We start from the raw sequence: 54,553 nt of genomic DNA on the forward strand, positions 1-54,553 counted from the left end.
CGTCAACCTGGTGGATGTGCTGTACGACCAGGACCGGGAGGTGCTGGTGATCGGCAAGCAGGCCCTGGAAAAAAGCCTGGGCGGCGCCATCGCCGATCTGATGCGTACACGCAGCCGCCTGGGGCAGCTGCATCAGCAAGGGCCAGCCTGAGCGCCCCTGCTAGTGTGGTGTTTCACAAATAACGACCATAACTCGCGGCGCTTTTTGCGCTCATGCGGCGTTGAGGCCGCTATTGTCTAGAGTGAAATCGGAGCAACGCCGAGATCACCCATGAACAGTGTTCCGCACTCGCGCCGTCGCCACAGCCTCGCGCTGATCCCCCGCAGCGTCTGGGCCCTGGGTTTTGTCTCGCTACTGATGGATGTCTCTTCGGAGATGATCCACGCCCTCCTCCCGCTGTACATGGTCAGCGTGCTCGGCACCTCAGTGCTGGCCGTCGGCCTGATCGAGGGTATCGCCGAGGCAACGGCGGCGTTCACCAAGGTGTTCTCCGGGGCCCTCAGCGACCGCCTGGGCAAGCGCAAGCTGCTGACGGTGATCGGCTACGGCATGGCTGCCGTTACCAAGCCGGTGTTCCCGTTGGCCCCAGGGCTGGAATGGCTGACCGCGGCGCGTTTTCTCGACCGTGTCGGCAAGGGCATCCGCGGCGCGCCGAGGGATGCGCTGATTGCCGATGTCACGCCCGCCGAACTGCGCGGTGCAGCATTCGGCCTGCGCCAGGCGCTGGATACAGTCGGGGCCTTTTTCGGGCCATTGCTCGCGATCCTGTTGATGTGGTTGACCGCGAGCCACTTCCAGACGGTGTTCTGGGTGGCGGTAGTCCCCGCATTTATGGCGCTCTATGTGTTGATTGCCTTCGTTCGCGAACCCGACAACCCCGCAGCGACAAGTGCGCGCGCCGCTCCCCTGGCATTGCGTGAGCTGGCCCGGTTGGGCAACCGTTACTGGCGCCTGGTCATGTTGGCCACGCTGTTCACCCTGGCGCGCTTCAGCGAGGCCTTTCTGTTGCTGCGCGGTCAGGCGCAGGGCCTTGCGGCGCTGTGGGCGCCAGCCGTGCTGGTGCTGATGTCGCTGGCATATGCACTGTCGGCCTACCCCGCCGGCGCACTCTCCGACCGGATCGGGAGACAGGGTGTGTTGATGACCGGCCTGGCCCTGCTGGTAATGGCCGATCTGCTGCTGGCCTGGTTGCCGGGCCTACCCGGCCTGGTGCTGGGAGTTACCCTGTGGGGATTGCACATGGGCTTTACCCAGGGCGTGTTCAGCGCCCTGATCGCCGACAGCGCGCCCGAGGCGCTGCGCGGGACTGCGTTCGGCGTGTTCTACCTGGTGACCGGGGTGGCGTTGCTGGTAGCCAGTGTGCTGGCCGGTGGTTTGTGGGACTGGGTGGGGTACCGGGCGACGTTCATGGTGGGGGGCGGGTTCGCTCTGATCACGCTGGCCGGGCTATGGTTTACCCGACGCTAAAACTGGCAGGACCAATCTCATTGCCTGGACTGGCGCCATCGCGGGGCAAGCCCGCTCCTACGGAAATTCGCGTCAGCTTGCGCAAATCGGCCGGGCTTCACTTGATCATCGACAAACCCAGGCACCGGTCAAATATGCGTTCCAGCGCCGAGTAATCACACACAATTGCGGCAATGTTGGCCTCGATCCAGGCATCGGGTTCAACCTGCCACCAGTCGATCTGGAAACCCGCGTTGAGCAGTAAATGCTCGAACAGGATGCGCTGTGCACGCCCGTTGCCCTCTCGGAAGGGGTGGACCATATTCAGATCCCCAAAGCTCTCAGCGACTGCCTTTACCAAGGCGTCACGATCATGCCCCTCGAAAAACTGCCTCTCAGCCATCAAGGCGAAAATCTTGTCGGCTTCGGGTTTGATCCGACTCAGATTGCAAAAACGGGTCTGACCTTTAGAAATATCGAGAACACGCAGTTCGCCCGCCCAATCATAGACATCACGAAAGAGCGAACGGTGAATCTGCTTCAAGTAGGCAAGATCGTAGGGTGGAAGACTGAATTCAATCTCGCTCGCGGCCAACTCGGAGAAGTCACGCTCGGCTCTACACAGCTCATCGTCATCATGAACATCAAGCCGATTGCGCAAGACCGAGGTGCCGGCATAGCAATAAGCATCCTGCCCTACCCCGTACTTATCCAACGTCAACGCTGCTTGCGGTATTTATGCAGCAGTTCCTCCCGGGTCGGGAGTTCACGCTCGGCCGCGTCCCGAGACACGCTGAACCCCTCTAGCCTCAGGCTGGCCAGGTAGTTGGAACGACGCGTCTTGGCGCAATAAGCCTTCTTGGTTTCCAGGCTGATCCCTTTCACCTTTACACACCTTGCTGGGTGAACACACCGCGATTATAGCGGATCGCAAGCAATGCCGTGCTATGTTCCCCTACGCCCTATGCTGGCACGGCCGGCTGTTGCTCCAGGAGCGACCAGCCCCCCTGCCCGTCCACCTCCAGGCGATGGGAATGGAACGCCGCCAGGGTGCTGCGGTGCCCGACGCTGACCAGCAACGTCGCCGGCAACTGCTCACGCAGCAGCGAATACAACGCATGCTCCAGCCCTTCGTCCATCGCCGAGGTGGACTCGTCGAGGAACACCACCTGCGGCCGATTGAACAGCACCCGGGAAAACGCCAGGCGCTGCTGTTCGCCCAGCGACAAGATGCGCGACCAGTCACTCGGCTCGTCCAGTCGCTCGGCCAAGTGGGCAAGATTGACCTGGCGCAGGGCCTGTTGCATGCGCGCATCGTCCCCGGGCTCGCCCTGCGCCGGATAGGCGATGGCAGTACGCAGGTCACCCAACGGCAGGTACGGACGTTGCGAGAGGAACAGCGCCTGCGTCCCCGACGGCCGCCTGACCTCACCGTCGGCATGCGGCCACAGGCCCGCCAGGGCGCGCAGCAAGGTGGTCTTGCCGCTGCCCGATGGTCCCTTGATCAGCAGCGCCTGGCCGCTGTGCAGGTTCAGGTCGAGATCGGTGATCAGCGCGTAGCCGTCGGGCCGACGCACCTGCAAGCCATGGATGCCCAGCGCATGCGCCTGGTCCACAGTGGTCACCCGTGGCAACTCACTGGCCTGCTGATTGGCATCGAGAAACCCGGTCAGACGGTCGAGGGTGGCACGATACTGGGCGAAGGTGTCGTAGGACTCACGGAAGAACGACAGTGAATCCTGCACCTGGCCGAAGGCCTGGGCGGTCTGCATCACGTCGCCGAGCTTGATCGCTCCACTGAAAAAGCGCGGCGCCTGGAGGATGAACGGGAACACCACCGCCACTTGGCTGACGCCCAGGTTGAACCCGCTGAACTTGAGGTTCCGAAATACCAGGGCCCAGGCGTTGCCGATCAAGGCGAAGAAACGCCCAAGCAAGGTGCCGCGCTCCACCTGCGCGCCCTGGTAGAAGGCGATGTTCTCGGCGTTCTCGCGCAAGCGCATGAGCGCGTAGCGGAAGTTGGCGGTAAGTTTTTCGTTGAGGAAATTCAGGCGGATCAGCGGCTGGCCGAGGCGAAAGGCGATCCAGGTGGCGATCAGCACATAGATGTAGACAGCAAACACCATCGCCCGGGGGATTTCGACGCCGGCCACGGCCAGTGGCGCCGACAGGCCCCAGAGAATGCCGGTGAACGCCACCAACGACACCACCGCGCCAACCGCCCCCAACGCCAGGGAAACGGAACCTGTGACAAAGTTGTTCACGTCCAGCTCGATACGCTGGTCGGGGTTATCCACGGGCTCTGCGAGAAACTGCCCACGGTAGTAGGCATCGCCGTGCATCCAGTCGGCGGTCAGGCGCTCGGTGAGCCACACCCGCCAGCGGATGTTAAACGCCTGGGTCACATAGAAGGTGAACAGCGAACGCAGTACATGGATGGTCGCCAGCACCGCGAACACCCCGAGCATGTACCAGAACGCCGTCTGGTCCAGGGCCTGCAAGGCACTGTAGAAACCGTTGTACCAGAACGAGAACAGCACGTTCAGGCGCACCGCGAACAACGTCAGCACCAGCAGCAGGGCGAAGGTCAGCAGCGGTCGCCAGCTGCGGCGCCAACTGAAATAAGGTCCGGCCAGGTGCCAGAACTGAGCACCCCAGCGGGTGCAGCGCACCGCCAGGAAGGCGGCGGCGATGAAGCAGCCAAAGGTGACCAACGAGGCGATCGCCAGCCAGCTCAGGCTCGCTTGCAGGGCCTGGTGCCAGTTCATGTCCATGGTGGGCTTCCGTCAGGGTGTTTTTGCGAGCGTAGCACCGGCTATTCGTTAACCCTGCGAACATGACGGACATTTCATCCAGGCCATGCGCTGCGCCAACATTCTAATGCTGGCGATTGGATCAGGGCGGGAGCCCGCCGGCGGTCACAGGGCACCGCTGACGCGGCGCATCGCCGGCAAGCCGGCTCCCAGAACGACCGCATCAGCCTCAAGCCATGCGCCATCCTGCGGGAGCAGGCGTGCTACGCCAGTGCCTCCCGTACCTTGGGGTCGAGCCCCTCCCCCGCGTGGGCCTCGTTCCACTCCAGTAACTGCCGGCGCATGGCCGGCGTCCAGAAGCTCTGCAGATGCTGCCTCACCCCCTGCACCGCCTTGGCATGATCCGGCTCACTGTCGAAGTAATGGGCGATCTGGTTGGCCATCTTGACCAGGTTGTCGCTGCTCATGGGCGCACCTTCGCCTTTTCCGACTGACGCCGCTCCTTGAGCAAGCGCCGCTGCTCGTCACTGAAACTCTGATAGCGCTTCTGCCATTCCGACGGCTGGAACACCTTCACCACCTCCACTGCGGTGACCTTGTATTCCGGGCAGTTGGTGGCCCAGTCGGAGTTGTCGGTGGTGATCACGTTGGCCCCGGACTCGGGGAAGTGGAACGTTGTGTACACCACCCCCGGCGCCACCCGGCTGCTGACCCTGGCGCGCAACACGCTCTGCCCGGAGCGGCTGCCCACGCCCACCCAATCGCCGTCGGCGATGCCGCGGCTCTCGGCGTCGCTGGGGTGGATCTCCAGCCGGTCCTCGTCGTGCCAGGCGACATTGCTGGTACGCCGGGTCTGCGCGCCGACGTTGTACTGGCTGAGGATGCGCCCGGTGGTCAGCAGCAGCGGGTAGCGGCTGTTGACCTTCTCGTCGGTGGGCACGTAGCCGGTGAGCATGAAGCGCCCCCTGCCGCGCACGAACTGCTCGATGTGCATGGTCGGCGTGCCGTCGGGAGCGGCGTCGTTACATGGCCACTGCAGGCTGCCGTGGCGGTCGAGTTCGGCATAGCTGACCCGGCGGAACGTCGGGGTCAGGCGGGCGATCTCGTCCATGATCTGCGATGGATGCTGGTAGTCCATGTGATAGCCCAGGGCATCGGCCAAGGCCAGGGTCGCCTCCCAGTCGGCCTTGCCGGCCAGCGGTTCCATGACCTTGCGCACCCGCGAGATACGCCGCTCGGCATTGGTGAAGGTGCCGTCCTTCTCGAGGAACGAGCTGCCGGGCAGGAACACATGGGCGAACTTGGCCGTCTCGTTGAGGAAAATGTCCTGTACCACCACGCACTCCATCGCCAACAGCGCGGCGGTGACGTGCTGGGTATTGGGGTCGCTCTGGGCGATATCCTCGCCCTGGCAGTACAGCGCCTTGAAGCTGCCATCCAGCGCGGCCTCGAACATGTTGGGTATGCGCAGGCCCGGGTCGGGCTGCAGGGTCACGCCCCAGGCCTGCTCGAACTCGGCGCGCACGCTTTCGTTGGAGATGTGCCGGTAGCCGGGCAACTCGTGGGGGAACGAACCCATGTCGCACGAGCCCTGCACGTTGTTCTGCCCGCGCAGCGGGTTCACCCCCACCCCTTCGCGGCCGATGTTGCCGGTGGCCATGGCCAGGTTGGCGATGCCCATCACCGCAGTGCTGCCCTGGCTGTGCTCGGTCACGCCCAGGCCATAGTAGATCGCAGCATTGCCGCCGGTGGCGTACAGCCGGGCGGCGGCGCGGATCTGCTCGGCGGGCACGCCGCACACCGGGCCGAGCACTTCAGGGGCATTGTCGGGCTGGGCGACGAAATCGCGCCAGCGCGCAAAATCCTCGGTTTCGCAGCGGGCATCGATGAAGCGCTGGTCGAGCAGGCCCTCGCTGACGATCACATGAGCCAGGGCGTTGAGCATGGCCACGTTGGTACCCGGACGCAGTTGCAGGTGCAGTTCGGCGCGGGCATGGGGTGAATCGACCAGATCGATGCGCCGTGGGTCGATGACGATCAGCCGCGCGCCCTGGCGCAGGCGGCGCTTGAGCTGCGAGCCGAACACCGGGTGGGCGTCGGTGGGGTTGGCGCCGATCACCAGCACCACGTCGGCCTGCATCACCGAGTCGAAGCTCTGGGTACCGGCGGACTCGCCCAGGGTCTGCTTGAGGCCATAGCCGGTAGGTGAATGGCAAACCCGCGCGCAGGTGTCGACGTTATTGTTGCCGAAGGCCGTGCGCACCATTTTCTGCACCAGGTACGCCTCTTCGTTGGTGCAGCGGCTGGAGGTGATCCCACCGATGGAATCACGCCCGTACTTGAGCTGGATGCGTCGCAACTCGCTGGCGGCATAAGTGACTGCCTCATCCCAGCTGACCTCTTGCCACGGATCCTCCAGGCGTTTGCGGATCATCGGCCTGGTGATGCGGTCCGGGTGCGTGGCATAGCCCCAGGCGAAGCGGCCCTTGACACAGGCATGGCCGTGGTTGGCGCCGCCGTTCTTGTCCGGGACCATGCGCACCAGCTGGTCGCCCTTCATCTCGGCGCGGAACGAGCAGCCCACGCCGCAATAGGCACAGGTGGTGATCACCGCGCGCTCGGGCTGGCCGAGCTGGATCAGGCTTTTCTCGCTCAGGGTCGCCGTCGGGCAGGCCTGCACGCAGGCGCCGCAGGAAACGCATTCGGAGCTGAGGAAATCGTCACCGCCGGCCGCCGCCACCCGCGACTCGAAACCACGCCCGGTGATGGTCAGGGCGAAGGTGCCCTGGATGTCCTCGCAAGCGCGCACGCAGCGGCTGCAGACGATGCACTTGCTCGGCTCGTAGTCAAAGTACGGGTTGGACACGTCCTTGCCTTCGCCCAGGTGATTGGCGCCGTCGTAGCCATAGCGCACCTCGCGCAGGCCGACCTGGCCGGCGACGGTCTGCAGCTCGCAGTTGCCGTTGGCCGAACAGGTCAGGCAGTCCAGCGGGTGGTCGGAGATATACAGTTCCATCACGTTGCGGCGCAGGTCGGCCAGGCGTGGCGTCTGCGTGCGCACCACCATGCCCTCGCCCACCGGGGTGGTGCAGGACGCCGGGTAACCGCGCATGCCGTCGATCTCGACCATGCACATGCGGCACGAGCCGAAGGCCTCGAGGCTGTCGGTAGCGCACAGTTTGGGGATGCTGGTGCCAAGCATGGCCGCGGCGCGCATCACCGAGGTGCCAGCGGGCACGCTGATCGAACGGCCGTCGATGACCAGGCTGACCTGCACCTCGCTGAGGCGTTGCGGGGTACCCAGGTCGAGGTCGCTGCTGGGGTCGAAGTAATTGATCATTGCGCGGCCTCCAGACCGAAATCGGCGGGGAAATGCTTGAGGGCGCTGGCCACCGGGTACGGGGTCATCCCGCCCATGGCGCACAGCGAGCCGTACTGCATCGTGTCGCACAGGTCGCGCAGCAACCCCGCCTGGCTTTCGCGGTAGGCCGGGTCGGTGCTGGCGATCAGCCGGTCGACCACTTCCACGCCGCGGGTCGAACCGATCCGGCACGGCGTGCACTTGCCGCAGGATTCTTCGGCGCAGAACTGCAGGGCGAAGCGGGCCATGCCGGCCATGTTCAGGGTGTCGTCGGCCAGTACCACGCCGCCATGGCCGAGCATCGCGCCAATGGCAGCGAAGGCCTCGTAGTCCAACGGCGTGTCGAACTGTTCAGGCGGCACCCAGGCACCCAGCGGGCCGCCGACCTGCGCTGCCTTGATCGGCCGGCCACTGGCGGTGCCGCCACCGTAGCCATCCACCAACTCGCGCAGGGTCAGGCCGAAAGCGCGCTCCACCAGCCCGCCATGGCGGATATTGCCGGCCAGCTGGAACGGCAGGGTGCCGAGCGAGCGGCCCATGCCGAAATCGCGGTAATAGGCCGCGCCCTTGGCCAGGATGATCGGTACCGAGGCCAGGGTGAGCACGTTGTGCACCAACGTCGGTTGACCGAACAGGCCCTCCAGCGCCGGCAACGGGGGTTTTGCGCGGACGATGCCGCGCTTGCCCTCCAGGGATTCGAGCAGCGCGGTTTCCTCGCCACAGATATAGGCTCCCGCGCCGACCCGCACCTCCAGGTCGAAGGCCACGCCGCTGCCGGCGACATCCAGGTAACCGGCCTCACGGGCCAGCAGGATCGCCTCGTTGAGCGCGCGCACGGCATCGGGGTACTCCGAGCGCACATAGATGTAGCCCTTGCTCGCCCCCACGGCGAGGCCGGCGATGATCATGCCCTCGATCAGCAGGAACGGGTCGCCCTCCATCAGCATGCGGTCGGCGAAGGTACCGGAGTCACCCTCGTCGGCGTTGCACACCACGTACTTCTGCCCGGCCGGCGCCTGGCGCACGGTGCGCCACTTGATGCCCGCAGGGAAGGCCGCGCCACCTCGGCCACGCAGGCCCGAATCGAGCACTGCCGCGACCACTTCGTCGCCGGCCAGCAGGGTGGCCTGGCGCAGCCCCTCGAAGCCACCGTTGGCGTGATAGTCATCCAGCGACAGCGGCCGGGTGATGCCGGCGCGGGCGAACAACAGGCGCTGCTGGGTTTTCAGGTAGGGAATGTCCTCGACCGGCCCCAGCGCCAGCGCATGGCCGGCGTGGTCGCCCGCCAGGGCATCGAGCAAACCGGGGACATCCTCGGGCGCTACCGGCCCGAAGCCCAGCCGGCCTTGCGCGGTATCCAGTTCCACCAGCGGCTCCAGCCAATACAGGCCACGGGAGCTGGTGCGCTTGATGCGTATCGGCAGGTTGCGCTGCCCCGCCTCGCGGGCCACCGCATCGGCCACTTGGTCGGCACCGACTGCACGGGCCAGCGAATCACAGGAGATGCACAGGTTCAACATGCCTTCACCTCCTCTCGGCAGCTCGCCACCAGCGCCCGCAGGCGCTCCGGGGTAACGCGGGCGTGGAGCTGGCCATCGAGCTCCAACGCCGGCGAGCAGGCACAGGCACCCAGGCAGTACACCGGGCGCAGGTCGAGCGCACCGTCTTCGCTGCGGCCGTGATCATCCAGCCCGAGCTGCTCGCGCAATTGCGCGGCCAGCGCCTCGGCGCCACGGCTCTGGCAGGACTCGGCGCGGCACAGGCGCAGGGTATGGCGGGCCGGCGGCGTGGTACGGAAATCGTGGTAGAAGCTGAGCACCCCGCGCACCTCGGCCTGGCTGAGGTTGAGGGCATGGGCGATCTCGGCGACGGCGATGTCAGGGATGTAGCCGGCGCCGGTCTGGATGGCGTGGAGAATCGGCAACAAGGCGCCGGGGGTGTCCTTTTCACGGGCCAGGACACGCTGGATCAACGGCAGGTGGTTCAACTCATCAGGCATACAGCAGACCTCGGCAACCCGGCCCGACCCTGATCGCGGGCCAGTGTCCGGCGGTGTTCAGCTGTGGTGCGCCGGCCGCGTCACGGTGGCGGCAGGCCAGGCACCCTCCTTGCCTGTGGCCATGCGTCTTGCTGCGCGCGGTCCACGGGCATCCTCAGAGCATGGCAGCTATTGCGCGAAGAGGTTGTGCGCGGGCGACCCGGCGCGTCCTGAAACCGACCATTGAAGGGGCCGCTCCGCGCCCCCGCATAGACAGCCCTGACACTCAGTCCACGACCACATGCGGCAGGAACCGCGAGCTGTCCTTGGTGATCAGGGTGTCGTCTTCACGAATGCCGATCCCCGAGGCCAGATCACCGACTACCCACGAGCCGATCAGGGTGTAGCTGTCACCGAACTTCGGCAAAGGCGCAAAGCCTTGCAGGATATAGGGTGCATCGTCGTAGGGCCCGTCCTCGAACACCCGCTGGTCATCGGTGGTGCGGATATCCACGTTGGCCCCCTCGCGGGAGAAGTACGGCTTGCGCACCCAGCCCTTGGGCACCGGCCGCCGGGGGTCTTCGTCGAGGAAGGCCGGCAACAGGTTCGGGTGGCCCTCATGCCATTCCCACAACAACGGCAGGATGCCCTTGTTGGAGATCAGCGACTTCCACGCTGGCTCGACGAACTGGGTATCGCAATCGGCGATGGCCTGGCCGAAGTCCTCGTGGAAGATATGCTCCCAGGCGTGCAGCTTGAACAGGCGCGGGATCGGTCGGCCTTCGAGGTCGACGAAACGCCCCTCGTCGTTCAGACCGATATCCTCCAGGTCGATATGCCGCGTACTGATACCCACGTGCCCAGCCATCTTGCGCAGGAAATCCGTGGTGCCGCGGTCCTCGATCGAACCGCCGATGGCCGAGAAGTAGAACGGGCTTTCACGTTCGAAGGCGGCGAAAGCCCGCACCAGGTCTTCAGCCAGGGTGTTGAACTGGCTGGCATGGGTCGGCAGCACGCCGCGCTCGATCTGCTGCTCAAGCCAGATCAGCTGGAACGCCGCGGCTTCGTACAGCGAGGTCGGCGTGTCGTAGTTGGCCTCGATCAGCTTGGCCGGGCCCGTGCCGTTGTAACTGAAGTCGAAACGCCCGTAGAGGTGTGGATGCCCCTCCTTCCACGAACGACGCACCAGGTCGAAGAACGCCGGCGGGATCGCTAGGCGGGTCATCAGCGCTTCGCTGTCGACGATGCGCGCCACCGCGTCCAGGCACATCGCGTGCAGCTCCTGGGTGGGCGCCTCCAGGTCACGGCTGACCTGGGCCTCACTGAACTGGTAGTAACCGCGCTCGTCCCAGTAGCGCTCACCGTCGATGGTGTGGAAGGCGAAGCCCTCACGCTCGGCGGTGGCGCGCCAGTCCGGGCGTTCGTCGCAGTGGACCTTGCGCATGCTCAACCACCGAAACTGAAGCCGCCGCTGCTCTTGCCGCCCCAGCCGCTGCGCGCAGTGGCCTGGCTGCCGAAGCCGCCACGGGAGATCGACGAGGACACGCTGGAGCGGGTCGAGGTGCTGGACTTGTAGCTGCGGCCACTGGAGCTGCCGGAGTAGTAGCTGGAATAGCTGCCACCGCTCTGCTGGGCCTGGTCGGAGCGCTCGAAGCGCTTGCCCTGGTCGATCTGCTGGCCGAGCGTGGTGTTGCGGTATCCACCGTTGCTATCACGGTACTGGTAGACCGGCTGCGAGTAGTACTGGCGATTGCCGCCACTGAGCACCTGGCCGAGCAGCAGGCCGGTAAGCAGGCCGTTGAAGTTGCTGCCACCGCTGCTGGCCTGGCCGCTGTTCTCGACCTGGGCGCGGGCTGCGTCGACCTGCGACTGGCTCACCTCACCCGACACCGCCAGCTCGAAACCGCCGAGGCGCGGCATGTAGCGGTTATCGCTGGTAACCTGGCAGTAGTCCGGCACGAAGTCGGCCTCGCAGGCGGCCTTGTCGCCGTAGGTCGGGGCGATGCGGCGGTGGTCGGCCAACGCCTGCATGTAGGCGTCGGAACACACGTCCACCGGCATCTTGTCATCGACACAGGCCTGGACGGTGGTGTAGTTGCTGCGTTTGCTGACCGTGTAGGTCTCCTCGGGCGCGCTGCACGCGGTGAGCGCCAGCGGCAGGGAACTGGCCAGCACCAGCTTGACGGAACTGCGTCTCATGTATGGCTCCTTGCGCGCAAACGGCTCAGACCGACGGGGTCATGCAGGCCGAATTGAGGAAGCCCACGCTGATCGCCACGGCGGCGGCGTAGATCGCGGCGGCCATCTCGCCCTTGGCGATGCGGCTGGCCAAGCCCTTGAGCACCAGGCTGGTGATCCCGAAGGCGAGCAGTTGCACCACGGCGGCGATCACCACCCAGACCACAAAGTCGAGCAGGCTGACGCTGTAGGCGATGATGTTGCTGGCCGGCAGCGAGAAACCGATCAGCGCACCGCCCAGGGCGATGGCCGCAGCGCTGTTGTTGTCGCGGATCAGGGCGAATTCGCGGTGCGGGGTAAGGTGCGTATAGATGAACTGGAACAGCCAGAACAGCACCAGCGCCACGCTGATGTAGAGAATGAAGCCGATCACTGCCTGGGCGTTGAGCGACATGCGAAGTGCGTCGAGCATGGTGAATCCTTGTCAGATGACGTTGAAGTCCGTTGATTGCAGGGTGACACCCACCGAAGTGGTCAGGCTGACATTGCCTTCCTCGTCTTCCTCCACCGACAGCAGGAGGAATTCGCGGCGGTCGGTCAGGCCGGTTTCGCGGGCATACAGCATCGACAGGTGCTGGATGCGGTAGCTGGTCTCGGGGCTGGTGACCCACTCGCTGATAGGCGTGAGCTCGGTCTGTCCCTCTTCGCTGCCCCACTGGCGAACGAACTCGTAGCCTTCGTGCTCGTAGTACGGCAGGCCGATGTTCGACTCGGGGCCGACCAGGCGTTTGAGTTCGGCGTCGCTGGTGACCGGCACCACGCTGTAATAACCGAACAGGATGATGTCACGGACATCGTCAGCGGACGCGCCGTTCATCACCACCTGCAGCCAGTAGTCCTCGTCTTCCATATAGAAGCGCGCCAGGCGCACCGACTGGCCGAGGTCGACTTCACCGACCGCCCAGACCACTTCCTGCTCGGGGACCTCCAGCTCGGAATGCCCGTCGAGCAGCAGTTTGAGCGAGCGATCGAGCTTGAGCATGCGCCCGCTGCCCAGGCCGAATGGCAGATTACCTTGGGCCTGACTGCCGGCGGCAGGTTTGGGGGCTTCGAAGCCCATGAAGCGTTTCAACCAACCCACGGGGCATCTCCTGGGTGAGAGGGGGACGGAACAGGAGCCAATCGCGGAGCTGTAGCGAACAGGCTGGGCCTGTCGGGAGAAGGCGACATTGAAAATCCCTTGGGTCGCGGCAGTCCTTTGGCGGGGGCGACACGATACTGCTTTTCGTGCGCCCCGCCAACGGGTCTGCAGCAGGGTTTTGCGCCAGCCGGGCCGGCTCCATCGCGGGGCAAGCCCGCTCCCACGGGCCCACGATAGGCCGGCCCGGTCAACGAATCACTCCGCCGGCTTGGCCGCCTTGGCCTTCAAGCGTGCCAGCACATCGTCGGCACCACTGTTGCTGGCGCCGATCCCGGCCGACTTCAGGCGTGCTTCCAGATCGCTGCCGTCAGCCTTGCCTGCCAGTTCCGCCGCCGCTTCCAGCTCGGCGGCACGCTCGGTCTGGCGCTTCTTGATGCGGTCCAGCGAGCCGACCGCTGTTTCCAGGCTGCCATTGGCGCCGCCGGTGGCCGAGGCCGCACTGACCTGGGCACGCTGCACGCTCTCGCGGGCCTTGACCAGGTCCACCTGCTGCTTGAGGCCCTTGATCTGCGCCTCGGTCTTGCTCACGGTGGCGGTCAGGGTCGTCACCGACGCACCGAACTGGTCGGCCAGCGCCTGCTCGCTGTCACGCTGGTTGGTCAGGTCGGCGATGCGCGCCGCGCATTCGTGAGCCAGGCCTTCCTCGCCCTTGTCCAGCGCGGCAATGGCCTTCTGCTCCCAATCGCCGATGGTCTTGTCGAACTCGGTGATGCGCTGCTGCGCGGTCTTGTGCTTGGCCATGATCTTGACCAGCTGGTTGCGCGCATCGATCAGGTTGTTGTCCGCATCGCGGATCTCCTGGTCGAGGATGCGCAGGGCCTGGGAGTCGACGATCGCCTCACCTACTTCCGAAGCGCCGCCACGCAGGGCGGTGACGATCTTTCTCAACAAACTCATGGTGCAATCTCCGGAATCAGTGGGTGAAGTAGTCTTCGAAATCTTCGGCGGCGGTGATGACGTTGTCGGCCAGGGTGTGGATCTCCTGGACGATGTTGTCCAGCGACGAAGCCGCGCTCAGGGCGCCGAACATGGTGTACACCGACTCGCCCGACGGCAGTGTGTGCAGGCCGATGGACGACAGCGGGAACACGTCGCGGGTGCGCAGCACCGCATCGTTGAATGCAGCGCGGTCTTTCACCTGGCTGGCTTCCACCAGCAGCGTATCGACCAGGATCTGCTCACCGGCCACGGCGATGTACAGCGGCAGGCCGTCCAGTTCGTTCATCACCAGCTTGAGGCTGGGCTCGGCGCCCTGTTGCAAGGACAGACCGATCGACTCGTCACGCACCTCGTCCAGGCCTTGCAGGGCGCCGTGCAGCGTTTCGATCGTCCAGTGTGTGTGCTCGGTCATGAAATCCTCCGTTCTGACCTGTTTGCCCGCGTGGGGCTGACGTAAAGCCTTCTCGATGCCGCGCAGGGCGGCGGCGTGCTCGGGCAGGATCCACAGCTCACGCTTGACCAGGCCCGCGGCCTTGAGCCGGGCGCGCATGTCACGCATGTAGTCGGTGGAGCTTTTCTTGCCTGCCATCGAAGGGGGTATCCTTGTCTCACATGTGATGCACGTTACGCCTGGATCACGAGCTGCGCAAGCATCACATGTGAGGAGCAATGTCCGCACGGTGCGCCCGCCCCAACCTACCCCGCCACTCGCGTCAGCCGCTGCAGCGCCTCGATCACCTGCGGATCACGCGCCTCGAGCACATCCACCTGGATTCTTGCGATCACCGCCTTGAGCAGCTCGGTCTGACTCATCCGGGTTTGCCCCAGCAGCGTCAGGAAATCCTCGGCCATGTGCGGGTTGACCTTCATCGACAGCCGCCGCGTGGCCCCTGACGCCTGCAACCCCCTCTGACGCCGCTGCGCATCGAGTGCCTGGACGAAGGCCTCGTGGCCGGGTTGCAGACCCGCCCCCTGGCTGGCCTGCACCATCCAATGGAAATAATGGGCGAGGAACAGCTTGCGCAGGTGTGCCCCCGCCTCGCTGCTGACCGCTTGCATCGCCGCGTCGAGCACATCGAGATACACCGCCGGCAGCCGCGCCTCGATGGACTTGAGCTGCTGCTTGCGCGCCTCGCGGATTGCCGGAGTGGACTGCGGCGGGATGGCCACCACCGTATCGCAGCCATCGCACACGCCCACCAGGATGTCCCGCGCCACGCCCAGGCCGTCACTGAAAGGCACGTCGCGCCGGGTGTAATGCATGGCGACCAATGCCTGGCAACGCTCGCACAGGGCCTGGCCGGTGTCGCCCTCGAACAGGATATTCATGCTTGGGTTACTCATTGGTGAACACTGATGAACCACGTCTGCGGCTCGATGAAATAGAACTTGATGTACCAGCCGGAGCGCCGGAGCACATGGACTTCGATGGCTGGCACGGCATGGTGTGGGCTGCAGCTGTAGTGAGTGCCATTGCAAGCACGGATGACCTCGATGACATCGCCCGCACTGACCGCGCCAAGGGCCAACAGGTTCTTTATCTCGATATCGCCCCGCGCTGCATGCAGGTACCTCCCGGATTCGAGCGCGGCAATCACCGCGCTCCTGGCTGCCTTGAAGCCTTTTGGCATGACCCCTCCTTGGCATTACGAAAATCATCGTACATTTTTCTGGCCGAATCCAGCTTGCGCTTCGACTCTGCCGACCAACGGCGCTGTCGCGCACCGATGAAGCCTGGGCATGAACTATGGCCACAGGCGCGCAAGTGTGTGGCCTGGATGTGTAACCGGCGCTGTCGGGGAAATACAGCGTGTTTCGCGCGATCCTTGCCGACTCGATGATGACCCGCTGATCCGTGCGCCTCGATTGCCAGGTAATGCGCTGCGATAGCTGGGGCTGGCTATCAAACGGCGATCCCGGAAACAGCATTGACGCCTTCCAGCGTCGCGAAGGACATATCCTTTGCCGTGAGCAGGAAGTCGCTTACATAAGGCACTTCGAGCATGTCGCTGCGGACCGCCGCATACAGTTTTGCCTGCAGCCCCTTCTCCCCCAGTCGCTTGGTGGTCACGTAACCGCGCGAGCTGTATTCATGCACGGCCCAGTTCGGCAGGCAGCACACACCGCGGCCGCTGGCCACCAGTTGCATCATCATGATCGTCAGCTCCGAGGTGCGTACTTGCGCCGGCTCGATGTCGGCCGGGTCAAGGAAGCGGGTGAAGATGTCCAGCCTGTTGCGCTCGATCGGGTAGGTGATCAGCGTCTGGCTGGCAATATCGGCGGGCTCGAGGTACGGCCTTGCGCACAAGGCGTGGTGATTGTCGATGGCCAGCAGTGCCTCATAGCCGAACAGTGGCACGTAGCTGATCCCCGGCAGTTTCATCGGGTCGGATGTCACCACCAGGTCCAGATCGCCCCGCTCCAACGCTGGCAGTGGCGCGAATGAAAACCCCGACGCCAGGTCCAGCTCGACCTCCGGCCAGGCACCGCGAAATTCGTCCACCGTCGGCATCAGCCATTGATAGCAGCTGTGGCACTCGATCGCGATATGCAGCCGCCCAGCCGTACCGCCCGCCAGCTTGCCCAGGTCCCGCTCGGTGGCGCGGATCTGCGGCAGCACCTGCTCGGCCAGCTCCAGCAGCTTGAGACCGGCGCTGGTAAAACGTACCGGCTTGGACTTGCGCACGAACAGCGGCATGCCAATCCGGTCTTCGAGCTCGCGGAACTGGTGCGACAGCGCCGACTGGGTCAGGTGCAGCCGCTCGGCGGCTTCGTACAGGCTGTCGGTTTCGCGCAAGGCATGGATGGTGCGCAGATGCCTCAGATCAATCATGAGCAAAACTACACTTGTATGCAAAAAAAATGAGTTTGTCTCATGACGAGCTGATCTTTGACAATCCCCCATCGATTTTGCGTAAGCGAGAAAGGCAGCCTGGCATGGCGCGTCCGTCTTGGCGGCAGCCATGCATCTCAACCCTGGCCTTTCTTGCCTCGCTTCAGACATCAGGGCACACGACCACCATGAATAACGAGATTGCATTCACCCTCAAGCGTATTTGTTTCGATGAGCACTACCAGCCTTCGGACAAGACTCGCACCACCACCAACTTTGCCAATCTGGCCAGGGGCAAGAGCCGCCAGGAGAATCTGCGCAATACCTTGAGGATGATCGACAACCGCTTCAATGCCTTGGCGCACTGGGATAACCCCAAAGGCGACCGCTACACGGTCGAGCTCGACATCATTTCAGTGGAAATGGATATCGGCCTCTCGGGCACTGCCCCTGCCCTGCCCTTGATTGAAATATTGAAAACGACAGTGGTCGATCGACAAACCAACGAGCGTATCGACGGCATGGTCGGCAATAATTTTTCCTCGTACGTGCGCGATTACGATTTCAGCGTGCTGCTGCAGGGACACAACAAGGATCGGCAAACCTTCAGCACACCTGATGATTTCGGAGACCTGCACGGAAAACTGTTCAAGTGTTTCGTGAGTTCTAGCGCCTACAAGGAGCATTTCAGCAAGCCCCCCGTCATCTGCCTGAGCGTCTCGAGCAGCAAGGTTTATCACCGCACGGAAAACCAGCACCCGGTCCTGGGCGTTGAATACCTGCAGGCTGAATACTCGCTGACCGATGAGTACTTCAAGAAGATGGGTTTGAAGGTGCGCTACTTCATGCCGCCCAACAGTGCCGCGCCGCTGGCGTTCTATTTTGCCGGCGATTTGCTGGGTGACTACACCAACCTGGAACTGATCAGCACCATCAGCACGATGGACACCTTCCAGAAAATCTACCGGCCTGAAATCTACAACGCGAACTCCGCCGCCGGCAAAACCTACCAGCCCAGCTTGCACCACCAGGACTACTCGTTGACGCGCATCGTTTACGACCGCGAAGAGCGCAGCCGGCTGGCTGTCGAACAGGGGAAGTTTGCGCAAGAGCATTTCATCAAGCCCTACCAGGCGATCCTCGAGCAGTGGTCCGCCCGTTGCGCGCTTTGACTCAACCAGACACAAGGTTTTCCAGTATGAAAAAGCTGTTACCCACCTCCACTGCCGGCAGCCTGCCCAAACCCGCCTGGCTCGCCGAGCCCGAGAAGCTCTGGTCGCCATGGAAGTTGGAGGGTGATGAACTGGTCGAGGGCAAGCAAGACGCGCTGCGCTTGTCCTTGCAAGAGCAACAGCACGCCGGCATCGATATCGTCAGCGATGGCGAACAGACACGGCAGCATTTCGTCACGACCTTTATCGAACACCTCGACGGTGTCGATTTCGAGAAGCGCGAGACCGTCAGAATCCGCGATCGCTACGATGCCAGCGTGCCGACGGTCGTAGGCGCTGTTGCTCGCCGCAAGCCTGTCTTCGTCGATGACGCCAAGTTCTTGCGTCAACAAACCTCGCAACCCATCAAGTGGGCGCTGCCAGGCCCCATGACGATGATCGATACACTGTATGACGCCCACTACAAAAGCCGCGAAAAACTGGCCTGGGAATTCGCCAAGATCCTCAACCAGGAAGCCCGCGAACTCGAAGCGGCGGGTGTCGACATCATCCAGTTCGACGAACCCGCCTTCAACGTGTTCTTCGACGAGGTCAATGACTGGGGCGTGGCCACCCTGGAGCGCGCCATCGAAGGGCTCAAGTGCGAAACCGCCGTGCACATTTGCTACGGCTACGGCATCAAGGCCAACACCGACTGGAAAAAGACCCTCGGCTCGGAATGGCGCCAATACGAAGAAGCCTTCCCCAAGCTGCAGAAATCCAGCATCGATATCGTCTCGCTGGAGTGCCACAACTCCCACGTGCCGATGGACCTGATCGAGCTTATCCGTGGCAAGAAAGTGATGGTTGGCGCCATCGATGTCGCCAACCACGCCATTGAAACCCCCGAGGAAGTTGCCAATACCCTGCGCAAGGCCCTGCAGTTCGTCGACGCCGACAAGCTCTACCCTTGCACCAACTGCGGGATGGCGCCCCTGCCGCGCCAGGTGGCAAGAGGCAAGCTCAATGCGTTGAGTGCGGGCGCGGAGATTGTTCGCAGAGAACTGGCAAACCAGCGCTGAGCCCAGGTCGGAGGTAACAGGCGAAGGCCCGGACAGATGCGGGCCTTCCCACGCCTTCGAGCGGCACCCACACCCAGGATCTACTATGTCACTCCCTATCGAGCCATCGAGCTTTCGCGAAGCGCTCGGGCACTACGCCTCCGGTATCACGGTCATTACATCGCACACCGATGACGAGCCGATCGGCTTCACTTGCCAGTCGTTCTACAGCGTGTCGATGAACCCGCCACTGGTGTCATTCAGCGTGATGGCCAGTTCGGCCAGCTACCCCAGGATTCGCCAGGCCGGCCGCTTCGCGGTCAACATCCTGGCGGGTGAGCAGATCGAGATTTCCAACCAGTTCGCGCGGCGCGGCACGGACAAGTGGCACAAGGTGCAATGGCAACCGTCACCGCTGGGCAATCCGATCATTACCGGTAGCCTGCACTGGATCGATTGCGAGATTCACGCTGAACACGCCGCGGGCGATCACCTGATCGTCATCGGTGAAGTGAAGGCGTTGAACCTGCAGCAAACCACGTCCTCGCAGCCTTTGCTGTATTTCAAGGGGCAGTATTGCAACCTCGCGGCACAGGGTGCGACGAGCGCCTGACGCTATCGCCAACAAGCCATGGCCATCAGAACAGCCCACCCATGGTCAACGCCAGGCCACCGCCCGCCTGCACGCCGATGTTGAACCCGGCGGAGAAGATCACGCCCTTGGCCGAGCGCAGCAGGCGCGGCAAGGTTTCCTGCGGCAGGAACGCGCCGCCGCCACCAATCGCGGCGGTACCCAGGACCAATAGCTTGGGATCCAGGCCGAACAGCACGCCCGAGCCGCTGCCACCGCCAACCAGGCCCAGCCCGCCTTCGAGGAACACGCACCCGCCCTTGAAGTCGTCGCGCACCAGGCCCCGGGCCGCGACCGATTCGGCCACCAGCACCGTGCCGACCGCCGGGAAGTCTTCATTGGCGCCGACCGCACCCACGCTCTTGCCCGCCACCAGCAAGTTGATCTTGCCTACCCGCGGCAAGCGTGCGCCTACGCCAACACCGACCCCGAGCGAGCCATAGCGAAACTGCTGCTCGGCCTGGTTGGGATCGGTCAGGGTCAGCAAGCCACCGTTGGCGGCGGCAAACATCACCGTCAACCCACCCCCGCTGGCAGTCTTGTATTTCCAGTCGCTGACACTCAGCGGCAATGTGATCTGCATGTGCACCTCCGTGTAGTGGCAGCGCCATTCGACGCCGGCCAATCCCTGTGTCCAGACCGACAGCAGCATAGCAACCCGCGCATAGCCAGCCCCATAGCCCCAATGAGCTATTGCCAAACCGCCACAAGGCGCCAGCCCATACGGATGACGAGCCGATAGGCGTCACTCGCCAGTGGTGAAGCTTGTCTAAAGTAGTTCCCATCACGGACCCTGCCCATGGAATGGAGAAGCAAAGATGCCGGCTTGCCCGATCCCCACCGACGAAGCGCTGCGCCAACGCGCCCTCGACGAGATGAACCTGGTCGATACGCCCGCCGAGCATTACCTCGATACCCTGGTGCGGCTCACCCAGGACCTGGCGCACGTGGACACCGTGCTGATCAGCCTGATCGACCAAGACCGTCAGTGGTTCAAGGCCAGGATCGGGCTGGACGCCAGCGAGACCCCGCGCGACATGTCCTTCTGCGGGTACGCCATTCTCGATGACGACACCTTGCTGGTGCCGGATGCCACGCAAGACCCGCGATTCGTCGACAATCCTCTGGTGCTGAATCCGCCCTATATCCGCTTTTACGCCGGACATCCGCTGCGTGCCGGAAACGGCAAGGCCATCGGTACGTTGTGCATGTTCGACCCTCGACCGCGCCAGCTGAACGAGATCCAGCAGGCGAATTTCAAGGACCTGGCCACACTTGCGGAGGGCTATCTGCGACTGCGCAGCCTGATCCAGACCAATCGCGACCTGCGCCTGGAGATGGACCGCGAACAGCGCAAAGCGCTGCTCGACCCCTTGACCCAGCTGTGGAACCGCGGGGCGTTGGCCGCCTTCCATGACCGTGAGCGGCGCCTGGCCCAAGAGCGAGGCCTGCAGTTGGGGGCGATTTATGCGGACCTGGACCACTTCAAGGCCGTCAACGACCAGCATGGCCACGCGGCCGGCGACCTGGTGCTGTGCGAGTGCGCCCGCCGCCTGCGCGCCGCGCTTCGCCCCGATGACCTGCTGGTGCGCCAGGGTGGCGAGGAATTCGTTGCCTTGCTGCCGATCAAGGACAGCGCGGAACTGAACAGGATCGCGCAACGAGTGCGTCAGCTGATCGGCACCCAGCCGGTGCAGCTGGCCAGCGGCCCGCTGCGGGTAAGCCTCAGCGCAGGGTGCACCCTGTTTGCCGAGGGGGAAGCGCTCGAAGACGCGCTGAGACGCGCCGACAGCGGGCTGTACGCCGCGAAGCAAGGGGGGCGGGATCAGGTGGTCTATGTGCCGGGCGCGTTTTGAACGGGGTGGATTGTGCATTCCAATCGACTGATACTTCTCATCCAGAAGCGATCGTTTGATCAGGCAAGGCGAAAACAGGCGAGAAACGTTAGGAGTCGCGCCTGGCCTTGCTGATTGCGCATGAAAACTCCGAACTTGTTTTCACCGCCGCATGACCGTTGTGCAGGTACTTTCGTACAAAGACCTCGCCTGGCCTTCGGATATCCTTTCCATTCCTTGGACACGGCTGGCCTCATGCCTGCTAGCGGGCCGACCACGCAAAAATGTCAAGGGCAATGTGCTAGGATCGGAAAATATGGAGAATATCGTTGTGACGAACAGATCTGAAGCCGGGCTTGCCCGTCGTGCCGCTACCAGAAAAAAATACCTCCTGCTGAAAGGCGGGAGACTGGAAGCGTTGCGCATCACTGCTGACGATCTCGTTGAAGATCTCGCAACGAAAACCCTATCTGGCGGTACCTGGGTTAACGTCAAGATTCACGGCAGGAATCGCCCCGCAAGAGCGCCGCACCTCTCCGAGGTTGAACGAGATCTGTCAGAACTGAAAAAGCTTGTCGCTGCCCTGGCTGTCCGTTCCGTTGCGCATGCGGAAGTCACTAGTGTTGATCGCTCAGGCATGACGGTTCTCGACGCTGAGGCAGCCGAGCAGATGCTCGATATTCCCCCTGAGCCCACCGAAACGCTTCGTAACTTGCTCGCACTGCGCTGAGGGGCATCAATGGACTTCATTACTGTCGACTTCGACAAGTCGATTGATCGCTCTGCGTTCAATTGTAAGATCCATCCCGCTCTCAACGCCTATATCACTCAACAAGCCGGCCAAGACCAGAAGCGCAATGTGTCACGCACATTCATGTACGTTGAGAAAAGCACTTTGCTGGGCTTTTACACGCTAGCTAATGCGTCCGTGGCGCTCGACTCGCTTAGTGAGGATCAGCAGAAAAAGATGCCTCGGTATCCGATCCCGGCGATTCTCTTGAGTCGTCTTGCAGTCGACCGAACCGCACAAAAACAGGGCCTTGGCAAACGCCTGATGGCAGACTTCTTTCGGCGAGTGTGCGTGGTTGCCCGACATTCGGGAGTTGCGTTCATTGTCGTCGATGCAAAGGACATGGACGCTGCCAGCTACTACCACAGCAAGCTTGGTTTCGTAACATCCAGCAATAATCCTTTACGACTCGTATTACCCACCGCCACTCTTTTAAAAACGGTTTAGACCGATCTGCCCAACGGAGGGCAATACACTGTGTGCCCATGCGGGGCCAGTATGCGTGTAGCCAACGCCTAGGGGTTGGAAGGTTTCGTGTGCGAACTGCACATCAGCGCAATCCCGGCGTCACCCTTGATCGCCGCCTTACATACAATGCCTCAGTCAGAACCCCGAGCGCTGCCATCGAGCGCCGAAGCCGCCAGCCTCGCCAACGCCAACCTGCCCCCCGGCTCAGCGCCGTCCTCGATCATCCAGGTTGCCGACAACCCTGCCCACGCCAGCACCCACTGCAACAACCTGTGACGCTCAATACCGGCTGCCTGCGAAATGATCGCTATACGCCGTGGGAAGCGCCCCGGTGCCTGCGCGCTGGCGTCGTCCGGGTTGCAGAGGATATTGGCAAAATCGAAGCCCCGCTCGCCGTACAACCCCTTGGGGTCGATGGCGAGCCAACCGGCCGGCCCGAAATCCAGCACATTGCCGTGATGGATGTCGCCATGCAGCACCGCAGCGTCCTGGGGAGCTGCGAAAAGCGCCCTCGCCGCCTTTGCGCTGTGCTCCAGCACCCCACCGTACGTCGCCGCCGCGCTCCACAATGCGTCGAACCATTGCTCCAGCGGCACCAGCGCAGGCCTCGGCGTCGACCGTGGCGCATGCAGGCGGGCTGCCACGGCACAGAGAATGCGCGTGGCCTCGTCATCCCTGCCATCTGCGACCATCTGCGCAAGCGACGCCGAACCTAGCGCCCGCTTCATCAGCAATGCCTCGCCCGCGTGGGCCAGCACAGGGGCTGCACCTTCGCCTGCCCACCAGGCCATCAGCTGGCTGCCGGCCTGCTCCTCCGGCACCTGCGAGATTTTCAGCATCGCCGGTGTATCGCCCCGGCGAACGGGCAATAGATTGCCATTGAGTGAAACGAAAGCCTCCCCATCGATGGTCAGCCCCCACTGCTTCAGGTATTGATCAAACATAGGCTCGCTGGTACTCACGCTTTCCATTTATTATGCCGTTTGCCCCTGTGGACCAAGAGTTCCCAGGTACGGCCAGTGAAACATAATCCCGAGTCGGTGACGGAGCACGATGAAAAATATCCCGGGACTGAATGTGGTTGTGGTGGGGGCAGGTATCGTGGGGGCCTCCGTTGCCTACCACCTTTCCTGTCAAGGCGTGCAGGTGACCATCGTGGAGGCTGGCCATGTAGCGTCTGGTGTGACCTCCACTTCCTTTGCATGGATCAATTCCGCCTGCAGTGACGCAGACCCTGTCGCCGCACTGCGGGCCGCAGCCGTATCGGACTATCGTCGCCTCGAAGCGCAACTGCCAGACCTACACATTCAATGGACCGGTTCGCTGACCTATGGCCTCCCGGAAGTACCGGCCCCCCCTGCCACGGCTACAGGGATCTCAACGGTATCCCGAGCTCAGATCCTCACCCTGGAACCTAACCTGAAACACCCTCCTGCCCAGGCCAACCATGCTCCAGAGGAAGGCGCGCTGAACGCAGTAGCGGCCACCCGGGCCTTGATCAAAGGCGCTCAAGCCCGAGGCGCCAGGTTGCTGGAGCAGACACAGGTGGAAGGGTTCACGGGTAGCGCAGATAAAGTCTCAGGTTTGAAAACCACCCACGGGGTAATCGATGCGGACCTGGTGGTACTTGCGGCGGGAACGGGTACCACGCTATTGACAGACTTGTTGGGCTACCCACTTCCACTGGAAGCCTCTCCTGCCATCTATATCCGCTACAACTCGCCGCCCCACCTTGTCCGAGGGATCCTTTCCAACGCAACCATGGAGGTACGGCATGCTGATGACGGCAGCCTGTTGGCGGCAGAGGATTATCTGGACGATGCCGCAGATAACCAACCAGGCGCGATTGCACTGAGAACCGCCGAGGCCATCAGAGCAGAGTTGCATGGCGCCGCTTCACTCGACATGGAAAAGGCGTGCGTGGGTTTCAGGCCAATACCCAGCGATGGTGCACCGCTAGTTGGTTATCTGCCGGGTATCAGCGGCGTTTACGTTTGTGTCATGCATCCTGGTGTCACGCTGGCCGCTACCGTAGGCCGCCTCGTGAGCATGGAAATCACCAGTGACACGCCATCGCCCGATTTGGCGCCGTGCAGGCTTGGTCGATTTGGCCGGTGAAATGGGGGCCTGCCCCCTGCCTATTGCAACTTGATGCCTAGGCTCACCAGTGCGGCCAACTCCAGTGGGTTCAACTGGTTGAAGCTATCGATAGTGGGTAAGCTCTTCATACTACTCTCGGGCATATCAAGCTTCGCGCGAAGCAGACTGATCAGGCTATCGCTCAGGCCCTCGGCACGGGTCATGCGGGACAGAAGCTGATCGTCATCGTCCGCCAACCCCAATAGTTCGATGGCAGTCCCCATAACCCCATATGCCCGCTGACCGAAACACCCCTCCAGCTGCTCAAGAATCTTGTTGGCCTCGTGAGCACCCAGTTTATCAATATGCGCCTGGAGCTGTTCGCTAATGAAATCATTCTGCGCTTGAGCGTCCAGCCGCATCTTAGGATTATTCATGGTTTTTTCGAACCACCGGGTTTCCTGGCCTTGCAGGAATGTCATCAGCCCATTCAGAAAGACGCTTGGGTTGGGACGGTCGGTGGCCAAGTTCGCCAGCGCTGCCTTGATTGAAGGCTGATGGGAGCCAGCATCATGAGTCAAGCTCAACGCGAGGGTTCGCACACATTGCAAGTCCCCGCGGGTTTTCACCATCATCTCGATTTCTTTGAAATTTGCACGCCCCTCGACAATGGCGCCTTGCAAACTATTAATCTGCTCGGTTTTCAGCGTTACATCGAAGCGTGTTTGATCAACTTTGGAGGCAGTAGCGAGCAGGCTTACTGCATCGAGCGCGGTCTTGAAGCCATTGCCGCAACTGCGGCGAAAAGGCGCTGCGGTGCCGGTCGGTTCGGCGTGTTGCGGGCGTAGATCCTCCGCCGCGCCCTGGGCCGCTGCGCTTCGGCCAAGAAAACTGGCCAACCATTGGAGCAAGTCCTTCAGCGGCTGGGTCGTGGATATATTCAGGTAGTGGAGCAAACTCTTACCTGCACTATATTCAATTCGCTTGGCCAACCGATTGGCCTCTGGCGAGGTAGTGACCACGCTCACCTGCGCCTCACCAACGGTACCTGAATGAGTCTGCTCGCTGATTTGGCTGGGCAGGTACTGGAAGCTCTGATAACCATTGATCAGCATAGGTAACTCCTTGGTTTAACCTAGCCATCAATGTATGACCCTGGGCAACGCAGAGGCTATCAATGCTGATCGGTTTGTTTTAGGCGACGCCTGTCCCCACACCCTGTTCCCGAAAAGCGTCGATGTAGATCATCAACAATCAGATTTTACCCCTTCCTTGTAGTCCATTTCCCAAACATACTGCTACCGCCTGTTTTCCGTTGCGGCTGCTCTGTGGGCGCTCTAGTCTCGGCCTGTCGTTGCACATCAACGACACAGCTTTGACAGGCTGTGACGAAAAATCGTGTATGGCTTGCCGTTTATGGCGGCTGTACGTGCGGGCACGCTTGCGTGCGCCGGAATTTTACGATTTTCGCCGGTCTGTCAACCCACGTACAGCTGCCACCCTTCTGTTTGACAGCAGGCAGGTGACCGCATTATGGAGAAAAATCGTAATGTTGAAGATCGTCCCCGACCCACCCCATAACCACCATTCTCTCGAAGACACCCTTATCCAGGCCAACAAGTACGCCCTGTGCGCGCAGAGCGTGGCGCATCAGGCTGTTCTGCTGCAGCCCAAGTCACCCGCCTCGATTCTGATGCTGGCCTCCATGCATGAGATGGAGGCACTGCGCTTGCTGCTGGAGTCGGCATTGATCCAGGTGCAGATGCCGAACACGCAACCGCGTACGTTGCAGTAGACCACAAGGTATGCGACGCCTGAGCTGACGTCATCGCGGGGCAAGCCCGCTCCCACGCCATTGCGTCCTGACGTGGGAGCGGGCTTGCCCCGCGATAGCGCCAGACCAGGCAGCAGAACACTTCAGGGAGATTCAACGATGACCACAGATACCACCCCGCCCCACACCACCGTGAGCAAGACCAAGTTCTACCAGGGCGAAAGCCAGACCGAACCGCTGTTCTGCATCGAACCCGGGATCCCTTGCCAGCATGCGCGGGACCAGGCTTCGGAATTGATGGGCTGCGTGCGTGACCTGACCATCACCGGCATCATGGAGGAAAAGCCCCAACTGCTCTGGGCGTCGTATTACCTGAGCGCGTTGGCCAAAGCATTGATGGACGATGCGGAGTTGGGGATGAGTCGCTAGGAAAAGCGACTATCCGGTCGGTGCCATAAGCCAGGATGTGGGGCACCAAGGATCGTTCGGCAAACAGGCTCCCACCCCAACCGCGCCGACCTCAAGTCGGCGCCATCGCTGGCAGGCAAGCCCGGTGCGACGCACTGGGATAACTCTTGGACTACACTGCACCCGCGCTCAGCGACGTACAGCGCAAAACGCGTTAGTTCATGAACCCGCCTCCAGCGCCCTGCTTGAGGCAAGGTTATCTACCGCCTCAGGTCTGGCTGGAGCGGCAGCCAAAAGGAATTGGAAAATGCTCAAAGCACTCTCGATCACCGGGCTTACGCTCTCGCTTGCAGGTTGCATGCTCCCCGAGCCGCCAGCGCCCCCACCCCCTCCCACCGTCGAACATGCCGCTGCAAGCAAAGCTGAAATGGCCGATGCCAAACAGAAGCTGCTCAAGCATATTGCCGACCCGGATTCGGCGAAGTTCGAAACGCTGTACAAATTCAAGGCAGCCTACGCCAGCGGTAAAAAGTACGAAGGCGTTTGTGGCTATGTGAACTTCCGCGGGGCGGAAGGCGGCTACGAGGGCTTTACACCGTTCATGGTTATTGGTGATGTGGTCTCCTATTACGGTGACCACTTGTCCCACAATCAAAACTTCCTCAGACAATTCTGCACGCGCCCACGCCTGGGCTGAAAGCCAGCAGATCTGCCTGCCCATACCCCGATGCAAACAGCATCGGGACGATGCGTCAGAGTTTCAGGATTGTGAACGTACGAAACGAAGGCGAGCCGCTGATTCACAGAGCGGAGCCGAAAACTCAGTAAGTGAGCCGTCTAAATACCAAAAGCCCAGCACGAAGCCGGGCTTGGCTCAACAATCCCGCTCACTCAGGCGTGCGCGCCGGGTCGTCTGGATTGCGTTGCTGTCCCATGCCCTCGTCTTCCTCTTCCTCATCCATGAGCGGATCGTCTTCCACTGGGTCAGGCGTCGTGGGATCGTCTGGGTTGGTGCCGCCCTGCTTTCTCGGATCGGTGCTCATCGCTGCATACCTCGGAAGGAATTGCTGGATACCACACCTGATTTGAGAAAGAGGCTCACGGGCTCGTTCGATTTTCCGTCGCGCCGCCGGTCGCCTTGGCGTCAGGCCCCGGAACCGCATAGGACGCCCCCATGTCGCGTGCCAGCGCAACACCCCAGAGCATCGCTGTGGTCATGGATTGGCCTGGCCTCGCCTTGTGCGCTTCCTCATGGAGGCAAGCGCCGTCCGGCCCATAGATTCCAATGAACATTTGAGTGGCACCCACACGGGAAAGTCGGACCTGAACATCAATGGTCAACCCGGCCTCGAGCACTTCGGTATGTGAACGACTGTGCAGCTGGGCGTCCGCCCAATTCCAGTAGGTCTGGCCTCTCGATCTCATCGCGTCCTCCGTCAGCATGAGATCTAAGTAAGGCACAGATAGCGAAGCGGCTCTATGCCGGCTATCCAGTTGTTTGGAAAACCTGACACATTCGACGAATTCACTCCGGAAAAACCCGCATGGCCTGCTGGAGCTCATTGATCGTGGCGCCAACGTGCGCTTCATCGATCCACTTCCATCGAGCACCGGTAAGCAGCCCTCCGATGGCATGAAGACGCAGATCATTGGGAGGGATGCCCCGGACAGCGCCGGCAGCCAGCAACGCGAAAAGCGCCTGCTCCAGCGCGATTATTCGTTGCGCCTCGTCAGTCATGATGCAATCCCCTGTTTTGCTTTGCCCTACCCATTGGTCATCATTGGCAAGAGGAAGAGCAGCCCATGCGACCGGTGGCGCGAAATACCGGTGTACGCGTTCAGCGTATGTAACCGACCAGCACCTGATTGCCGATCAAACCGGAGAATCCCGCCATGGTTGGTAAACTGGCAACCATTCATTCTTCACATTGCCTGCCAGCGCCCCTGCCGTCTGGCTTCGCTGAGTTCGTGCCCCACTCTTATGCATTCTCAAGCCGCTCCCCCCACCGCACCACGCCCCGAACCGGCCTCCCAGCCTCCCAGGCAGCAGCAGGAGCGTCCGACCAGTGGTACTGGTATGGTTTTTTACAAGTTTCGAAAAGCTCCGTTGTGGCGGAGCCTTAAAAAACACTAACAAGTTTTAACCTTTTAGACGCATTACATACCGAGTGCTTTCATCCGCAGCTTGGTCTAGAGAGTTTCCATTCATTGCAAAATGGAACCCCGCCACAATTGCATCTGCACGCTCGTTTGGCGTGCCGTGGTGGGATGGATGATCAATCATATTATCCCCGAAGTTGTGCTGTGTCTGGGCAAAGACAGCAGCCGGAAATTCAGGCCTTTCTCGCTTTCTAAGCCCAGCGAAAAACCCAGCTAAATAATCCGCCTGCAGCTCAGACCGCTTAACCGTTGCAGCTCCAGCATTCACCACATCCATCAACCCATGTTTATATTGATAGATATGGCCAAATTCATGCGCACAAACTGCAGCCACGGACAGCTCAGGATGATCATTACCCGACATTAGCCTCTGCAGCATGCCAAGACCAAACATCACTGTCCCGTCGGTTTTTTCTAACAGCTGAGCAGGGGTTGCAAATGCATTGTGCTCAGAACCGTCAGCATAATAGGCAAAGCCTGGCAAGACGCCAAAGGTATTGGCAAGCTTGGCTAGCGTATGTGCCAGAGCCCTATCAAACGCCCTATTGCCTGACTGCCGTATGGGTTCTGTTCCTAGATTAAACGAGCGCACCTCGCTACTCCCCAAAAGCTGCCGAGCTTGTGGCGCAGTTATAAAACATCCGTGATAATGATCTCCCCCATGTTCTGCAAGGCAACGAGAGGAATTAACATAACTAAAGACGATAGTAAGCAACCCTCCCAGGACAGTCCGGCGTCTTGTTAGCATGATTCTACCCTCTACTAACACAAGTCGGGATACATTGAGCAGGCTCCTCCGTCATTAGAGGGGCTAGTCGGTGTAGAGGGCGTAGCGGTGGGCGTTGGGGTGGGGTTTGGAATTGGTTGCGATGGTAAGTTCGCGCCGATGTTGAAATTTGCATACTCTATTCTGTTACTCAGCGCGCCAATGCCCATAAACCACGTTGACTGACCGCCTTGATGCGTAGCAACAAGATTAAAAATTGCTCCACCCGGCAGCCCCTGAGAACCGATAACTGTAATATTGGTAACTGGCCCCAGCGCAGCCAGGGCTGGATAGTATCCACTATTGCCGGTCTGCATCGCAATTGTTTGCCAGAGCTGTGGCCCATACCACATCTGGTTGGGTGTACCGGTCTGCAACTGCTGAATCATTCCCGCTAACACGGGCCTAGGGTCCGCTTTGGCGGCATTAAAAAACAATGAAGTCACAATAACCAACCAGCCGACCATTAAACCAATGCGTCTCTTGTTCATTATTATTGCTCCCTAGCTTAACTATAGGTCTCAGCCTACTGCCGTTTCGCTGGCTACCCTGAAAGCTAGACCAATGCAGGCAACTCGCCACCCTCCAACTCGAAATGAGCTCTGGCTGCGCTGCGACAACGCTCGTGAGCCAGTACTGAGGTTGTACCATCGCCAGCCAGGCCATGAGCCGGTTGCGGGGAAGATCTATGTGCTGGCAGCTTCGCTCTCTCGTGAAAGCAAAGCTGCCGTGATCAAGCTACGACAGAAACTCGTCTACTCCTATCCCGACACCTTGTTCCTTCTAGCGGGAACAGGCCGGCTATGGCTGAAGGGTACCCGCAGGCAACTCGAAAATGCCCAGCAATTGCTCGCCATCGAAGGTATTACGACACAGATCTAGCCTCACGCAGATCCGCAGGCTGCCATTCCAATCGGCCCCCAAACCTGGCACATCGGAGCAGCATTCAAGGCGTTGCATGGAAAACGAGTTGGCGTGGCTTCCGGTGCCGATGCATAACAGCGGCTTATCGCCGATCAGTTCGGACGAATCCCGCCATGCTTGGTAAACTGGCAACCATTCATTCTTCACATTGCCTGCCAGCGCCCCCTGCCGTCTGGCTTCGCTGAGTTCGTGCCCCACACTTATGCATTCTCAAGCCGCTACCCCCACTGCACCACGTCCCGAGCCATCCCGCCGCTTCTCCGTGGCGCCGATGATGGATTGGCCGCATTTTACTGCAAAGCCTTGAAAATAAAGGCTTTCAGATCACCATACCAAACCGCGTACCATTTTTGTACCAACCTGATGTGAACAGAGTTTTACTTCGACACCTGTTATTCGTTACCAGGTAGAACACGATCTAATTCCTACCAGCGATTTTACTTCCTTGCTAGCTAGTCAGAAGTAATACGACTGAGAATTGAGATCAAGCAATATCCTATCGCGAATTCCTACCAGCTTGTTCACGTCATCTCTCCACCACTTTTTATTATTCCGCAACTGATTCTCCATATCACTTATGGATTTATCCATCAGCTTTGAGATCGAACTTTGGTACCGAGAACGCTCTTTTGGCAAATCTTTGAACATCTGTGAAAACACCATTTTCTGCTGATGCGTTTCGAGATTTGAAACACCTGCCTTTGAGACCACATCTACAAAATCAAAAGCAGCTGCGGCATGACCTCGCGACAAATCTTCCAAATCGGCGACTGTACAATATATTACGTCATCCAACGACAAAGGGGATTGGGGATAATTTTCTTCAGCCCACCCCTCAAGTCCTTTATCAACATAATCCGAAACCCACCTACCGCCATAAATACCAAAATCCATATGCGTAACTACAAGCAGCGAGAATTTTTTACCGGAAAACCTTTGCGTCTTACCCAAACACCAAGCCGTATGAAACCCTTGCTTAATTGCCTTAATAAAACTTTCACCCAGCAACTTTTTAAGCAACTCAGGGTCAGTTGCCGTTTTAACTATAGGACTAGGCTCAATAGCCTTGCTCTCAATTAAAACAACGTGCTCATCGCCCTCAACAAGAAAATCGATGACCTTACCCTTTATACCATTAACCCTGTAGAACTCAGCAATATCCCTTCCTTCTTTCCAGTATTTAATCCCTGAGTGATGCAGCACATCATCAACGTACCGCTCAAAATCCAAACCAAACTTATCCTTAAACCCCTTCACCTTTTTCAAAGCCGTCGGAACATATTGCGCCATACTCGAAAAAAACATATCTATATCATAAACCAGCAAGTCCGTACCATTTATCAATATAGGTCGATCTTTTAAAGGAGTGTCCTGAAAGAACTCGCCACCGCAAAAACCCTCTAACCTATGAGCCTCAAAATACAAGGGAAGGTCAGCAGTCCGAATACCAGTCAATTTCAAATATCTTAATAAATCTTCAAAAGGAACGCTAGGACAAAGATAATAAATCGCGCCTATCAAATTAAGATCAACCACAGAATGAGTATGAGCCAGCGCTACAGTGACAAAGTGCATTGATATCTTATAAAAAGAATCCAAGCTTATGCCAGCAACCGACTTGAACCCCTCCTGATACCAAGGATCCCTCGAAAAAAAAGCACCCTGCCTTATAAAATCTAAGTAAGTATGATCTTTCTGCGCCTGATACCACAGTTGCTGTAGCATCATCGGCCTTAGCTTAAGCACAACATCACCCCCAGCCAAGCCCGAAGCCTCAAATTGCAATCTATGAAGCTTACTAGCAAGCCTAGCAAATGTGCTAGCATCCATACGTTTGTTTCCTGATGGAGCAAGCAACGCAAGTTTAAGCAAAAAGAACTGGACCCAGGGGAGACGCTGCAGCATATCTTTCTTGTCGGCTTTCTCCACCTGCAAATTTTTAAAAGCTGCCTCGATGACGGTAAAATGATCATAGCCTGACAACTCGCGAGACAAGGCCTTCACTTTATAGGAATAGCGTGTTTCAACCATAATCTCCTCCCACCAAGTAAGCACAGATATTTCCATACATCTGGCGACCCACTGAATCGCCGTACAGAACTTCTCTTACTCCACCCGCTCATTCAACTACATTATGCGAATCAGTCTAGCCAATCTGATAGGGATTTGAACCCGCCCGCGAGGAACATCAGACCGCATCCTAACGACCCGAACGGCACAAATGGAGCTATACGGCCCTATTGCGGCCCCAGATTTTCCCTAAACTTGCCCTAAGCGGTGACATAGGTTCGAACTCTTTTTGCCCCCCTCATACAAGAAAATCTTTGGTTGGGCGGTCTTTTGTGGAACGACGCAGATGCTCATGACGCTTTGAAACTGCCTGCAGATAGCACTGATCGCAGCACGCATCTTCAGCAGAGGAGACTATGGCCGAGCTGCTTCGCATCGAGTATCGACCACAGACACAACGGCATACCCAACGCCCTTTTCGGTCAGCGGAGAGGCCTATGACCGTGAACCTTCCAAATCGCGCTCCCGTATGATTTTTGAACGAGGGGTTTGATTGCGCCGCATCGGGAACTGGCTTAATAGCCAATGGCAGATCAGAATCCAGACTCGTGCCAGCTGCCTGGTATTCAAACTGCTCACCCTTTGCGACCACTCGTGCAGCCACTGCGTCAACGGGCTTATCATGACCTGCTTTCATTGATAACTTACCTTTATCTCCGTTACGTTTCAGTGCGCAGCAGCGGGTTCATCGAAGAAGGAAGCCTCCTTCCACCGCTCATCAAGTAGCTCAAGCTTCAGGAGCCTTGCCTGAAGGAATCTGGCCACCTTCCGGAACACAACGATTGCCGGTAGCTCGACGTCTCCATCACTCAGATAGATCTCATGTTGAATCGTCCGGATCGGATCACCTGCTCTCAACTGCCCTACCGGAACAGACTGCATGCCGATAATTTCGCGTACCTTGAGACTGGGCCCGTAAGTCGCAATTGCGTGCTTTCCGTTGTTGGTAAGAGCTTGACAAACACCAAGCTCAGGGCAGTCAATAATGAGACTTTTCTTGAACTCATCAAGCTTTCCTGTTGGACACACCAGTTTTTTCTGCTCACGCGAAAGAGCCGCCCATGCCCAATCGACGACATGCCATGCGGTCACAGCACTGTTGAAAGCACCGTAGGTCGCAGCCGTTACCGCCGATAGCCCCTTGCGACTCTTACTCTGAGCGATCGCCAACTGCATCAACTCCCAATGCAGCTTGAAAAGCATATCCCCAACAGACCTAACACCTATAACCTTAGATCCAATATCAGCTTGACTAACTTTCCTACTCATTTCCCCCTCCCCTGACCCGAGCCATTTTGCAAAGTTTCTATCTAGACAAACGCATGAACAAGCTCTATCGCATAAGCAAATTTATAGAAAAGTCGGTGGTATATTAATAGTGCCTCGCCCCCCCCGAAAACTTCAACGTTTTCGGGGCCTCGATCACTTCGCACATGGCGGTGCGATAAGGATTTGAACCCGCCCGCTGCCGGTTTACGGCCTGGAAAGGCCTAGAATGTGCCCTAGATTTGCCCCAAATCCCAATGACGTGGAGCATGCCCATGGACGAACTTGCCGGAGGCCTGACTGACTCGTCAAATTTAAAATATCCCTTCACCCAGCAGAGATTTACCAAGCCTCTGCAAGCGCCTCCAGCTCATTTTTCTCAATCACGTGAAGCCCCAACAGCATGCAGAGCTTGATACCCACCCCACTAATCATGGAGCCTGCTGGTATTAAGAGTCCAGGATGGTAGATATTGGCAGCACCGCCCTTGGCTTCAAAACTGAATTCGCCAACCAAACTTTTTTGATATAGCTCCAAAGCTTCAACGGTAATCGCATGCGATTCTGGATGCATAGCATCTTGTTCTGCCCAACGTTTACTTCTCACCTTAAAACTTGAAATATCATTTATTAGCTGCAAGAGACAAAATTGCCGATAGGTCAGTCCCTCAGCCATTACCAGCAAGTAGTTTGCTTCCGATTTTTTTATATATGGTGCAAACACTAAATTTGCGAAGAAATTGGCAAGGTATGGGAGCTTGAGCTGTTCGTGCTCATTTTTCGCAGCCAAAAGAACACCTTCAAAAACTTCCTCCGCAGGAGAAGGGTTACCGTTCAACTCAGTAAAAAAACCGTCATCACGCCTTTCTCGCCACAGTAGTTCATCGCGGATTTTGTCTATTGCCAAGGCAGCAACGCCAGCGACGCGCTGACTCTCTCTAGGAGACAATGATCTCTGAGCCAGATCATTCAAAACGATTTTGCATGACTCCCCTACCACCGCCCCGATTGCACTTCCTGCCATAGTACCGGCTGGCGAAATGAGGGAGCCCATTGCTGCACCAACAGCCGAGCCGGCTATACACACCCCGTGATTTAGTAATTTCTGAAAATCGCTCAAACCAGGATTCCCCACACGTAAAATCCCTATAGGCGCTTGATAGCCGCCCCCTTCCTAGTCATCAAGCGGTAGCACATCCGCTACGAAAATAGTACTCATAGAGCCAGATAAAACACACCCCGATTGTGCTGGAGTATTGACGAAAAAATGCGCCCAAGCCCCATACGCAAAGGGCTTGGGCGCATTTCTCCACCTGCCGGTGAAGAGTCCAAAGGGCATAGAGGGGCATGGAATGGCGCTCAGTTTGCCCCATTTTTGCCCCATGATCTGAACTGCCTTCCTACCGGACTCGCCATAGCTGATCGATCCGAGTGGTGTACGAACGACTCATCATCTCGCGCCGCATCCCCCAGTCGGGGCTGTCGGGGACGCTGGCCGTGCGCATCGTCCCTCGGCCGTACTTGCCGTTGATTTCGTCCAGCATCGACATCAACCGATCGCAAGCCACCGGCTGCGTCACGGCGAACAGATCATCGCTGAACTCCCCCGGCTGCCGCAGATCCATCAACAGAACTTCGGCCTTGCTATAGCGGAAACCTGAGCGGTAGACCTGCCCCGCCGCTTCGGTGGCCGCCCTGGTGAGCAGTAGCGTGTCGTTGGTTGGGTATGGCAGCTCAACCAAGGCGCCCTTGGCATACTTGGCTTCGTCCGGATTGAACATCCCGGTACGGATGCTGACCCGCATACGCTTGCATACCGATCCCTGGGCGCGCAGCTTCTCCGCTGCTCGCGCGGTGTAGGTGGCCACCGCCTGCTTGATCGGTGTCAGCTCCGTCAGCCGCTTGCCAAACATCCGACTGCAGCAGATCTCCTGCTTCGGCGGGTCCGCCTCATCCAGCTCGAGACAGGGCGTGCCGGCGAGCTCGCGCGCGGTCTTCTCCACCACCACGCTGAATTTGTCGCGCAGCATTCGCGGGTCGGCCTTCGCCAGGTCCATGGCCATGCGGATGCCCATCGCCTCGAGGTGCGCCGTCATTCGCCGGCCGATGCCCCACACCTCTTTCACCTCGGTGTTGCGCAGTACCCAATCGCGCTTGAAGTCATCAGTGATGTCGACCACCCCGCCCGTATGCGCCTGCAGGCGCTTGGCAGTGTGGTTGGCGAGCTTTGCCAGGGTCTTGGTGCGTGCGATCCCCACACCGACGGGGATACCGGTACAGCGCAGCACCTTGGCGCGCACCTCCCGGCCGAACTGGGTCAGGCTCCCCTGCACGCCCGTGAGGTCAGCGAAGCATTCATCGATCGAGTAGACCTCGGCCGCAGGCACCATCGACTCAATCAGCGACATGACCCGCTCGCTCATGTCGCCATACAGGGCATAGTTGGACGAGAACGCCACGATGCCATGCCGCCGCAGCTTCTCTCTGGCCTGGAAATAGGGCTCGCCCATCTTCACGTAGGGCTTGGCATCGTATGACCTGGCAATCACACAGCCGTCGTTGTTGCTCAGCACCACGATAGGCGTCTTGGCCAGATCTGGCCGGAACACGCGCTCGCAGCTCGCGTAGAACGAGTTGCAGTCAATCAGCGCGAACACCTGGTCACTGGGCATGATCGCGCACGCTGTAGCGAACCACACCCCAGATGACCAGGTCGTCGCCTTCCATGACGTGCCGCGGTGGGTAGGCGGGATTCTCCGATTGCAGGATCAGCACGCCGTCGCGCCGGTACAGGCGCTTGCACACGGGCTCGGCGTTGATCGCGGCGATCACGATGTCGCCGTGCTCGGCCTCCTTGCTGCGGTCTACGATAAGAAGATCGCCCGAGAAGATCCCGGCGCCCTGCATGCTGTCGCCCTCCACCTGCACCAGGTACACGTGCGGGGCACGCAGGTCGAACAGCTCGTCGAGGGAGATATGACGCTCCAGATGATCCGCCGCCGGTGAAGGGAATCCGGCCGGTACACGGAACGAATACACCGGCAGCAGCGCAGGGCCACCCGTCGGCGCGCCCAGGAAGGTGATGGTCATGGCAGATCAACTCAAATGAATAGCTGTATATTCATACAGTAAACTGTCAGACCGTTCCTACGTCAATGCGCGGACGCGAGGCAGCCGACAAACGAGCGAGGTGTGGTATGTGCGGGAGGTACTCGATCTACGAGAGCATGGACGACTACCTGAGGCAGCTGGCCCTCGATCTGGTGGTCATCAATGGGTACGACCATGAGCGGATCAACCGGTACAACGTGGCGCCCTCTACCCGGGTAGAGCTGATAAGGCCAGCGCCCGGAGGGCTGAGCGTCGATCGAGTGAAGTGGGGATGGTCGCCGTTCTGGGCGAAGGGGAAGCGGCCCGACCCGATCAATGCGCGGGCCGAGACGGTGATGACGGGGAAGTTCTTCAAGTCGCTTTGGCCGAATGGCCGAGCCTTGGCGCCGGCGAATGGCTGGTTCGAGTGGATACCCGATCCTGCGGACCCGAAGCGCAAGCAACCCTACTACATCCAGGCTGCGGACGAGGCCCCGCTGTTCTTCGCGGCGCTGGCAGAAGTCCACTCGCGCATCGAACCAGATGAGCGCGACGGTTTCGTGATCATCACCGCAGCAGCTGACCAAGGCCTCGTCGATATACACGACCGCAAGCCTCTGGTGCTGAGCCCCGAATTAGCTCGGGAGTGGATAGACCCAGATACCTCGATTGAGCGTGCAGTAGAAATCGTGGAGACAGGGTGTAGGCCGACCACCGACTTCCAGTGGTATCTGGTAGCGAAAGACGTGGGTAATGTGCGAAATCAAGGTCCGCAATTGATAGCCCCCTTAACCGAAAAGGTCTCCTAATGCGTACCGTTGAAACATCCAGATATCAGAAGATATCTTTAACTATCTTCAAGCCATCTAACGATAGACAAGCAACTTTCATCATTTACCAAGGTTGCGCAAGCGATACAAACGACACAAATCACTTAACAAACTTAAATTGCGCAAATTACGCAACCTAAAACCCTTCAATCGAGAAACTTTCTGAAAGCCACACCCCCCTTGACACAGGCGGGGCGCGGGCTAGCGGGGATCCAGAAAAATCTTGAAGTTAAAGCATTGACAAAAAGCAAAGCTTATCGCTCTAATCTCCAGGCAACTTACAGCAACGACTAACCCAGCAAATTCAATTCTGCTGGGCAAGCCAGCTCAGCCCGGAGAAAGCAATGCATACCACAGACCTGATCATCATCCTCTTTATTGAAGTTGTGCGTTTGCTTCAATACATGCAGCTAGAAAAGCTGCTGCAGCTCTGACGGTTGCCAGTTCATGATTACCAGCTCACCGGTCACATCGGCCTTGCCCTGCCTCTGGTTGGTGTTGCTATAGCGGATATCCAGGCACTCAAAGTGGAAGCCATCGAAGGCCCGCCGGATGTCCGGGTGATCGTTGATGCTGACCATCACCCTGCCCTTGCAGCGCCGCATGAAGTCAGCCATCCGCTCGTACTCCTCGAACGGGAAATCGACGCCGTAGCCGGCGGTCTGCCAGTAAGGCGGGTCCATGTAAAAGAACGTATGCGCTCGATCGTAGCGCTCGGCGCAATCGTGCCAGGAAAGGTTTTCGACGTAGGTGCCGGCCAGGCGCTGCCATGCGGCCGACAGGTTTTCCTCGATGCGCAGCAGGTTGATAGCCGGTCCCGTGGTGGCGGTACCGAACGTCTGCCCGGTGACCTTTCCGCCGAAGGCGTGCTGCTGCAGATAGAAGAAGCGGGCGGCGCGCTGGATGTCGGTCAGCGTCTCGGGGCGGGTCATCTTCTGCCACTCGAAGATCTGGCGCGAACTGAGCGCCCATTTGAACTGGCGCACGAACTCCTCGAGGTGGTTCTGCACCACCCGGTACAGCGTCACCAAGTCGCCGTTGAGGTCGTTGAGCACCTCCACCGGAGCGGCCTGGGGCCGCATGAAGTACAACGCGGCACCGCCAGCGAAGACTTCTACATAGCATTCATGAGGGGGGAAGAGGGGGATCAAGCGGTCGGCCAAGCGGCGTTTGCCGCCCATCCAGGGGATGATTGGAGAGGTCATTGATTGCAAGTCTTTACTGTATGGATGAACAGGTGTTAGGCTCGCCGCGCTTTGTGCACAAGGCAGGGGCCACGGCTGGACTTGCAGGAAGGGTCTGCGGGTTCGGCGAGCCAGGCTGGATGTTGACGCATCCACCCAGCTCGCCCCTTTTCATATCTACATAGCGAATCCTCAAGGAATGGGCATGGGTAAGAGATCTACAAACTTTAAGGAAGACACTCTAAAGCTCATAAAGCAGCTTCCAACAGAGCTATCTCTAGCAGTGTTACTTGGAGCGCTTCCCATTTACTTGTTCAGCAAAAGCTCAGAAACACTAGACGAGATGGTTTCAGGGCTTTTAGCCATCGGGCCTATAATTGATTACTACGCATGGATGCTCGCCCCCTATGCGCTTTTGATCATAATGAAATACATAGTCCGATTCGGCTCGGACCGAGGCAAGCTGACATTTAACTTCATTCACAAGATCGTTGCAGAAGCAGGAACCGGCTTCCAAACCATCCTCAGAACAGGCTCGGGCGTCGCAATTGGTGCTTTGCTGTTACCGGAAACAGTAATCGCACCCACCAACGCGCAGTATTCCATGCTCTACTGGATGGCGGTTATGCCGTTGATTTTCAGTTGTGCCATGTCCATGTTCAGAGACGAAGTAATGCAGCGTACCGAACGCCGAGCCTATAAAAACCCTTTGAAGTTAGACGTGAAGCGCCCTAAAAACTAACGAAGTAAAGTTTTAACATATGCCTGACAGGCTCTCAGCGCGATCAGTCCTCGATCGCCTTCGTCGGTGATGGCGATAATTCGTCGAGCATGCGCTGGGTCAAGTTGGGCGCGTAGGGCTCCATCCACCACGCCTCCGGTGCCGGCGGGCGCTCGCACCTCACCGCGACAACCCTGGGCGGCAACGGATCCGGCGTCGACCAGGACTGACAGCCGCAGATCAGCAGTAGCAAGCCGGTCGCGCAGGCGAGCCTGAGCTTGTTGAGCATCGTTCATCTCCTTCCAGTGGGTTTGGTCCTGTGCCTGCAGGCGATCTTCCAACGCGCGCCTGGCTGCCTGCTGCTGTTCGAGCTGACCGAGCACCGCCACCGCAGCACCCTCCCGCTCCCGGCTATGCTCCAGATCCTTTGTCGCAAGCCGCTGCTCGTAGCCTGCCGCCTGCGTGGACAGCTCGTTGGCCTGCCACAACCAGGCAAGCCGTGCGCCGACCACCGCCCCGAACACCAGGGCCAGCAGGGCTAGCCGCGATTCGAGGCCCATCAGATCAGCACCTGCTCGGCACGCCTGTAGATCGCCAAGCGATCCTCCTGGCCATTCAGGCCACCGTTGATGCGGCGCGTGATGGCTTCGAACGCCGACGGCCCCTTGTCGGCCAGCGAGTTAAGGCCCGCCTGATGCCAGAACCACCCGGCCGAGTCCGCGGCATGCTCAGGGCGCTCGAGGAGTTCGGGGTAGGCCAGCAGGTTCAGGCCCAGGGCCTCGCCGCAGCGCTTGTAGTTGTCGTGGCCAGTGACCTGAATCAGGCCCCGGCCGCGGTACTTCTGGCCGTCACCGTCCGCCTCGGGTGTGTTGCCCAGGCGGGCGGCGAGCTTGCCGGTGTCGTACTTGCTCAGGTACTGATCGCCGCCCAGCTCGCGAACGTAGCGCAGCTGGCCCGACTCATGGCCGACCTGGGCGAGCCAGGCACGCTTGCGAAAGAGAGTGACGATCCCCCACTTCACCATCGCCGCATTCAAGACAGGAAGAAAAACGCCGGCTTGGGTGCCGGCGTTGGGGAGGATCTGCTGCAGCTGCTTGAGGGTGACTGTCATCTTGATTCTCCTGTTGTGGCCGCTCAGGCCGGGTTCACCGCGACCACCTTCAGTGGCTTGTCGGATTTGGTTTTCTTGCCCTTGCCTTTGGCCTTGCCCTTCTTCCCGCCGTTGCATTCCACCGCGGTTGACCAGCCAGAGGCATCGAACGTCTGCTCGACGCTGTCGACCAGGTACTGCCCATCCAGCCCATCCTTGAAGCCCTGGGCGTTGATCACTCGTTCAGCGAAGAGATCGGTTCGTCCAGCCAGCTGCAGGCGCACGCCGGCCGTGCTGCGATTGAATGCGGCGAGCTTGGCTTTGGCCGCCTGCTGGGCTGCCGACTTGTTCGGGTAGATGTGTCGATCGGTGTGTACGCCTGGCAGGCCGGTGGGGGCGTCCTCGTTGCTCAGCTCGATGACGGCCAGCGCTCCAGTTTTCTTGTCCTGGTGCGTGGTCTTCACCGCCGCCTGCGCGTTGCGATCGCCAAGCCTGAACTGCCACCGGCTCACATCCGCCGGGGTAATCGTGACCGTGCCAAAGGCTTTGCCGCTGGCACTCAGGCTGGCTTCCCGGGGCATGACCAGCAGCTTGCCGTCGGCCACCTTCGCCGTGCAGTCGTACTGCTTTGCCAAGCGGGTGATGAAGTTGAAGTCGGATTCGTTGCGCTGGTCGACGCGATCGACCTTCGTCTGCACCGGACAGACCGGAGTCCAGCCATTGCGCGCGGCGATGTCGCGGACGATCTGCGACAGGGGCACGCCTTCCCAGCTGCCACTGCGTGTGGTCTTGCCGGTGCCGCGCATGTCGCTGGCCTTGCCCCTGATCACCATGGTGCGGGGCGGCGCCGAGACCTCGATCTCGTCGACGGTGTATCGGCCCAGGCGAGCCAGCGCCTGGCCAACGTAGCCCAGGTGGACCTCGATCCGCGCACCACGCGCAGGCAAAGCCACTGCGGCGTCGCGGTCATCGATCCGCAGCTCGAACTCGTCGGAGTCCATGCCGGGCTTGTCGGTGGTTCTCAGCAGAATCAGTCGGTCGTTGATCAGCATCGTGATGTCCCGGCCATCAGCGACGATGCGGAATGTGGGTTGCATAGCCCCTCCAGAATGAAAGAGCCCCGCACTGGGCGGGGCTCGGTGTGGTGCGATGGGTCATCCCCACAGCTCGATTGTCTCGATCGACGGTGCTGCCAGCTCGGGCAGCACGATAATCACCCCGGCGCGGTAGGGCTGCGGCTCATCCGCCAACCCCGGGTTCTCCTGCAGCACCAGCTCGACGGTGCCGTTGAGGTACCCGTAATGCTGGTAGCACAGCGTATCCAGCAGATCCCCGTCAGACGTTCTGCATGTCATTGCCATAACTCACGAACTCCAGTGAGAAACCCTGCTTGCGCGGAATGCCGCCGGCCAGCAGCGCGCCCTGTTCTTCGTCCAGGCTGGTCAAACACCAGGTACCCAGCACGTCGCCGTAACCGGTCACCAGGCTGACCGGGTGCAGCCGGTGGACGATGGTGCGCAGCGCATCCAGCTGCTTGATCCCGCCCCTGCTGGTGAAGATCACCCCCTTGAGCGTGATCTTGTCCTCGCCCTGCCCGACCGCCTGCTGCGCAATGGTTCGCGTCAGGCGCTCCTGGCCGGCCCAGCGCGCCGAGGTCTGCCGTCGCAGCTCGTCAAAGGCCGCGGTATCGAGGTTGAAGTAGTACGGCTGCTGCTTGGCATCGAGCGGCTGCAGGATCAGCAGGTGCGGGAATGGCTTGATAGCGTCGGCTGCCGGCGCGGCCAGCGGCGCGAGCGCGCTGGTCGGCAGGATGTTGGCCAGCGTAGGGCTTGCCTGCCCCGCGATGCGGCTAATCGCCGCCGAGGCCCTGCCGGCCTGCTCCTTCAGGGAGCCGATGCGGTCTTGCACCGCTGCCGCTCCGCTTACTACCTGGCTATAGGTTGATGCGACCTGCCCCACTGAGGACTGGGCCGCGTTGATGGCTCGCATCGTGCGCTGCAGCTTCTGGCCGAGGGCCGGGCCAAGGACTGGCAGGTTCTCAAGCTCCGAGGCAGCGCCGGTCATGTCACCGACAGCACCGGTCAGCGGGCCGAGCATTCCGTCGAGGCTGGTACGGCCAGCCTCCCCCGCCGCAATCAACGACGAAAGCGTCGATTGCATGGACGCCATGTAGGCCATGGCACCTCCTTAAACGTGAGGTTGATCGAAGAGCTGACCAGCGGCCTGGCGCGCCAGGCTTTCCCGTGACCAGGTTTCCCAGCTGTTGCGGATCATCCCCTCGAGCGAGCGGAACACCTGCTGCGGATCCTTGACGTCACCCTGAACCGTGATCGGCATGTTGGGCATGTAGGAGAACTGCTGGTCGACCTTGGGCGGGTCCGCTTTCGGCTTGGCCTGCTCGAGCGCCTGCGTCACAACGGGCGCCGTGGGAGCGGGCGCTGCAGCTGCGATCGATCGCGCGACATCCCCTGGCGCGGCCTTGTCCTTGTCGGCCTTCGCCACCTGCTCGTCTTCGCCGAACAGCTTCTTGCCCAACCAGCCGCCCAGGCCCTCACCGCCGAGGCCACCGATCGCAGCACCGATGGCACCACCAATCGCCGTGCCAAAGACGGGCACAACAGAACCGAGCGCCGCACCTGCAGCACCGCCCGCCAGCGCGCCGGCCAACCCGCCCGCCGCGCTGCCGTAGCCCTCGGCCTTCTCATCCTGGGTTTTAGCGTTCATGGCCGTCTCGACCACGGTCATGCCCGCATCGAGGACCTTCCCGCCTGGGAGCCTGCCGACCACCTTCGACACCTTGCCGACTGCGCCCATCATTCGGCCTATCCGCCCGACCTCCGCTGCAGCCGTCGCAGCACCTGCGGCCACCACACCTGTCGCAGCCCCGGCTCGAGCGACTCGGCCGACAGCCGCTGTAGGAGCAGATCGACGCGGCGCAGGCCCACCCCGGCCCCTGCGCGGCTGCCGGCGGCGCCGTCGACCACCCGGCTCGCCCACGCCGGCCGATGAGCCAAACCCGCCGAGGTCCTTGGCGTTGACGACAAACACACGCTGCGGATCGCTCGCGAGGCCACCACGATCATCGTTCGCAGCACCCGCGCCGAACACCTTGCCTAACGCGCCGAGGCCTGCATCGACCACCGGATTGCCCGTCTCCGGCATCTCACCCTCGCCACCGGCGCCACGCCCCATCCTTCGGCCACGTGCGAGGTTGAACACCCCACGCCCGATCCTGAGCGCGCTGCGGGCCGTGAGGAACGCCATGACCGCCGCACCAACGCCCGAAATGCCCATTACCAACCCAGGCAGCTTGTCCGACAGATAGGTGATGCCATGAGCAATCTTGGTCAGCCCTGTCGCCAGCAGATCAGTGGCCGGGCGGATCGCATCGCCAATGCTGCGCATCGAGTCATCCACGGCCTGGCCCAACTCGCTCCACTGCTGCTTGGACGTTTCCCGACGCTCGGCCAGGTTCTTGTCGAGGATGCCCCCTACCTTTTTCGCATCAGCCGAATCGGCCTTGAGGGTGTTGTACAGCCCCCGGTTCTGCGCGTAGGCCGTGAGCGCCGCCTTGACCTGCATGTCGGCGAACACATCACCGGTACGCAAACTCCTTTCAAGCGCCTCGAGCGACGCCTTGACCTTCTCCGGGTTAGCCTCCTTATCGATGTTGGCCTGGGCGTCCTTCATCGCCTGGGCCTTCTTCGGGTCGGTCTTCTCGACGTACTGCATGGCCAGGCCCATGGACGCCTCAATGACGTTCATGCCCTTTTGCAGGCCCGTGTTCAGCGACTTCTGGTAGTCGATCCCGGCCTTTGCATAGTTCTTCTGGATATCACCGGCGCCGATCTTCTCAATCCAGTTCTTGAAGTTGTTCGCCGCCTCGTCGGCGCTGCCAGCGGTCTTCATCTGCACCTGCAGCATCGAGCCCAGCGACGTCACCGCATCCAACCCGGTGACACCATTCTTCTCCATGCCGGCCAGCAACTGCGGAAACCACCTGGCCATGTCGGACGCTTCGAAGCTGCCCGCCTGCCCTTGGTACGCGATGGCCTCCAACGCCTGCTGCATGACCTTGGGATCGGTGATCTTGGCGTTCTGCTGCAGCGCCTGGATCATCGCCGCCGTGTCGACGCCCGAGGAGCCTTGGCCCACGGCGAATTTCGCCGCCGTCGGCGCATAGGCCGTGGCCTTGTCCACCTCCATACCGGCACCGACCAGCTGGTTGATCAAGTCCGCCACGTCGTTACGCGACATCCCGGTATCACGCGCGGTATCGATTACCGCCCGGCTGAGCTGGGCCTCTTGCGGCTTGTTGACGATGTCCGACTTGATCGCGATGTCACGGATGATCGCTTGATAGTCCGCACTGATCTTCGTTGGGATCGCCGCCAGACCCGCGCCGACCACGGTGGCACCGATGTTGGACTTGAGCGACGACTTGCCCGCATCGATCTGCTGCCGGCCTTTGTGCTGCAGATCTGCAGCTTTTGCCTCGCGCCCGAGTCGCTGGTACTCCTTGGACAGCCGGCCGACCTCGACGCCCTGTTTCTTCAACGCCGCGAGATTTCCATCCAGGCGCCGCTGCAGCCCGGAGGCCGCCGCCGAGCCGCTGTCGTGCGCCTTCTTCCATTCCTCCCGGAGCTTGATAGTCTCGCCGATCGTGTTCTTCAACACCTTAGCGCGGCTGCCGCTCTCCTCGAGCTTTTTGATATGCCCTTTGGCAGTGCCGAATGCCGAACCCAGCGACGCAGCAACGGCCCCACCGATTTCCAGCGCGATCGCCAGCTTTGCCATGCGCTACCCTCCTGCAGGCTCAATCCGTGAGCCACCAGACGATGTCCATCCACGACATCGCCGAGATCTCGATCGCCGAGAAACCCAGCTCCTTCGCCAGCCGCTTGGCCAGTTGCTTCTGGAGCCGCGGGTCAAAGTTCGTCGTCTTGCACCAGACGAAAATAGCCGGTCTGAAGGCGGGAATAGTCCTTCAGGGTCAGGCCTTCCAGGTCCTTCACACCGACCTCGGCCAGGGAGGCGAACAGGTTCAGTTCGCGTTGCTCGTCGTCACCGTTGGTGAGTTGCTGTGCAGCGCGGATGTCGCGCACCGTCGGCGCCCGCAGGCTCAGCTTGTCCACCTGCACGCCATTGCACTCGGCTGGCCTGCTCAAGGTGACGATGACGCGGTCGGCTTCAACCTGCAGATAAGCGGGGATCTTCTTGCTCATGGGGTGTTGTCCTTGTCTGTGAATGCGTTAGAGGCCTAGGGCCTGGCGTTGCTGGGCGAGCTGGTCGACGCCGTCGATCACGCGCTTCATACCCAGCGCATCGATCTCGTAGATCAGGCGCCCGTCGACCTCGAGCTTGTAGTAGGTCACCGCGACGTTGTGCTTGATCTCGGCCTTGTCGCCCGACTTCCAGTCGCCCATGTCGACCTCCTTCAGCGCGCCGCGCAGGGTGACGATCACCGGGGTGATCTTGCCCTTGAAGCCCTTGAAGGCGCCGCGGAACGTACCGTTGAAGGCGGTGCCGTCAGCCAGGCCGAAGAACTTCAGCGCCTCCCGGCGAATGCCAGTGGTGGTGAAGGCGGCCTCTTGCTTCTCCATGCCCTGCTCCATCTCGATCGGCATGTCCATGCCGCCCGGGCGGTGCTCCTCCATCTTCAGGGTGAGCTTGGGCAGGGTCAGGCTGGGCACGTCGCCCTGGAAGCTGACGCCGTCGACGAACAGGTTCAGGTTGGCCAGGGTTTCGGGAATCATTGCCATGCGGGTCGCTCCTTATGCGTTGGCGTCGAGAACTTCGGTCAGCCACTGGTTCGTGACCTCGACGCGGAAGTTAGGGTTTTCGGCAGGCGGGACATCGGTGAAGCGGATGTTCCAATACACCTTGCCCTGCTCCAGCTGGCTGGCAGTGTTCAGCTCCGGGTCAGCGAACACTTCGAAGTTGATGATCGCGCCCTGGTTCTTCAGGTCGCGCATGAACGCCTGCAGGCCCTCGGTCACGTCCTTGACGTAGGTGGCCGTGATCGAGCGGTCGACGGCCCACTTGTGGCCGTAGAGGATCGCGTCCATGACGATGTCCATGGTTCGCACGCGGGTGACGAAGGCCCACTTCGGATCGCTCGACAGCGTGCGGTTGCCCCACAGGCGGTACCCGTCGTCGCGGATGATCGTGGCGATGTTGGCGTTGTTCAGCAGGTTGGCCCGGCAGGTCTCATCGCCGTCGAGGAACTCGATAGGCCGCGAAGTCCCGGTGATGCCGACGAACTCCTTGTTCGACGGCGAGGCCCAGAACCCGTACTCGCGGTCGGTCCAGGCGAACAAGCCGGCCACCCAGGCCGAGCTGGGCGCGTCCACCGTGGCACTCGCGTCGGTATCCCAGAACCGCACGCCCGGATCGGCCAGGAACGCACGCTTGGCACCGAACTCGCCGGCATACGCGACAGCTGCTTCGTCGGTGGTGTTGGGGCCGTCGAGGACGGCGATCCCGCGCAGCTTGTCAGCCAGGGCCACTAGGGCGGTGCCGACGGCCTGGGTCGCGCTGTGCTTGGGCGCGATCAGCAAGCGCGGCTGGGCGTTGAACCGGCTCTTGCCGTCGAGCAACGCCTGCAGACCAGTGCGCTGGCCGCCCGCCTTCGTACCCCCGATGATCGCCGAGGTCTGCTCGGCGGCATCTTCAAGCTTGGCCACACCACAGGCGACGATGACCGCCTTGGCACGTGTGTAGATGGCGCGGCAGGCCTTGGTGATCGCCGCGCCCTCACCGAAGGCCGCCACCGCCTCGCGCTCGCTGGTGATCATCACCAGGTCATTCGCTTTGGCCGTGGCATCGGGACCAGGGGTGAAGGTGTCGACCAGGCCGATGATCGAGGACGACGGCAGCGCGATAGTGCGCGCGCCGGTGTCGACGTTCGTTACGGTAACGCCGTGGAAAAAACCGCTCATGCAAGTCTCCAGATACGAAAAGGCCCCGCATGCGCGAGGCCTGGAAAGGTGCCGCCGGCCATAGCCGACAACGCCAAAAGAAAAGCCCCGACGGGCGGGGCCTTACAGGATCAACTCGGCAAGCCAATCCGGTGCTACCGGACGGTTGGCCAGCGCCGGGAAGGCGTCGGCCGCTGGCCAGTCACGCAGCGCCTGCCGGTAGGCCAGCAGCGCGGCATATTGCTCAGCCGTGAGCGTCGTTACGCCTCCCAGTTCGACCTCGTCCCTGTGGCGCGTAACCACCCACTCGTAGCGGGACAGCTCTACAGTGCGCCAAGCGCGCTCCCGCTCCATCACAAACTCGAGGGGTGGCGGCTGTCGCTCAGTCAACGTTGGCGCCCCATCATCGCCCGGTGCTATTGACTGCCCCGAGGCTTCGGCCGCCAAAAGCTCCGCATGCCGCTTGCGTGAAATCTTGGCCCCACCGTTGTCACTGAGGTCGAACGAAAACCGCTGATCGGCCTCAACCCACTTAGCCCAAATGTCCATGCTTACCCTCAATAGCCAACGGCAATCCAGCGGATGTACGCGGTGCCGGAAAATGATGAGCTGTTGATGACGTCTTCTCGTCGAGACTGAAAGCCTGTCGCGGTGAGCAGCCGAGCTTGCGGCGCCACTGTCGACTGGGTCATGACGCCGTCATGCGTGAAGCCGCTCACGCACGCTGGAATGATGTTGAAGCCCAGAGGAAACGTGACCGTCGTCTCGGCATCAGCGGCATTCGCAATGTGAACGCCCCACTGAATCATCAGACCACCCAACCAGGAGGGGAACACGATCGCATTGTTCGCGCCGCCTCCACCCTTGATGAAGGAGAACCCCCAGCGCAGCTTGAGCGGCGTCACGAAGCCCGTATCAGTGCTGCCGGTGTCGACCTCACCCTGGCTGGCGGTGGTGCCCATCAACAGGGGCTGCCCGTTCCACTTCAACTTGCCGATTGAGTCCATTACCAGCTTGCCGGCCACCAACCCCAACCAGTGGAAGCCGATACCGGGCGCGCAAACTTCGCGCTGATCCGCTGCACCGACCTCCATCGCCTCGCGGATAATCAGCGCTCCAGAGCCGTACTCCGCGCCCCACGCAGGCGACGCCAGTACCGGCTGCTGCCGGCTGACAACGCCGACGGCCAGCGCCTTATCCTTGTCGGCCTTGGCGAGCAACGCGGTATTCACCTCGCTTTTCGTGTAAGCGTCGGTGATGCCGTATCCGCCAAGCGTGATCGCCCAGTTGGCCTTGCTGGCCAGGAGCCCGTCGACCTGGGGGCGGGTGTAGCCATTGGCAACACTGATGTAGCCCGACGGGTCAAAGTTGCCGTTGTGCCACAAGATGCGCGTCAGCCCCCACTGCCGCGAGGTCTTGGCGGAGCGGACCGCAATGATCGGCTCGTCGCCTGAATACATGAACCCGATCTGCGCCGCGTAATCATCGGTGATGTACGGGATGTTCAACACCGAGGCGTAGTTGCCGAGCGTCGTTTGCCCGTCGGTGAACGAGTAGAAACCACCCTCCAGGCCGATAGTGTCGATCTGGCCGGCCGGGGCTATCCTGCCACCCAGGCCAAGGTGGCCTTTCTTCAGGGCGTCGGTGATGCCATAGCCGCCCAGGGTCGTGGGATTTGTGCCCGTGGTGACAATGCCGCGCTCATTGATCGTGACCCTGGTGTAAGTGCCGGCCGGCTTCCCACCTGGCAATACCCCAGCGACCTTGCTGTCGACGTACTCTCGAGTAGCAAGCACGACGCTCGGGTCAATGCGCAGCTGGACGTTACTGGAACTGCTGACGATCAGGTTCATGCGCACCACCTGGGTGCGGCCCGAGCCCTGGCTCAACAGCGGCTTGTATGTCGGCGCGCAGTTGGCCACCGCCACCATGTCACCGTCGGCATCATACAGCGCGATCTCGCGAATCCAGTGACCGCCCACATCTGCGGGAATCACCTGCTCCGCCACGATCACCGAAGTATCCTTGTCGTCGACTTTCAGCTGGTTCAACGGCGCTCTGCGCCACTCATTGATTAGCCGCATCTGGGTTGCGCTGGGTATAGGATCAGTGCCGTTGGCATCCCCCACGGCCATTTGCGTGATGGTCCATGGGATGCCCAGGGCATCCGCGTTGGCTTGTTTTGCCGCGCCCACGTTCGTGAGGATCGCGAAGAACTGCGAGTTCTGGTCAACCATGTGCAATGTCCAGGGTATCAATTGTGTGTTCACGCCCCCCGCGTCCTATGCGGCCGGAGACACTGATGTCACGCTGAGCCGGCGGGTAGACGTCGAGGATGTCGCCGTCGCTCAGCGAACTAGCCAAATAGAATGTTCCGCGAGTTTCGAGGCTAATTTGCAAGGTAGTCAGGTGCCGACTGACAGGCCGAGCGTCGTCTAGCAGCAAGGACAACTCGCGGTAGGTCTCTTCATCGATCCCGCCATCAGAAACACCCACCTTCAACCCGAAGGTGCCAGGCACGCCCCTAGGCTGTTGCTGCCACCATTCGTTGATCTCAATGAGATAACCAAACGGCTCAACCACACGCCGGAGCGCGCCGATCGTGCCCTTGTGGGCATGCACGAAGAAGGCAGAACGGATTACGGAACGCTTCACCGCCTCCGACCAACCGTCGTCCCAGCGGTCCACCGACCAGGCCCAGGCCAGCTGGTACAGCAGGTGCGCCGGGCAGGTGTCGGGGTTGTACAGAGTACGCAGGGGGATGTCGGTCAGCTCGTCCGTGGCGACCTCGACGGCGCGTTCCAGCTGGGTGCTGTTCACGGGGAGCAGACTTTTCATGTCAGCCACCCCATTCCACGTCGATCGCCTCGCACCATGCGGCCTGTTCCTTCGTGGGGCGGATGTCCGTCCATCCCACCAGTTCCACCCGGCTCACACCGTCGATGTGCAACTGGGCATCGATCCCGGACCGAGAAACCTCCAGGCCCAGCCGGCGCCGGGGATTTACCCAAGCCTTCAGCCGAGCCTTGCATGCCGCCAGGATGGCTTCGTTTTCTGGTCCCGTGCCGGCCTTGTAAAGCAGGGCCTCGACCCGGTACGGCAGGATCTCGGCGGCTTGGACCGTGAGCCGATCGGCCACGGGGCGTACATCGTCGTCGCTCAGGTATGCACGTACCGTCTCCAGCAGCTCCGGCGTCGCGAGGCCCGCGCCCTCCAGGTCCAGCACCGTAACCACCACCTCGGCCGGGGCCGGGCTTTCGGCTGTCGCGTCCGCCACCCGCCCGGAGGCGTTGCGGGCATGCAGGATGTAGCTGTTGCGCGGTCCTGCGGTGGTCAGCCCCTCATAGACCAGCTGCACGCGCTCACGTAGCGCATCGTCCGCCTCGAGGACGCGCTCGACCGGAGGCACTGCATTGAGATCCTCGGCCTGCACCACCAGCCGCTGCAGGTTCACATTGGCGGCCAGCTGGTCCAGATCCGCACCGCGGGCATAGGCCAGCATCAGGGCCTTGGCCGCGTCGTTGACCCGCGCCCGGTTCTGCATGCGACGGTATGCGCCCAGCTCGAGGAGCTTGGTGATCGGATCGCTCTCGAGCAGCGCGTCCCATTTGTCCCCCATGTACTGGCGAAAGCGCTGCAGCTCCTCGCCGTACACCCCTTCGAAATCGAGACTCTCCAGCACCTGCGGCGCCGGGAGCTGCGATAGATCCACTGCGCTCATGCACTCACCTCCAAGACTGCGCTGTCACCCAGGTACGTGCCGGTCAACTGCAGGTCGATCTTGCCGTCGATGACCGCAAGCACCCGCACCCGCTCCAGCTGCAGCCGCGGTTCCCAACGGCCCAAGGCACGGGCAACCTCGGCCTGCACCGCACTTTTCCAGCCCTCGTTCACCGGCAGGTCGACGTAGCGGCGCAACAGGCAACCGTACTCAGGGCGCATCCTGCGACTGCCCACCGTGGTAGTGAGGATGTCCTCGATGGACTGCCGCAGGTGACCCAGGCCGGAGACTGGCTGGCCCGTTCGACGATCCATGCCAATCACGGTCAGGCTTCCTTGAAGTCGGACCGGTTGCGCATGTAGGCCAGGCCCACCGCGTCCTCGCCGCTGATCGTGACCTGGCCCTGCACCACCTCAAGCTCCACCCAGTCGGGCAGGATCAACTTGCGGCGGGTGTACTCCTGATCGATGAAAGTCACCGGGCCGCGCGGCACCATCGCTGCTTCACCGCCTTCCTCAGGCACTTGCTGTGTTCTGGCCATGCTTTCCTCCAGGCATGAAAAAGCCCGCACTCGGCGGGCTATAGTCAGTGTTTGTGGTTTGCCGTGTTGCCGGCGGTGTCGATGATCCGGCCCCCGCCGTTGATGTCGCCCGTGACCATCAGTGTTCCGTTGACCGTGACCGCGCCGGTCAGCGTGATCGTGTCGGCCTGGGCGGTGATGCTCGAGGACTGGGCCGTGATGGCGTCGTCTGTCAGCACTGCCTGGGAGGCTCCGACCTTCACCGTGACCGTGCCGCTGGGCAGCTCGATCGTGTAGCTCTTGGCCTGCCAGTCGTAGACAAGGGAGCCACCGTCGTCGAAACGCCAAACCTCGACATGGTCGCGGTTGTCCGGCGCCGGGCCAGCATTGCCGTACAGCCCTGGAACGAACGTGCCCTGGGCAGGTTCGCCACTAGGACTGATCAATGCGCCCTGCTCGTCCAGGCTCGGAGCCCGCCAGTGGCGTGCCTTGCCAGCGGCTTGGCTGTGCCAGCGTACCCAGGCGCTGGTCCAGCCGCTGCCGTCCGACACGCGCACCATCGCCGCGGCCAGGTCGACGGCGACCACCCGGCAGGGGATCACCAGGCTGGCCAGCATCCGGTCGTGCATGGCTGATGCGTAACTCATGACAGTTCCTCCGGGCTGACGGGCTCAGCGTCCGGGCCGACCTTCAGCACCAGTGTGCCCGGTGGCTGCCTGGGCCATGGCCACTCTTCCTCGCCCAGGTAAATGATCTGGGTCCACTCCACTACCCAGACCGCGTAACCGTCCAACTCAGGCCGCGTCCAGTCCTGTGCCGCTCGGACGAACTTGGCCGGCTCGACTGCGATGCCCCATGTCTGCATACGCAGCAACACGGTCAACTGAGCCGCCGAGAACGCGGCGATACGGAGGCTAAAGTCTTCCTCCCCCGCGACAATCACTCGCGCCTCGAATCGCGCCTCCACCCCAACCTCGCCAGTACCAGGGTCCGGCCCCGGCTCCCACTCAACCAACTCGATCACCACTGCGGGGATCGCAATCCGATCAAGCCGGTCAGGCATGGTGCCGACGTATTCCAATGCAGGCAGCGCCTCGGCGATGTGCGCCTCGATCGTGGCGTACAAACGATTAAGTGGGATCGGATCCTCAGCCATTACCAACCCTCCCCAACAGTTTCTGCAGCTCGTAGTTGAGCTCTTGCCTCATGACCTCCAGCAGCCGCTGGTGGGCCTTCTGTGTCCACGACTCGAAGTGCGGCTTCACGTCTTCCAGGGAGATCATCGCCTTGACCAACGGGAAGCGACTGCCATTCTCGGCGATCCAGCCGGAGCTGGCCCCACCGGCCCCTGATACTTCGCTGGCCGGGTAGTCGCTCGCCTTGAAATGCTTGCTGGCCGTGCGGATCCAGATATCGGGGTTGCTCCCGTACACCGCCTTGAAGAACGCCCCCTGATAGCGGCGCCCAGCCACCGAGACCCCATTGCGGGTTTGTCGTGGCCGCCCCGCGCGACTTGCCGCGATCGGATCAAGGCCGAACCACAGCTTGCCGCGACCATCACCGCCCACCGGATAGGCCCGCAGGCGCTGACGAACCGAGGCCACAGCGATCCGCTCCTGCACAGCGACCGCCCTGCCCACGTGGGTACGCAGCCAGCGCAGGGTCTTGTTGATCGCTCGACGCTGAGCTTTGGCGATGGCCTTGGGAGCCAACGCCACAAACTCATCGAACCGTGCGACCTGCTGGGGCACCGCCTGCAGGGTGATCATCCCGGTGCTGGAGGACACCTTGTGATAGCTGCCGACGCTCATGGCGCCTTCCTCAGCACCAGGGCAACCAGTCCGTCACCGCCTGGTTCGACGCTAGCGATCGTGTACGCGCCGCCGCCGTCCTCCGCCGACAGGTCGATTTCTACCCGCTGCCGGGCTTCGACCCCGGCGTTGTCCTTCACACGGATAACCAGGTGCGGCTCCCGCAGCGACGTGGTGATGCGGCCGAACTTCGGCTGCAGCCACGGTGCAGAGAACATCCCCTGCACTTCGCGCCCATCGATCAGGGCGCGATCGCCCAGGACATCGAACACCGTATCGTCCACTTCATCGATCAGGTCCCGGAAGGCCATGATCAGAGCGTCAGACGGATTACTGCACGGGGACGAGTGCAAATGTGCAGCGGGTTGGACTGCGCCTCGCCGTCGACACCTTTGCCGAACGGCATCTCCTCGATCTTGCTGTAATACGGCAGGCCTTCGGTGTTAACCGTCTCGATGTAGTCCGCCGGTGCGTAGATCGAAAGGAACAGATCCGAGACACCCTCGGGCACCAGACGGGCCTCGTCGTCGGCAACATAGGCCTTGCCGCCTACCTTGCCGCGATAGCGTTCCCAGCTGATGCCGCCAAATTCGA

At 61.0% G+C, this 54,553-nt stretch carries 65 protein-coding genes (2 of these 65 cut by a window edge); 14 read left to right on the forward strand and 51 right to left on the reverse strand.

Features of this window, described 5'->3' with window-relative positions:
- Both zapE and ACVWY1_RS05565 read left to right on the forward strand, forming a co-directional pair.
- Positions 1-151 carry the final stretch of a cell division protein ZapE gene (gene zapE / locus ACVWY1_RS05560; protein ID WP_258700995.1) on the forward strand. Its footprint begins 923 nt before the window's first position, so only the last 151 of its 1,074 coding nucleotides appear in the window; its start codon lies beyond the left edge, outside the window; its stop codon occupies positions 149-151.
- Between the two features lie 120 nt (positions 152-271).
- Positions 272-1,468, forward strand: a complete 1,197-nt coding sequence (locus ACVWY1_RS05565) for an MFS transporter (RefSeq protein ID WP_457377905.1) — start codon at positions 272-274, stop codon at positions 1,466-1,468.
- A gap of 97 nt (positions 1,469-1,565) precedes the next feature.
- On the opposite strand, the gene ACVWY1_RS05570 is transcribed toward ACVWY1_RS05565, so the two are convergent.
- The 16 genes from ACVWY1_RS05570 to ACVWY1_RS05645 all read right to left on the reverse strand — a co-directional run bounded on the left by ACVWY1_RS05570 (position 1,566) and on the right by ACVWY1_RS05645 (position 16,690).
- Positions 1,566-2,162 (reverse strand): putative adenosine monophosphate-protein transferase Fic, encoded by a 597-nt coding sequence (locus tag ACVWY1_RS05570; RefSeq protein WP_102684524.1) that lies wholly within the window; start codon positions 2,160-2,162, stop codon positions 1,566-1,568.
- Between the two features lie 2 nt (positions 2,163-2,164).
- The gene (locus ACVWY1_RS05575) at positions 2,165-2,332 is read right to left on the reverse strand and encodes a YhfG family protein (RefSeq protein ID WP_102684523.1); all 168 of its coding nucleotides are present in this window, start codon (positions 2,330-2,332) and stop codon (positions 2,165-2,167) included.
- Positions 2,333-2,409: 77 nt separating this feature from the next.
- Positions 2,410-4,221 (reverse strand): ABC transporter ATP-binding protein/permease, encoded by a 1,812-nt coding sequence (locus tag ACVWY1_RS05580; RefSeq protein ID WP_277503358.1) that lies wholly within the window; start codon positions 4,219-4,221, stop codon positions 2,410-2,412.
- 242 nt (positions 4,222-4,463) lie between these two features.
- On the reverse strand, positions 4,464-4,667 hold the full coding sequence (locus ACVWY1_RS05585) for a formate dehydrogenase subunit delta (RefSeq protein ID WP_110698669.1): 204 nt from the start codon (positions 4,665-4,667) through the stop codon (positions 4,464-4,466).
- A complete protein-coding gene (fdhF, locus tag ACVWY1_RS05590) occupies positions 4,664-7,540 on the reverse strand; it encodes a formate dehydrogenase subunit alpha (RefSeq protein WP_277503357.1) in 2,877 nt (958 codons plus the stop codon). The genes ACVWY1_RS05585 and fdhF overlap by 4 nt, the downstream gene beginning before the upstream one ends.
- The gene (locus tag ACVWY1_RS05595) at positions 7,537-9,081 is read right to left on the reverse strand and encodes a formate dehydrogenase beta subunit (protein WP_457377906.1); all 1,545 of its coding nucleotides are present in this window, start codon (positions 9,079-9,081) and stop codon (positions 7,537-7,539) included. Before ACVWY1_RS05595 ends, fdhF begins: the two co-directional genes overlap by 4 nt.
- Complete coding sequence (locus tag ACVWY1_RS05600) at positions 9,075-9,560, reverse strand: formate dehydrogenase subunit gamma (RefSeq protein ID WP_214501306.1); 486 nt, start codon at positions 9,558-9,560, stop codon at positions 9,075-9,077. The genes ACVWY1_RS05595 and ACVWY1_RS05600 overlap by 7 nt, the downstream gene beginning before the upstream one ends.
- 265 nt (positions 9,561-9,825) lie before the next feature.
- On the reverse strand, positions 9,826-10,983 hold the full coding sequence (locus ACVWY1_RS05605; RefSeq protein ID WP_457377907.1) for a glutathionylspermidine synthase family protein: 1,158 nt from the start codon (positions 10,981-10,983) through the stop codon (positions 9,826-9,828).
- A 2-nt stretch (positions 10,984-10,985) separates the two neighbouring features.
- Positions 10,986-11,738, reverse strand: coding sequence for a DUF1190 domain-containing protein (locus ACVWY1_RS05610; RefSeq protein WP_139672193.1), 753 nt, complete (start codon positions 11,736-11,738; stop codon positions 10,986-10,988).
- 25 nt (positions 11,739-11,763) lie between these two features.
- Positions 11,764-12,189, reverse strand: a complete 426-nt coding sequence (locus ACVWY1_RS05615) for a DUF350 domain-containing protein (RefSeq protein ID WP_023631082.1) — start codon at positions 12,187-12,189, stop codon at positions 11,764-11,766.
- 12 nt (positions 12,190-12,201) lie between these two features.
- Positions 12,202-12,858 carry a DUF2491 family protein gene (locus ACVWY1_RS05620; RefSeq protein ID WP_457377908.1) on the reverse strand — a complete coding sequence of 219 codons (657 nt, stop codon included), beginning with the start codon at positions 12,856-12,858 and terminating at the stop codon, positions 12,202-12,204.
- Between the two features lie 255 nt (positions 12,859-13,113).
- On the reverse strand, positions 13,114-13,815 hold the full coding sequence (locus ACVWY1_RS05625; protein WP_046856319.1) for a PspA/IM30 family protein: 702 nt from the start codon (positions 13,813-13,815) through the stop codon (positions 13,114-13,116).
- 16 nt (positions 13,816-13,831) lie between these two features.
- The gene (locus tag ACVWY1_RS05630; protein WP_110698679.1) at positions 13,832-14,446 is read right to left on the reverse strand and encodes a YjfI family protein; all 615 of its coding nucleotides are present in this window, start codon (positions 14,444-14,446) and stop codon (positions 13,832-13,834) included.
- 107 nt (positions 14,447-14,553) lie between these two features.
- The gene (locus ACVWY1_RS05635; protein WP_457377909.1) at positions 14,554-15,186 is read right to left on the reverse strand and encodes a hypothetical protein; all 633 of its coding nucleotides are present in this window, start codon (positions 15,184-15,186) and stop codon (positions 14,554-14,556) included.
- Between the two features lie 11 nt (positions 15,187-15,197).
- On the reverse strand, positions 15,198-15,488 hold the full coding sequence (locus ACVWY1_RS05640) for a hypothetical protein (RefSeq protein ID WP_457377910.1): 291 nt from the start codon (positions 15,486-15,488) through the stop codon (positions 15,198-15,200).
- Positions 15,489-15,760: 272 nt separating this feature from the next.
- Positions 15,761-16,690, reverse strand: a complete 930-nt coding sequence (locus tag ACVWY1_RS05645; RefSeq protein WP_102684513.1) for a LysR family transcriptional regulator — start codon at positions 16,688-16,690, stop codon at positions 15,761-15,763.
- Between the two features lie 188 nt (positions 16,691-16,878).
- On the opposite strand from ACVWY1_RS05645, the gene ACVWY1_RS05650 reads away from it, so the two are divergent.
- The 3 genes from ACVWY1_RS05650 (at position 16,879) to ACVWY1_RS05660 (ending at position 19,515) form a co-directional block, all read left to right on the forward strand.
- On the forward strand, positions 16,879-17,862 hold the full coding sequence (locus ACVWY1_RS05650) for a DUF1852 domain-containing protein (RefSeq protein WP_277505582.1): 984 nt from the start codon (positions 16,879-16,881) through the stop codon (positions 17,860-17,862).
- Positions 17,863-17,888: 26 nt separating this feature from the next.
- On the forward strand, positions 17,889-18,923 hold the full coding sequence (locus ACVWY1_RS05655) for a methionine synthase (RefSeq protein ID WP_457377911.1): 1,035 nt from the start codon (positions 17,889-17,891) through the stop codon (positions 18,921-18,923).
- A gap of 85 nt (positions 18,924-19,008) precedes the next feature.
- Positions 19,009-19,515 (forward strand): flavin reductase family protein, encoded by a 507-nt coding sequence (locus ACVWY1_RS05660; protein ID WP_111533003.1) that lies wholly within the window; start codon positions 19,009-19,011, stop codon positions 19,513-19,515.
- 25 nt (positions 19,516-19,540) lie between these two features.
- On the opposite strand, the gene ACVWY1_RS05665 is transcribed toward ACVWY1_RS05660, so the two are convergent.
- Complete coding sequence (locus ACVWY1_RS05665) at positions 19,541-20,116, reverse strand: hypothetical protein (RefSeq protein WP_111533013.1); 576 nt, start codon at positions 20,114-20,116, stop codon at positions 19,541-19,543.
- A 235-nt stretch (positions 20,117-20,351) separates the two neighbouring features.
- Between ACVWY1_RS05665 and ACVWY1_RS05670 the strand changes: the two genes are divergently transcribed.
- From ACVWY1_RS05670 to ACVWY1_RS05680, 3 genes are all read left to right on the forward strand, one after another.
- Positions 20,352-21,389: a sensor domain-containing diguanylate cyclase gene (locus ACVWY1_RS05670; protein WP_457377912.1), complete on the forward strand. Its 1,038-nt coding sequence runs from the start codon at positions 20,352-20,354 to the stop codon at positions 21,387-21,389.
- Between the two features lie 295 nt (positions 21,390-21,684).
- Positions 21,685-22,098, forward strand: coding sequence for a hypothetical protein (locus tag ACVWY1_RS05675; RefSeq protein WP_457377913.1), 414 nt, complete (start codon positions 21,685-21,687; stop codon positions 22,096-22,098).
- A gap of 9 nt (positions 22,099-22,107) precedes the next feature.
- Complete coding sequence (locus tag ACVWY1_RS05680) at positions 22,108-22,605, forward strand: GNAT family N-acetyltransferase (RefSeq protein ID WP_277503346.1); 498 nt, start codon at positions 22,108-22,110, stop codon at positions 22,603-22,605.
- Between the two features lie 152 nt (positions 22,606-22,757).
- Here ACVWY1_RS05680 and ACVWY1_RS05685 read toward each other — a convergent pair whose 3' ends face one another.
- Positions 22,758-23,570, reverse strand: coding sequence for an aminoglycoside phosphotransferase family protein (locus ACVWY1_RS05685; protein WP_277505580.1), 813 nt, complete (start codon positions 23,568-23,570; stop codon positions 22,758-22,760).
- 109 nt (positions 23,571-23,679) lie between these two features.
- Between ACVWY1_RS05685 and ACVWY1_RS05690 the strand changes: the two genes are divergently transcribed.
- On the forward strand, positions 23,680-24,744 hold the full coding sequence (locus ACVWY1_RS05690; RefSeq protein WP_277503345.1) for an NAD(P)/FAD-dependent oxidoreductase: 1,065 nt from the start codon (positions 23,680-23,682) through the stop codon (positions 24,742-24,744).
- Positions 24,745-24,764: 20 nt separating this feature from the next.
- Here the strand turns inward: ACVWY1_RS05690 and ACVWY1_RS05695 are convergent, their stop codons facing one another.
- Positions 24,765-25,820: a hypothetical protein gene (locus ACVWY1_RS05695; protein WP_457377914.1), complete on the reverse strand. Its 1,056-nt coding sequence runs from the start codon at positions 25,818-25,820 to the stop codon at positions 24,765-24,767.
- Between the two features lie 434 nt (positions 25,821-26,254).
- On the opposite strand from ACVWY1_RS05695, the gene ACVWY1_RS05700 reads away from it, so the two are divergent.
- From ACVWY1_RS05700 to ACVWY1_RS05710, 3 genes are all read left to right on the forward strand, one after another.
- Positions 26,255-26,500, forward strand: coding sequence for a hypothetical protein (locus ACVWY1_RS05700; protein ID WP_457377915.1), 246 nt, complete (start codon positions 26,255-26,257; stop codon positions 26,498-26,500).
- Positions 26,501-26,638: 138 nt separating this feature from the next.
- Positions 26,639-26,908, forward strand: coding sequence for a DUF3077 domain-containing protein (locus ACVWY1_RS05705; RefSeq protein ID WP_457377916.1), 270 nt, complete (start codon positions 26,639-26,641; stop codon positions 26,906-26,908).
- A gap of 286 nt (positions 26,909-27,194) precedes the next feature.
- On the forward strand, positions 27,195-27,584 hold the full coding sequence (locus ACVWY1_RS05710) for a hypothetical protein (RefSeq protein ID WP_457377917.1): 390 nt from the start codon (positions 27,195-27,197) through the stop codon (positions 27,582-27,584).
- Positions 27,585-27,774: 190 nt separating this feature from the next.
- Here ACVWY1_RS05710 and ACVWY1_RS05715 read toward each other — a convergent pair whose 3' ends face one another.
- The 11 genes from ACVWY1_RS05715 to ACVWY1_RS05765 all read right to left on the reverse strand — a co-directional run bounded on the left by ACVWY1_RS05715 (position 27,775) and on the right by ACVWY1_RS05765 (position 37,162).
- Positions 27,775-27,930, reverse strand: a complete 156-nt coding sequence (locus ACVWY1_RS05715; protein ID WP_457377918.1) for a hypothetical protein — start codon at positions 27,928-27,930, stop codon at positions 27,775-27,777.
- A gap of 55 nt (positions 27,931-27,985) precedes the next feature.
- A complete protein-coding gene (locus ACVWY1_RS05720; protein ID WP_457377919.1) occupies positions 27,986-28,312 on the reverse strand; it encodes a hypothetical protein in 327 nt (108 codons plus the stop codon).
- A gap of 100 nt (positions 28,313-28,412) precedes the next feature.
- Positions 28,413-28,625 carry a hypothetical protein gene (locus ACVWY1_RS05725; protein ID WP_457377920.1) on the reverse strand — a complete coding sequence of 71 codons (213 nt, stop codon included), beginning with the start codon at positions 28,623-28,625 and terminating at the stop codon, positions 28,413-28,415.
- 402 nt (positions 28,626-29,027) lie between these two features.
- Complete coding sequence (locus tag ACVWY1_RS05730) at positions 29,028-29,639, reverse strand: hypothetical protein (protein WP_457377921.1); 612 nt, start codon at positions 29,637-29,639, stop codon at positions 29,028-29,030.
- Between the two features lie 170 nt (positions 29,640-29,809).
- A complete protein-coding gene (locus ACVWY1_RS05735) occupies positions 29,810-30,304 on the reverse strand; it encodes a hypothetical protein (protein ID WP_146022622.1) in 495 nt (164 codons plus the stop codon).
- 310 nt (positions 30,305-30,614) lie between these two features.
- Positions 30,615-30,935: a hypothetical protein gene (locus ACVWY1_RS05740; protein ID WP_457377922.1), complete on the reverse strand. Its 321-nt coding sequence runs from the start codon at positions 30,933-30,935 to the stop codon at positions 30,615-30,617.
- A 258-nt stretch (positions 30,936-31,193) separates the two neighbouring features.
- Positions 31,194-32,768 (reverse strand): hypothetical protein, encoded by a 1,575-nt coding sequence (locus ACVWY1_RS05745; RefSeq protein WP_457377923.1) that lies wholly within the window; start codon positions 32,766-32,768, stop codon positions 31,194-31,196.
- A gap of 705 nt (positions 32,769-33,473) precedes the next feature.
- Positions 33,474-34,076: a hypothetical protein gene (locus ACVWY1_RS05750; protein WP_457377924.1), complete on the reverse strand. Its 603-nt coding sequence runs from the start codon at positions 34,074-34,076 to the stop codon at positions 33,474-33,476.
- 339 nt (positions 34,077-34,415) lie between these two features.
- On the reverse strand, positions 34,416-35,192 hold the full coding sequence (locus tag ACVWY1_RS05755; RefSeq protein ID WP_457377925.1) for a hypothetical protein: 777 nt from the start codon (positions 35,190-35,192) through the stop codon (positions 34,416-34,418).
- 280 nt (positions 35,193-35,472) lie between these two features.
- On the reverse strand, positions 35,473-36,744 hold the full coding sequence (gene umuC, locus ACVWY1_RS05760) for a translesion error-prone DNA polymerase V subunit UmuC (RefSeq protein WP_457377926.1): 1,272 nt from the start codon (positions 36,742-36,744) through the stop codon (positions 35,473-35,475).
- Positions 36,734-37,162 carry a LexA family protein gene (locus tag ACVWY1_RS05765; protein ID WP_050704511.1) on the reverse strand — a complete coding sequence of 143 codons (429 nt, stop codon included), beginning with the start codon at positions 37,160-37,162 and terminating at the stop codon, positions 36,734-36,736. Before ACVWY1_RS05765 ends, umuC begins: the two co-directional genes overlap by 11 nt.
- Before the next feature lie 107 nt (positions 37,163-37,269).
- On the opposite strand from ACVWY1_RS05765, the gene ACVWY1_RS05770 reads away from it, so the two are divergent.
- Positions 37,270-37,971 (forward strand): SOS response-associated peptidase family protein, encoded by a 702-nt coding sequence (locus ACVWY1_RS05770; RefSeq protein ID WP_457377971.1) that lies wholly within the window; start codon positions 37,270-37,272, stop codon positions 37,969-37,971.
- Positions 37,972-38,402: 431 nt separating this feature from the next.
- Here the strand turns inward: ACVWY1_RS05770 and ACVWY1_RS05775 are convergent, their stop codons facing one another.
- Positions 38,403-39,197 (reverse strand): DNA adenine methylase, encoded by a 795-nt coding sequence (locus tag ACVWY1_RS05775; RefSeq protein ID WP_457377927.1) that lies wholly within the window; start codon positions 39,195-39,197, stop codon positions 38,403-38,405.
- A 184-nt stretch (positions 39,198-39,381) separates the two neighbouring features.
- Here ACVWY1_RS05775 and ACVWY1_RS05780 point away from each other — a divergent pair, with 184 nt between their 5' ends.
- Entirely contained in the window at positions 39,382-39,918 is a 537-nt protein-coding gene (locus ACVWY1_RS05780) for a hypothetical protein (protein ID WP_457377928.1), read from the forward strand.
- Here the strand turns inward: ACVWY1_RS05780 and ACVWY1_RS05785 are convergent.
- The 20 genes from ACVWY1_RS05785 to ACVWY1_RS05880 all read right to left on the reverse strand — a co-directional run.
- Positions 39,915-40,457 (reverse strand): lysis protein, encoded by a 543-nt coding sequence (locus ACVWY1_RS05785; protein ID WP_457377929.1) that lies wholly within the window; start codon positions 40,455-40,457, stop codon positions 39,915-39,917. The genes ACVWY1_RS05780 and ACVWY1_RS05785 overlap by 4 nt on opposite strands.
- Positions 40,457-41,008 (reverse strand): glycoside hydrolase family 19 protein, encoded by a 552-nt coding sequence (locus tag ACVWY1_RS05790; protein ID WP_457377930.1) that lies wholly within the window; start codon positions 41,006-41,008, stop codon positions 40,457-40,459. Before ACVWY1_RS05790 ends, ACVWY1_RS05785 begins: the two co-directional genes overlap by 1 nt.
- A gap of 23 nt (positions 41,009-41,031) precedes the next feature.
- The gene (locus ACVWY1_RS05795) at positions 41,032-42,084 is read right to left on the reverse strand and encodes a phage late control D family protein (protein ID WP_457377931.1); all 1,053 of its coding nucleotides are present in this window, start codon (positions 42,082-42,084) and stop codon (positions 41,032-41,034) included.
- 57 nt (positions 42,085-42,141) lie between these two features.
- Positions 42,142-42,348 carry a tail protein X gene (locus tag ACVWY1_RS05800; RefSeq protein ID WP_457377932.1) on the reverse strand — a complete coding sequence of 69 codons (207 nt, stop codon included), beginning with the start codon at positions 42,346-42,348 and terminating at the stop codon, positions 42,142-42,144.
- Positions 42,323-43,165, reverse strand: a complete 843-nt coding sequence (locus ACVWY1_RS05805; protein WP_457377933.1) for a phage tail protein — start codon at positions 43,163-43,165, stop codon at positions 42,323-42,325. The genes ACVWY1_RS05800 and ACVWY1_RS05805 overlap by 26 nt, the downstream gene beginning before the upstream one ends.
- Positions 43,166-43,174: 9 nt before the next feature.
- Positions 43,175-45,784 carry a phage tail tape measure protein gene (locus tag ACVWY1_RS05810; RefSeq protein WP_457377934.1) on the reverse strand — a complete coding sequence of 870 codons (2,610 nt, stop codon included), beginning with the start codon at positions 45,782-45,784 and terminating at the stop codon, positions 43,175-43,177.
- A gap of 131 nt (positions 45,785-45,915) precedes the next feature.
- On the reverse strand, positions 45,916-46,212 hold the full coding sequence (locus ACVWY1_RS05815) for a phage tail assembly protein (protein ID WP_457377935.1): 297 nt from the start codon (positions 46,210-46,212) through the stop codon (positions 45,916-45,918).
- Positions 46,213-46,239: 27 nt separating this feature from the next.
- Entirely contained in the window at positions 46,240-46,749 is a 510-nt protein-coding gene (locus ACVWY1_RS05820; RefSeq protein WP_457377936.1) for a phage major tail tube protein, read from the reverse strand.
- Between the two features lie 12 nt (positions 46,750-46,761).
- Positions 46,762-47,928, reverse strand: a complete 1,167-nt coding sequence (locus tag ACVWY1_RS05825; protein WP_457377937.1) for a phage tail sheath subtilisin-like domain-containing protein — start codon at positions 47,926-47,928, stop codon at positions 46,762-46,764.
- Between the two features lie 102 nt (positions 47,929-48,030).
- A complete protein-coding gene (locus tag ACVWY1_RS05830; RefSeq protein WP_457377938.1) occupies positions 48,031-48,456 on the reverse strand; it encodes a phage tail assembly chaperone in 426 nt (141 codons plus the stop codon).
- A gap of 8 nt (positions 48,457-48,464) precedes the next feature.
- Positions 48,465-50,144 carry a phage tail protein gene (locus ACVWY1_RS05835; protein ID WP_457377939.1) on the reverse strand — a complete coding sequence of 560 codons (1,680 nt, stop codon included), beginning with the start codon at positions 50,142-50,144 and terminating at the stop codon, positions 48,465-48,467.
- Complete coding sequence (locus ACVWY1_RS05840; protein WP_457377940.1) at positions 50,137-50,745, reverse strand: phage tail protein I; 609 nt, start codon at positions 50,743-50,745, stop codon at positions 50,137-50,139. Before ACVWY1_RS05840 ends, ACVWY1_RS05835 begins: the two co-directional genes overlap by 8 nt.
- Before the next feature lies 1 nt (position 50,746).
- Entirely contained in the window at positions 50,747-51,628 is an 882-nt protein-coding gene (locus tag ACVWY1_RS05845; RefSeq protein WP_457377941.1) for a baseplate assembly protein, read from the reverse strand.
- Positions 51,625-51,951, reverse strand: a complete 327-nt coding sequence (locus ACVWY1_RS05850; RefSeq protein ID WP_457377942.1) for a GPW/gp25 family protein — start codon at positions 51,949-51,951, stop codon at positions 51,625-51,627. Before ACVWY1_RS05850 ends, ACVWY1_RS05845 begins: the two co-directional genes overlap by 4 nt.
- A 2-nt stretch (positions 51,952-51,953) precedes the next feature.
- On the reverse strand, positions 51,954-52,169 hold the full coding sequence (locus tag ACVWY1_RS05855; RefSeq protein ID WP_457377943.1) for a hypothetical protein: 216 nt from the start codon (positions 52,167-52,169) through the stop codon (positions 51,954-51,956).
- A gap of 44 nt (positions 52,170-52,213) precedes the next feature.
- A complete protein-coding gene (locus ACVWY1_RS05860) occupies positions 52,214-52,795 on the reverse strand; it encodes a phage baseplate assembly protein V (protein ID WP_197865798.1) in 582 nt (193 codons plus the stop codon).
- Positions 52,792-53,304 carry a hypothetical protein gene (locus tag ACVWY1_RS05865; protein ID WP_457377944.1) on the reverse strand — a complete coding sequence of 171 codons (513 nt, stop codon included), beginning with the start codon at positions 53,302-53,304 and terminating at the stop codon, positions 52,792-52,794. The genes ACVWY1_RS05860 and ACVWY1_RS05865 overlap by 4 nt, the downstream gene beginning before the upstream one ends.
- A complete protein-coding gene (locus ACVWY1_RS05870) occupies positions 53,297-53,959 on the reverse strand; it encodes a hypothetical protein (RefSeq protein ID WP_197865796.1) in 663 nt (220 codons plus the stop codon). The genes ACVWY1_RS05865 and ACVWY1_RS05870 overlap by 8 nt, the downstream gene beginning before the upstream one ends.
- Positions 53,956-54,270 (reverse strand): head-tail joining protein, encoded by a 315-nt coding sequence (locus tag ACVWY1_RS05875; RefSeq protein ID WP_457377945.1) that lies wholly within the window; start codon positions 54,268-54,270, stop codon positions 53,956-53,958. The genes ACVWY1_RS05870 and ACVWY1_RS05875 overlap by 4 nt, the downstream gene beginning before the upstream one ends.
- Positions 54,271-54,272: 2 nt before the next feature.
- Positions 54,273-54,553, reverse strand: partial view of a major capsid protein gene (locus ACVWY1_RS05880; protein ID WP_457377946.1) — the final stretch only. It continues 715 nt past the right edge of the window; only the last 281 of its 996 coding nucleotides appear in the window; its start codon lies off the right edge, out of view — the gene reads right to left on this strand; its stop codon occupies positions 54,273-54,275.

This window comes from Pseudomonas sp. TE6288, from assembly GCF_054062095.1.

Coding starts and splice junctions, on each gene's coding strand:
- ACVWY1_RS05680 (WP_277503346.1), top strand. CDS start 22,108: ATGGACTTCATTACTGTCGACTTCGACAAGTCGATTGATCGCTCTGCG.
- ACVWY1_RS05615 (WP_023631082.1), bottom strand. CDS start 12,189: ATGCTCGACGCACTTCGCATGTCGCTCAACGCCCAGGCAGTGATCGGC.
- ACVWY1_RS05610 (WP_139672193.1), bottom strand. CDS start 11,738: ATGAGACGCAGTTCCGTCAAGCTGGTGCTGGCCAGTTCCCTGCCGCTG.
- ACVWY1_RS05825 (WP_457377937.1), bottom strand. CDS start 47,928: ATGAGCGGTTTTTTCCACGGCGTTACCGTAACGAACGTCGACACCGGC.
- ACVWY1_RS05875 (WP_457377945.1), bottom strand. CDS start 54,270: ATGGCCTTCCGGGACCTGATCGATGAAGTGGACGATACGGTGTTCGAT.
- ACVWY1_RS05640 (WP_457377910.1), bottom strand. CDS start 15,488: ATGCCAAAAGGCTTCAAGGCAGCCAGGAGCGCGGTGATTGCCGCGCTC.
- ACVWY1_RS05665 (WP_111533013.1), bottom strand. CDS start 20,116: ATGCAGATCACATTGCCGCTGAGTGTCAGCGACTGGAAATACAAGACT.
- ACVWY1_RS05745 (WP_457377923.1), bottom strand. CDS start 32,768: ATGGTTGAAACACGCTATTCCTATAAAGTGAAGGCCTTGTCTCGCGAG.
- ACVWY1_RS05810 (WP_457377934.1), bottom strand. CDS start 45,784: ATGGCAAAGCTGGCGATCGCGCTGGAAATCGGTGGGGCCGTTGCTGCG.
- ACVWY1_RS05840 (WP_457377940.1), bottom strand. CDS start 50,745: ATGAAAAGTCTGCTCCCCGTGAACAGCACCCAGCTGGAACGCGCCGTC.
- ACVWY1_RS05585 (WP_110698669.1), bottom strand. CDS start 4,667: ATGAGCAGCGACAACCTGGTCAAGATGGCCAACCAGATCGCCCATTAC.
- ACVWY1_RS05685 (WP_277505580.1), bottom strand. CDS start 23,570: ATGTTTGATCAATACCTGAAGCAGTGGGGGCTGACCATCGATGGGGAG.
- ACVWY1_RS05790 (WP_457377930.1), bottom strand. CDS start 41,008: ATGACAGTCACCCTCAAGCAGCTGCAGCAGATCCTCCCCAACGCCGGC.
- ACVWY1_RS05705 (WP_457377916.1), top strand. CDS start 26,639: ATGACCACAGATACCACCCCGCCCCACACCACCGTGAGCAAGACCAAG.
- ACVWY1_RS05785 (WP_457377929.1), bottom strand. CDS start 40,457: ATGGGCCTCGAATCGCGGCTAGCCCTGCTGGCCCTGGTGTTCGGGGCG.
- ACVWY1_RS05690 (WP_277503345.1), top strand. CDS start 23,680: ATGAAAAATATCCCGGGACTGAATGTGGTTGTGGTGGGGGCAGGTATC.
- ACVWY1_RS05735 (WP_146022622.1), bottom strand. CDS start 30,304: ATGAACAAGAGACGCATTGGTTTAATGGTCGGCTGGTTGGTTATTGTG.
- ACVWY1_RS05600 (WP_214501306.1), bottom strand. CDS start 9,560: ATGCCTGATGAGTTGAACCACCTGCCGTTGATCCAGCGTGTCCTGGCC.
- ACVWY1_RS05655 (WP_457377911.1), top strand. CDS start 17,889: ATGAAAAAGCTGTTACCCACCTCCACTGCCGGCAGCCTGCCCAAACCC.
- ACVWY1_RS05855 (WP_457377943.1), bottom strand. CDS start 52,169: ATGGCCAGAACACAGCAAGTGCCTGAGGAAGGCGGTGAAGCAGCGATG.
- ACVWY1_RS05580 (WP_277503358.1), bottom strand. CDS start 4,221: ATGGACATGAACTGGCACCAGGCCCTGCAAGCGAGCCTGAGCTGGCTG.
- ACVWY1_RS05635 (WP_457377909.1), bottom strand. CDS start 15,186: ATGAATATCCTGTTCGAGGGCGACACCGGCCAGGCCCTGTGCGAGCGT.
- ACVWY1_RS05675 (WP_457377913.1), top strand. CDS start 21,685: ATGGAGAATATCGTTGTGACGAACAGATCTGAAGCCGGGCTTGCCCGT.
- ACVWY1_RS05630 (WP_110698679.1), bottom strand. CDS start 14,446: ATGGCAGGCAAGAAAAGCTCCACCGACTACATGCGTGACATGCGCGCC.
- ACVWY1_RS05770 (WP_457377971.1), top strand. CDS start 37,270: ATGTGCGGGAGGTACTCGATCTACGAGAGCATGGACGACTACCTGAGG.
- ACVWY1_RS05865 (WP_457377944.1), bottom strand. CDS start 53,304: ATGGCTGAGGATCCGATCCCACTTAATCGTTTGTACGCCACGATCGAG.
- ACVWY1_RS05845 (WP_457377941.1), bottom strand. CDS start 51,628: ATGAGCGCAGTGGATCTATCGCAGCTCCCGGCGCCGCAGGTGCTGGAG.
- ACVWY1_RS05750 (WP_457377924.1), bottom strand. CDS start 34,076: ATGAGTAGGAAAGTTAGTCAAGCTGATATTGGATCTAAGGTTATAGGT.
- ACVWY1_RS05660 (WP_111533003.1), top strand. CDS start 19,009: ATGTCACTCCCTATCGAGCCATCGAGCTTTCGCGAAGCGCTCGGGCAC.
- ACVWY1_RS05815 (WP_457377935.1), bottom strand. CDS start 46,212: ATGAGCAAGAAGATCCCCGCTTATCTGCAGGTTGAAGCCGACCGCGTC.
- ACVWY1_RS05695 (WP_457377914.1), bottom strand. CDS start 25,820: ATGCTGATCAATGGTTATCAGAGCTTCCAGTACCTGCCCAGCCAAATC.
- ACVWY1_RS05830 (WP_457377938.1), bottom strand. CDS start 48,456: ATGGACATTTGGGCTAAGTGGGTTGAGGCCGATCAGCGGTTTTCGTTC.
- ACVWY1_RS05720 (WP_457377919.1), bottom strand. CDS start 28,312: ATGAGATCGAGAGGCCAGACCTACTGGAATTGGGCGGACGCCCAGCTG.
- ACVWY1_RS05700 (WP_457377915.1), top strand. CDS start 26,255: ATGTTGAAGATCGTCCCCGACCCACCCCATAACCACCATTCTCTCGAA.
- fdhF (WP_277503357.1), bottom strand. CDS start 7,540: ATGATCAATTACTTCGACCCCAGCAGCGACCTCGACCTGGGTACCCCG.
- ACVWY1_RS05780 (WP_457377928.1), top strand. CDS start 39,382: ATGGGTAAGAGATCTACAAACTTTAAGGAAGACACTCTAAAGCTCATA.
- ACVWY1_RS05605 (WP_457377907.1), bottom strand. CDS start 10,983: ATGCGCAAGGTCCACTGCGACGAACGCCCGGACTGGCGCGCCACCGCC.
- ACVWY1_RS05800 (WP_457377932.1), bottom strand. CDS start 42,348: ATGGCAATGACATGCAGAACGTCTGACGGGGATCTGCTGGATACGCTG.
- ACVWY1_RS05795 (WP_457377931.1), bottom strand. CDS start 42,084: ATGCAACCCACATTCCGCATCGTCGCTGATGGCCGGGACATCACGATG.
- ACVWY1_RS05775 (WP_457377927.1), bottom strand. CDS start 39,197: ATGACCTCTCCAATCATCCCCTGGATGGGCGGCAAACGCCGCTTGGCC.
- ACVWY1_RS05625 (WP_046856319.1), bottom strand. CDS start 13,815: ATGAGTTTGTTGAGAAAGATCGTCACCGCCCTGCGTGGCGGCGCTTCG.
- ACVWY1_RS05565 (WP_457377905.1), top strand. CDS start 272: ATGAACAGTGTTCCGCACTCGCGCCGTCGCCACAGCCTCGCGCTGATC.
- ACVWY1_RS05860 (WP_197865798.1), bottom strand. CDS start 52,795: ATGAGTTACGCATCAGCCATGCACGACCGGATGCTGGCCAGCCTGGTG.
- ACVWY1_RS05710 (WP_457377917.1), top strand. CDS start 27,195: ATGCTCAAAGCACTCTCGATCACCGGGCTTACGCTCTCGCTTGCAGGT.
- ACVWY1_RS05645 (WP_102684513.1), bottom strand. CDS start 16,690: ATGATTGATCTGAGGCATCTGCGCACCATCCATGCCTTGCGCGAAACC.
- ACVWY1_RS05765 (WP_050704511.1), bottom strand. CDS start 37,162: ATGACCATCACCTTCCTGGGCGCGCCGACGGGTGGCCCTGCGCTGCTG.
- ACVWY1_RS05820 (WP_457377936.1), bottom strand. CDS start 46,749: ATGGCAATGATTCCCGAAACCCTGGCCAACCTGAACCTGTTCGTCGAC.
- ACVWY1_RS05870 (WP_197865796.1), bottom strand. CDS start 53,959: ATGAGCGTCGGCAGCTATCACAAGGTGTCCTCCAGCACCGGGATGATC.
- ACVWY1_RS05805 (WP_457377933.1), bottom strand. CDS start 43,165: ATGGCCTACATGGCGTCCATGCAATCGACGCTTTCGTCGTTGATTGCG.
- ACVWY1_RS05670 (WP_457377912.1), top strand. CDS start 20,352: ATGCCGGCTTGCCCGATCCCCACCGACGAAGCGCTGCGCCAACGCGCC.
- umuC (WP_457377926.1), bottom strand. CDS start 36,744: ATGCCCAGTGACCAGGTGTTCGCGCTGATTGACTGCAACTCGTTCTAC.
- ACVWY1_RS05715 (WP_457377918.1), bottom strand. CDS start 27,930: ATGAGCACCGATCCGAGAAAGCAGGGCGGCACCAACCCAGACGATCCC.
- ACVWY1_RS05650 (WP_277505582.1), top strand. CDS start 16,879: ATGAATAACGAGATTGCATTCACCCTCAAGCGTATTTGTTTCGATGAG.
- ACVWY1_RS05725 (WP_457377920.1), bottom strand. CDS start 28,625: ATGACTGACGAGGCGCAACGAATAATCGCGCTGGAGCAGGCGCTTTTC.
- ACVWY1_RS05595 (WP_457377906.1), bottom strand. CDS start 9,081: ATGTTGAACCTGTGCATCTCCTGTGATTCGCTGGCCCGTGCAGTCGGT.
- ACVWY1_RS05835 (WP_457377939.1), bottom strand. CDS start 50,144: ATGGTTGACCAGAACTCGCAGTTCTTCGCGATCCTCACGAACGTGGGC.